This is a genomic window from Marinococcus sp. LNSP9103-4, assembly GCF_056034345.1.
The window spans coordinates 1-56,104 of sequence record NZ_JBQLIA010000016.1 but is presented as its reverse complement, the minus strand read 5'-3'; the positions used below and the strand labels follow the sequence as shown (position 1 = coordinate 56,104).

Sequence of the window (56,104 nt, the reverse complement as noted above, 5' to 3'; positions counted from 1 at the left end):
CGATTTCGGATTATATAAAAAAAATAATGAAGGGCCCGGACCCAGCAACAGCTGTATTTGCTGCTTCAGACCAAATGGCGCTGGCCATTATGGAGAGCTGTAAAACGATGGATCTGGATGTGCCGGGTGATCTGGCAGTTATTGGCTTTGACAATATCAACCTTGCGGCTAATCCTTTAATAGATTTAACGACTATTTCCCAGCAGCATGAACGTATGTCGCTTTTGGCAGTGGAAAAATTAATTAATTTACTGGCATCCGGGGAAAAGCAGGAAGCCTATACGGACGAGGTTATTGAGCCAATTTTAATTGAGCGGAGCACCACGTAAATAATAAAAAAACAAAGAAAGCGTTTACAAATAAAATGCTGCCTGTTATTGTATACGTATTCATAAAATTTTTAACCGTTTTTGAATACGTATACAAAAAAGGAGGAAAAGCCATCAGCTCTAATCTATTCTCTTTAGAAGGGAAAACCATCGTCGTTACTGGTGCTAATAAAGGCATAGGCAAGGAAATAGCGGTTATGCTGGCCGAGGCCGGCGCCGGCGTGGCTCTGGTAGCTCGGGATGAACAGGCTTTACAGGAAACAGCCCGTATCATTCAGGAGAAAGGCTGGACGGCTGAGTCATTTCCGTTTGATTTAACCGACACCGAACACCTGGACGAATTATTCGGAAGTATTTACAAAAGGTTTGGCCGGATCGATGTGCTCCTGAACAATGCCGGCACGAATATCCCGGCGCCAGCAGAAGAGGTCACGGAGGAACAATGGGACCGAATCCACGACATTAATTTAAAAAGCGTCTTTTTTGCCTGTCAGGCGGCCGGAAAGTGGATGCGTGAAGCGGGGCGCGGAAAGATTATTAATATGTCCTCCCAGATGGCTTTTGTAGGGTATTACAACCGCACAGCCTACAGCTCAAGCAAGGGAGGAATTACGCAGCTGACCAAATCACTGGCAATTGAGTGGGCTTCTTATGGAATCAATGTTAATGCTGTAGCCCCGACCTTTATTGAAACACCAATGACAGAAAAAATGTTTGAGGATACGGAATTTAAAGAGGAAGTGCTTGCAAGAATTCCGCTTGGCAGACTGGCCCGGCCTGAAGACTTATTCGGAGCGGTGGCATTTCTCAGCTCGGCTTCCTCCGATATGGTTACCGGCCAGACGATCGTCGTCGATGGCGGCTGGACCGTCTGGTGAGAGCTTCTGATAATACACAACAAAACAATCGTCTTAGGAGGACTAGTACATGAATGAAAACTCGACAAAAAGCATTAATGAACAAATGAAGGAACGGATTGTACGATTTAAGGACATGAAATCGCAGGGCATCCCGCTGATGTTTATCGACAGCATCATCCCGGGGCACAACCGGATTAATTACGCAGTGATCGGGGACACAGCAAGCGAAAATCCTGAATACAACCCGATTATTACTGAGCCGCATGGCTTCCAGATTGGAATGGTCAAGGCTCCGCCCGGAAACGGCCCGGCTTTTCATACGCATGATTATATTGAATCGTTCATGCCGCTGAGTGGAAAATGGCGCTTTTATTGGGGAGAAGGTCCGGACGAGATTGAAGGTGAAGCTATTTTGGAAGCATGGGATTTGATCACACTGCCGAAGGGGCTGTACCGCGGTCTGGAAAATGTGAGCGATGAGGACGCGTGGCTGTTTGCGGTGCTCGAGCAGCATGAAGTGTTTGAAGGAAAGGATCCTTACTGGGCGCCCGACGTGATGAAACAAGCAGCCCAATACGGGTTCAATGCTGACGAAAAAGGCAAAATGGTGCCGCCGGAGGATTTTAAGGAAAGAGAAAAAGAAATGGCAGAAAAATTGAAAATGGGAGAGTGAAAAAATATATAATAGAAGAATTACGTAGACGAGAGTCTATAGGCAAGCGGGACACAACCAATGCTCAGGAGGGTATTTTATGGAAAACAAGAATGCAGCCAAAACAGGTAAGAAACAGGAAGAGGCTCTGACAGCCGGAAACGGAGAACCGGTCCAGGAAGTGACACAAAGCCCGAAGGCAGAAACAAAAGGCGGAAAGGCCACTGTTCATAAGCATCTAGTACATTACGCTGACGGCAGTGAAGTAAACGCGATGGACGCCCGGGATGATGAGGATTATCTGCGTATCCCGGAGCATGAAATCAAAAAGCAGTCGATGAAGGGCTACGGGAATTACCACAATATCGTCGACTATATTGTACGGATTACCCGTCAGATCTGGAAGGAAAAGGACATCGGGCTTATTTATGATACGTACAGTCACGGCGTGCAGATCCACCGCGGGCTCATTAACAGCCACGGCGTTAACGAAGTAATCTCGGGTACACTGCAAACCCTGCAGGCTTTTCCAGACCGTACAGGCCTGGGCTGGAGCATTGTATGGTCCGGCAACGATGAAGAAGGCTTTTTCACTTCTCACCGCGGCAGGTCCGTAGCGACTAATATTGGTGACACCCTTTATGGTCCTGCAACAGGGAAAAGAGTCGTTTTCCGGACAACCGCCGACTGCCTGATTCATGAAAACAAAATATATGAAGAATGGCTCGTGATGGATACGCACCACCTCGTGCAGCAGCTCGGCTATGATCCGTTGGAAATAGCTAAGCGTACCGCGAAGCAGACAAAGCAGCTGGCTCCTAACCTGCAGTTCAGCCTGTCCCAGTCGGCAGAGGAAGGGCTTCCGCCAAAAGAGTATATCCCGCAGCACAAAGAATTTGAAATTGGTGATTTTATACTCGAAATGTTCAACAAAGTGTGGGAGCGCCGGTCGTTTAATTATGTAAAGAATTTTTACGAAAGCAATGCCGTGATTCATTACGTATGCAATAAAGACATGGTCGGACATAGTGAAATCCAGGGCATGTTCATTAACCTGTTTGCCTCTGTACCGAATGCCAAGGTGCTGCTTGACCGTGTGACGTGCAACAAAAAAGGCTCGGATGACGATTGGGATGTAGCTGTGCGCTGGAGAATTCAAGGTGTACATGGCGGTATTGGCTATTTCGGTTCACCAAGCGGAAAAGCGGTGGAAATCAACGGGATGAATCATTTCAAAGTCCGCAACAAAAAGATTCAGGAGGAATGGATGCTGTTTGACGGCATGGAAGTGCTGCGCCAGATCTATGCTCAAATGGACGAAGATAACGAGGGCGGCGACAACCAGTTTTCCTCTGAGGACGGTAACTTTACCGGTGTTTCATAACAATCATTGGAGGGAGGTATCATGAATTCCATCCGAAAGCTGCACGAAGGATATCATCATAAATGGTTTTCTCCTGCGGAAATAGTTACGGACTGCCTGCGAAAAATAAAAGCCCGGGACAGCGAACTTCATTCCTTTATTTCCATAACAGAAGAAGCAGTACTTGAAGCAAAAAACATAACTGAAGAATTTAATAAGGGCCATTTCGAAAGCAAGCTGGCGGGAATTCCTGTGTCCTACAAAGACATTATTAATACAAAAGGAACAAAAACGACCAACGGATCCTGGATTGACAGGGATTACGTTCCCAGTGAAGACGCTGCAGTGGTAACGAATCTAAAAAGCCGCGGGGCCATTACTTTGGGGAAGAACAATTTACATGAGTATGCGTTTGGGATTACATCAAAAAATCCCTTTTACGGAGACGTTCTCAATCCGTGGCATCAGGACTATATGGTAGGCGGGTCCAGCGGCGGCTCGGCGGCGGCTGTAGCTGCCGGCTTTTGCTGCGGTTCCGTTGGCACGGACACCGCAGGGTCCATCAGAATACCGTCCTCATGTACAGGAATCACCGGGTTAAAGCCGACGTATGGGCTCATCAGCAACGAAGGCATTTTTCCGTTATCCACTTCGATGGATCATGCAGGACCAATGGCTAATTATGTATCAGACATCCCACTGCTGCTTCACGGCATGCAAAAAAAAGCTGCGGGTTATTCAAATAATATTGGAAGACCACTGAAGCTGGGCGTCCCCAAGCAGTACTTTAATGAAAACCTTAGTGCGGAGGTACAGAAGGTGTACGACCAGTTTTTAGGAAACTGTCGTTCAATGGGAGCCGAGCTAATAGAAGTGGACACGGCTTTCTTCAACAGCTCCATTGAGCTGGCCCGGAAAATTGCCGCACCGGAGGTTACACTTGTACATCGGGGAAAAGCATCCCTTGAAGATTACGCAGAAGATATCGGCCCCACGTTTGCACGGGGAGAAAAAGCTTTGGCGTTAGAATATTTGGAAGCTCTTAAACAAAAGGAAGAAATGACACTCAAATTTTCCAAACTATTTACACAGGTGGATATTTTAGTAACTCCTACTCTTCCTGTTACCCCGCCGCGTCTGGGAGAAAACCAGGTTTTGGACGGGGAGCATATAAACGAAGCAATGATCAGATACACGTGCCCGTTCGACATTACAGGGCATCCGGCTCTGTCCATGCCCGGCGGCCTTTCGGGCGGTCAGCTGCCAGTGGGGATTCAATTAGTTGGAGGCTGGCATCAGGAGAAAACCGTGCTGCAGCTTGCTGAAGAATATGAACGTTTGTTTTTAACACCGTTTTATGAGCAGAGAAACAAGCAATGTGCAACTGCCGGCAAATAATGCTGCAGAATCAGCAGTGAAATTGGTTTGCAGCTTGCAGGCATAAAAAATAGGGGGCATAAAAATGTATAAAAAGCCATCACTGTTACTACTGTCCGGAACATTGGTTTCGTCACTGGCGCTTAGCGGCTGCGGTAATTCCTCGGGGGATGAAGATTTAGAAGGGGAGACAGTCACTGTAGCAGTTACCGAAGGAGATATCGGCCAGTTTAATGCATGGGAAGCGAGAAGTGAAGAATTCACGGAAGAAACGGGCATCGAAGTAGAATTCATCGGGGTGCCTTACAATAACCTGCTTGACCGCATTACTACTGAAGGTATTTCGGGAGAGGGCACCTTTGACCTGGTCACGTATCTGGACACGATGGGACCGTCTGTGCAGCAGTTTCTGGAGCCGTTAGATGAGTACGCTGCCGAGGACGACTATAATTTTGACCGCTTTCCGGAATCATCGTTAAATTTATCCACATTTGACGATGAGGTACACAGTCTGCCGGTTCGGGCAAACGCGCAATTGATGTTTTACCGTAAGGATGTTTTTGAGGATTTAGGCATCGATCCACCGGAGACATGGACGGAATTAGAGGAAGCAGGCAAAGAAATTACAGAAAATACAGAAATGTCAGCAATTTCCCCTTATTATCAGGGCGGAAACAACGGGCAGAACATGTACATGTGGACCTCTTACTTGTGGAGCAACGGAGCAGATATTTTCGACGAGGATATGAAGCCGGTGTTTAACTCTGAGGAAGGTATCGAAGCGACCCAGAGGTACGTTGACCTGTTAGTGGAAGATGAAATTGCCTCCCCGGGTTCTGTTTCCTTTGGGGAGCAGGATGCACGAACTGACTTTAAACAGGGAAATTCCGCCATGTGGGTCGGCTGGTGGTGGGTATATTCCGACTTTAACCTGAGTGATTCAGCAGACGAGGAAGTTCAGGGTAATGTCGGCTTTACTACTGTACCCGGCTGGGAAGGAAAAGGCAGCACCGCAAATATTTCTACTTTCCCACTGGGCATGATGAAGGATTCAGAGAATAAAGAAGCCGCCTGGGAATTCATGAAATGGGTAAGCGAGCCGGAAAACGAAAAAGAGATCGTCCTGGATGCATTGAATGGAGACTCGCCGTCTGATCAATTCTCCACCGACATTTCCCAGACGGAGAATTTTAATGACGAAGAATTAAATGAAGCGGGCGACGATTTGTTCAAAGTAGGCGGAGAAGCGTTTGGAAACGCCCAGACACTTCCAAAAATTCCGGAGTGGCCTGAAGTCTCAAACATTATCAGCAGTGCCATCTCAGATATGGCAGCCGGAGCTCCGGTAGAACAAACGACGAATGAAGCGGCTGCGGAAGTAGAACAATTGTTGGAAGAAGAAGGATATTACGAATAAAACCATTCAGCCCCCTTACGGTGAAGGGGGCTCCCTAACAATGTTTTATCGGCATCGGCCTCAAAGAGGAGGATAAAGGCATGACCAATAAGTATTTTAAATATATACTGCTCGCCCCTGCACTTTTAATCGTTGGAACGATTACCGTGTTCCCGCTGGTCCGTTCACTCTGGATCAGTCTCCATGAATGGGATTTAACCGAAACGCTTGAAACCGGCCCCTTTGTAGGGTTTGATAATTATCTTCAGGCAATGTCGGACGGAAATTTCTGGAATAGCGTTATAGTGACGCTAATATTCACCATAAGCACTGTCTTCATCACCATTGCAGCAGCAATAGCTGTCGGCATGCTGCTGAGTAAAGAAAAAAAGCATCTGTCGTTTTTACGGGCTGTACTGATCATTCCCTTTGCTTTAAGTCCGGCGCTGGTAGGGTATTCCTGGCGATTTATGCTGAACCCGGATTACGGGCTGTTTGACCGCATTGTCGGATTTTTGGTTCCGCCGCTGTCAGATGTCGTCTGGCTCGGCAACCCTTCTACGGCAATGGCCGCACTAATTTCCGTTGCTGTCTGGATATGGCTGCCGTTCATGAGTCTCATGTTTATCAGCGGATTAATGGGCATGCCAGGAGAAGTATTTGAAGCAGCAAAAATCGACGGAGCTTCCGCTTTTCAGACGCTTTTCCGTATCACCCTGCCCATGCTGCAGCCGATCATTTTGATCGCCTCTATTCTGATGACGATGTTTGCCCTGAAACAGTTTGACCCCATTGTCACACTAACCAGCGGGGGACCGGGGAATTCCACCGAAGTTTTGAACTTCCTCATCTATAATACGTCCTTCAGGTATTATGACATGGGTTACGGAGCGGCTCTTGGCTACATTCTCGCCATTATAACGATCGGCTTCGTTCTTATTTACATGAGGAAACTCGTGAAAGGAGGCGAGTGGAACTAATGAATACTACAGCGGCACCTGCTACGGAAGAGAAGAAAGCCAAAGCACTGCACAAACGAAAAATAACGCTGGGTGTAGTGGAAACCATTGGCGTATTGCTCGTCGTAACGTTTTTGTTTCTGCCTATTTTTTGGATCACCTTAACTGCCTTCAAGCCGGTATCGGAAGTGTATTCGTTAAGCGTGTTTTTCCAGCCGACCCTGGAGAACTTCAGCAGAATATTCAGCGCAGAGTATAATTTTGGGAGGTTTTACTCCAACAGTACCATAGTCGTGTTTTTCACGCTGCTGATCACTATGCCGGTCAGTGTGCTGGCAGCCTACAGCATCTCCCGCTTTGACATGAAGGGGAAACAGGTATTCATGTTTGCGATTCTGGCAACGCAGTTTATCCCTTTAATCGTCAACGTGATTCCATTTTTCATTATGTTCCGGAACTGGGGGATCCTCGATACTACACTGGCGCTGATTATTGTAAATCTTGGCCACACGATTCCTTATGCGATCTGGCTGATTAAAGGCTTCATCGACAGCATTCCGCAGGATATGGAGGAAGCAGGAATGATTGACGGTGCGGGCAGGCTCCGTGTCATATGGCATATTCTGCTGCCGATGGCCCGGCCGGGTATTATTACTGCCGCCGTCTTCTGCTTTGTTATTACGTGGAATGAGTACATGTTTGCGCTTATTTTAACGAACGAAGAAGCCGTAACATTACCGGTGGCTCTGTCCTACTTTGTCGGTCAGAACGGTGTAATCTGGAATGAAATGGCTGCTGCAGGCATTATCTATGTGCTGCCGACGATTATATTTATGCTTATCGTCCGGAAGCAGTTTGTTAAAGGTATGAGTGCAGGAGCAGTGAAATAATTTATAGAACCTGGGAGGCGTTTATGCAGTATTTAAAGAAAGCTGATGCCATTTCGTCCGAAGTGACGGAGGAAACAGAGCAGATTGTAAAACAAATTATTAAAGACGTGAAGCAGGAGGGCGATGAAGCGGTTAAACGCTATGAGGAGAAATTCAGTGACTCCGCACGGCCCATTCGTATTTCTGAAGAAGAGCTGAATGAAAGCATTGCTTCTCTTTCAGACGAAACGAAGAGGTTGATCGAAAGAGTAGTGGAGAGGGTGACGGCGTTTGCTGAAGCTCAGCTCGAATGCCTGCAGCCCCTGGATAAAGATTTTGGGGAAGGCATCCGGATGGGGCACCGGGTAATACCGGTGGAAAAGGTGGGAGCATATGTGCCTGGCGGCCGGTTTCCGCTGCTTTCCTCCGGACCGATGGTAACGGTGCCTGCCAAAGTGGCAGGGGCAAAACAAATTATTGCGTGCAGTCCGGCTAATTATAAAGGCAGCATTCATCCGGCGGTATTGTACGGGCTCCATTGCTCGGGGGTAACGGATATTTTCGCCATAGGCGGAGCGCAGGCTGTGGCAGCAATGGCGACAGGTACAGAAACGGTGCCGGAGGTCGATGTCATTGCCGGGCCGGGTAACCGGTTTGTAGCAGAAGCAAAAAGGCAGGTATTCGGCAAAGTGGGCATCGACCTGATTGCCGGACCGAGTGAAGTGCTCGTGTTTAGCGATGAATTTGCAAAGCCCGAATGGTGTGCTGCGGATTTACTGGCCCAGGCAGAACACGATCCAAATGCCAGAGCCATTCTTGTTTCCACCTCGGAAGAACAGGCCGCACAGACAATCATTGAGGTGGAAAAATATTTGAAGCAGTTTTCTGAAGATTCACCGGCTCACGCGGCGTGGGAAAAAGCGGGAGAGGTTGTTGTTGTAGACAGCACCAGCCAAGGCATCGACGTGTGTGATGACTACGCTATCGAACATCTGCACGTGCACCTGCGATCGTACGAGGAGATTAAGGATAGATTGAGCAATTACGGCTCCATATTTTTAGGGGAAGAAAGCTCCGTAGTCTTTTCAGACAAGGTTTCAGGAACCAATCATACTCTGCCCACACAGCGGGGCGCCCGTTACACCGGAGGACTATGGGTAGGGAATTTTGTGAAAATCGCCACCCATCAGGAAATTACGGGTAGAGGCACCCAGCATCTGGCCGCTCATGCTACAGCACAATCCGAAATTGAAGGATTGGAAGGGCACCGTTTGTCGGCAGAGGTGCGGCTGGAAAAATAAGTACTCCAAAAGGAGGGGGAGCAGCATGGAACCTCTTGTATTAATTCCCGGTACGTTGTGTACGTCAGCGTTATGGGAGCATCAACACCGTGCTTTTTCTGCTGATAGAGAGATCATCATTCCAGACATGACCCGGGACGCCTCCGTGAAGGAGATGACGGAGCGAATACTGGGCAGTGTTTCCGGATCCTTTTCGCTTGCCGGGCTGTCGCTTGGCGGCATTGTGGCTATGGAAATAATGAAAGAGGCTCCGGACCGGGTGAACAAGCTGGCACTGCTCGATACCAATCCCTATCCCCCGACTAAAGAACAGATAGAGCTTTGGGATAATCAGCAGAAGCAGCTGCAGGCAGGCGGTTTCAAACGAATTGTTTCGGAGCAGTTCCTGCCCAGCGCCGTATTTCAGGAACATGCTGGTGAGAGTGTTAAAGAAGTAATTCGGCAAATGAGTCAGGATGTCGGGGAAGAGGGCTACTACAGGCAGCTTGAAGCTAACAAAACGCGCCCGGGGGCGGTAGACGTGCTTTCTGCTGTAAAGTGTCCGGCGCTGGTTTTGGCAGGCAGGCAGGATGCGCTGTGCGGGCCTTCCATGCAGGAAGATCTCGCGAAGAAAATACCGGGTGCAAAATTGGTTTTGATTGACCAGTGCGGCCATTTAAGTCCTCTGGACCAGCCCGAAGCAGTAACAGCAGTTTTATCCTATTGGCTTCAAGAAAACTAACAAAGGAAGATGAAAATGCTGAAAAACGAGGTTAAAGATAAGATTAAAAAAAACGAGCTGACCCAGGGGGCTATCACAAGCCTTTATTCGCCGGCAATCGTAGAGATGCTCGGATACGCAGGCTATGAGTTTATTATTATGGACGACGAGCACGGAGCTTACAGCGGGGCAGAAATGGAAGAAATGATCAGGGCTGCCCGGCTAGTCGGAATGGTGCCTATCATACGCGTGAGCTATGATCCTTCTAGCATTCAAAAGGCATTGGACCGCGGGGCTCTGGGCATCCAGGTGCCGATGGTAAATTCCCGGGAAGAAGCAGTAAAGGTGGTACAGGCAGCAAAATACCCACCGCACGGGAAACGGGGTACCGCATTTTCAATGAGGGCTGCGGGTTACGGTTTTCACGGGGGAGAAGCGTTTATGAATGCGTCCGATGAACAAATTTTAGTGAGCGTTCAAATTGAAACCCCGGAAGCGGCCGAAAATTTTACGGAAATTATGGAGGTTCCCGGCATCGACATGGCGTTTTTAGGACCGACAGATTTGTCCGTTAATATGGGGTATAGAGACGGAGCAGACAATCCGGAAGTGCAGGAGGTGCTTACAGGGCTGTATCAAAAAAGTGCAGAAATGAAAATGCCCCTCGGTACGATTGCAAGCTCCCGGGAAGACGTGCTTCAGGCACAGCAGAAAGGTGCCTGCTTTGTTTCACTCGTTATCACCAATGTCATAAAACAGGCACTGATGGCCAGCCTGGCCCCGAAGCAGTCTGCCAATTAAATATGCACGGTGGGAAAGTCTTCTGTTTGACGCTGCCTGCTGAAGGGAACTGCTGATGTAGACAGACATCATGGAGGGATCACAGATGAGCGATAAAAAAGGTTTTGGCGACAAACTGAAAGGAAACGCGAACAAGGTCAAAGGGGAAGCAAAAGACCGTATGGGAAGCGCCACAAACAATTCAAAGATGCAGCGCGAAGGAAAGAAAGACAAGCTTAAAGGCGTCGCCCAGGATAAAAAAGGCGATTTTAAAAACAAATAATGAAAAGGAATAGAAGTTTTCCCGTGAGGGGCTTCTATTTCTTTTTTTATGATATACATAGTCCGGTGCGCTTCTTAATCAGAAAGCTAATAGTTATCATCCGACTTTATCAGGCACGAAAAGCAGGGCACGTATTTCAGGGGATTGATATTCTCTAAATAAGAGAGGTCATTATTATGGATAGTTTACAGGGAATGAATAACGCCCTGCGTTATATTGAGAATCACTTAACGGAGGCAATCGATTTTCAAGAAGTGGCCCGTATTGCCTGCTGCTCGGAGTACCATTTTAAGCGGATGTTTTCTTCTTTAGCAGGCGTCCCGGTATCGGAATATATCCGGCGCCGCCGTTTAACGATGGCAGCGCTTGATCTTCAGCGTCGCCAGGTACGTGTTATCGATACAGCGTTAAAATATGGCTACGATTCGCCTGATTCGTTTACGAGGGCCTTTCAGAAGCTGCACGGTGTAACTCCTTCAGAAGTAAAACGGCACGGAATTTCTTTAAAAGCATATCCAGGGATGACCTTTCAACTATCTGTCCAGGGAGGAAACGAAATGAACTACCGTATAGAGAAAAAAGAAGCTTTTCGAATCGTCGGTATAAGTAAAAGAGTTCCTATCATCTTTGAGGGAGAGAACCCTGAAATTAATGCCATGTGGAAATCCTTGAACGAGGAGAAAATAAATGAATTACTTGCGCTGTCAAACCGTGAACCGGCGGGGCTCATTCAAGCTTCCGTGAATTTCTCTGAAGCACGCATGGAAGAACAGGGAGGGCTGGATCATTATATTGGCGCAGTCACTGATAAAAAAAGTACCGGAACATGGGACGTGCTGGAAGTGCCTGCTTCCACCTGGGCTGTTTTTACCTCTGAGGGACCTTTTCCAAGTCATCTTCAAACAACGTGGGGTCAAATATATTCGGAATGGTTTCCTTCTTCCGGTTATCAGCAGACATTCGGTCCAGAAATGGTATGGACGGAGGGAGATCAGTTTGATAAGCCTGATTTCAAAAGTGAGATATGGATTCCGGTAGAGGAGAAAGATGAATAATTCTCATCTTTCTATTACAAACAGCCCCGCTTACGATAAAAGCGGGGCTGTTTGTATGAGCTGGTGTTATTAGAAAAGCAGAAAGCTTCTCATTTTAATTTTTCCCCCAGAAATCAAGCAAGACACCGTTATCCTTAAGGAGGGCGGAGGCAGCAAGAACGCCGCTGGTGGTCACCATGGGCGAGCCGCCGCCAGGGTGGGTGGAACCGCCGGCAAAGTAGACATTTTTCAAATCCTGGGAGCGGTTAAACGGCCGTAGAAACGCATCCTGCCGCCGGTTGGATGCGAGACCGTAAATGGAGCCCCTGTAAGCGCCAAACGTTTCTTCCAGATAAGACGGACCGAGCACTCGTTCCTCCACAATATGCGGGCGCAGAAAAAGGCCAAACTCCTCCAGCTTGTCGTAGACAAGATTTCTGTACGATTGTTTTTCATCTTCTGTCATCGCGCCGCCGGGCAGTGCTGGTGCGTTAATAAGAATAAACAGGTTGTCGCCGTCCGGGGACTGGTCGCGGTCGCTGTAGGAGGAGTTGCTGATATAAATGGTTGGATCATCTGGAAATACTCCGTGCTTGAGCTGCTCAAACTCTTTTGGATAATCGGCAGAAAAGTAGACCTGGTGATGCTTTAACTGCGGAAGGCGGGTGTTGAGTCCGGCCATGATCACAAATGCTGAAATAGATGGCTCGGGATGAGCTGGAACGGTCCGGCTCTTTTGACTGAAGCCCTGGAAAAGTAACGGATACTGGCTGAGAAGATCCCCATTTAATAATACACTGTCCACTTCCAGAGATCCTGAGGCTGCATGCACGGTTTGAGCACGTCCATTGCGGGTGGAAACGTGGTATACGGGATCATTTAACGAAAAGGTAACGCCAAGCTCTTTGGCTGTTTCATAAAACACGTCGGCAATCTTTACGTTTCCGCCCGGAGTATAGTACACGCCGTCAGCGAGCTCGAGGTGGGCAATCAGCGCGAATGTTGCCGGAGCATCATACGGCGAAGAGCCGATATAGGTTGCATAACGGTCGAACGCCTGCTGCACATCCGGATGCTCGAAAAACCGCCGGTGGAAAGCATGCATGGTAGTGGCCGGACGCACTTTGCGAAGGGCAAGGGCGAGCCCCGGTGAAAGGTAATCCAGCGGCGACTCGAAGGTGCGCTGCAGAAAATTTTCAGTAGCGAGGATGTAAAGCCGTTTCACTTCCCGAAGGTAGTCATCGTACCGGTTGGCGTCGGATTTTGAAAGACGGGCGATGGCCTGTCTTGTTTCTTCGGCATCTGAGGAGACGTTGAGCATGCTGCCGTCAGGGAAGTAATTACTGGTATGCTCCGGCAGCTGTTTGAACGGAAGGAGCTGCCCGGGATCCTTGCCGGCAAAAGCAAGTACGCGGTGGAATATATCTGGCATCGTAATGGTGTTAGGACCATAATCAAATGTATGATTTCCCAGCTGAAACGGGCGGAGTTTTCCTCCAGCCCGTTCGTTTTTTTCGTATACAGTAACGTTTTCCCCGGTTTTAGCTAGTACAATGGCAGCACTTAAGCCTCCGAGTCCGGCGCCGATAACAGCAGTAGTTGTCATTGATAGGTCCGCCCTTTCCATGAATAGCCTTTTTTCGTTTTGTCCAGATAAATCGAATACAGCAGCACAGCAATCATGACTCCCGAAGATAGAGGCTGTACGAGTACTGTCCACCACGGATGGGAAGCTTTTATCGTAATCCCAGTGCGAAGCAAAGCCGTCAGCACGTATGGGACAGCGAGCTGCCACTCGGACATGGCAATGGCAGCCAGCAGAAGAAAGGCCGGGACGATAAAAAAAAGAGTATGAACAGCGATGACGGCCAAAGCAATGATCGCCGAGCGGCCGATCCCCGGAAAAATATTTTTGCTGAAGCCAAGCCACGCTTCCCGGCTGGACGTATACATATAACAGGTAACCGCAGGGCCCGGAGAAACGAGCAGTGTTTTTAAGTGTTTTGATTTTATGTTTTGGGCAAGTGCCATATCATCCACGAGCGCCTGTTTAACAGCAGCATGACCCCCGGCCTGGTCGTAGGCTGGCCGGCTGAAAAACAAAAAAGCCCCGTGTGCTGCAGTAAAGGCCCTCCAGGTGGTGCGGTTAGCGGCTGCGACGGGCAAGTGGGCATACACGACAAAATGCTGCATATACACAAGCAGCTGGCCCCAGAAGCCTTCTGTTTTGAAATGAGGAAACCCGGTAACCAGACCGGCATCGTGCTTCTGAAGAGCCCCCTCTGCCCAGCGGAGGGCGTCCGCGTGCAGTCTTACATCGGCATCAACAAAACACAAATACTGTCCGGCAGCTTCACTCGACAACTGATGGCACGCATGTACTTTGCCGTTCCAGCCGTCCGGCAGCGTGGTCCCCTCAATGTAGCGGGCATTAGGCCAATAGCGTACAGCATCCTGCAGGAGCATTTTTGTGCGGTCAGTCGAATGGTCATCGAGAAAGATAAATTCTGTTTTTAGATCGTCCGCCTGGCGGAGGCTCCGCACAAGCGCTGGCACGTTCCGTTCTTCATTCCGAAGCGGTACAAGAACGCTGATCAAGCCCGGTCGCTTCGGCACCGAAAACGAGGCGAGAGAAGGAAGGGTCCACACGTTAATGATCGTAAATACCGTCCAGGCGCTGAGGATGCATATGAGAATCCATAGGAACATGGCGGGAGTCCTTTCTATTTTTTCTGCCGGAGGGAGGTCCACCAGCTGCTCATCGTCTGTGAACCTCTCAAAACGGTAGTGTAGTTCTCCATATGCTCGTAAGCGATGTCTTCACGCATCTCGTCCCATTGATGCTGCAGGTGACGCTCCAGCGCGTCCTGGGATGCAGCTCTCGAAGCGAGGTTCTCCGGGGTCCTCGGGAGCGGTGGACCGATGTTTATGAAGATTTCAGGCTTTTGATGGTGCAAAAATGTGTAGTGCATCGTAACCGGTACAAACGGTACATCCACCCGGGGAAGCAGATAGGAAATGCCGGGCTGAAGAGTGATCGGAAACTGATCGGCATGGGTTTCTGCCCCTTGCGGGAATAGCCAGACATGATGACCGTTCACGAGCTTATCCTCTGTGTAGCGGAGGGCATTAATAATATCGCGGCTGCTGCTGCGGTCCACCGAGTAGGCCCCAAGCCTGCGGAAAAATGGGAATTCGCGCAATCCTTCTTCGTCCATCATGACGTAGCCCGGGTGACGGAACCAGTGTTTATTTAAAAAGTAGATTAAAAGGCCGTCCCACCAGTTGCTGTGATTCACATAAAAAAGCGCAGCATCGTCGGTGTAGATACTGTTGTTATGCATATGTACGGCTGAGAAATGCTTTTGGATCAAGCGCCGGTCATACAAATAAAACAACTTCTCAAAAAGTGGCTGTTTATTTTCTGTAATCATCTGCGCACCCCCTGTGTTGGACTGTATGTATAGAATTCAGGTTTAAATTGTTATAAAAAGAAGGTATATACAATTAGAATAGAGTTCTATTCCTTATTCGTGCGTATTTAAAACGTGTTGTATAAACGTACAAAAAAAGAGTATTACATCAAGCATTCTCTGGAATGTTATGGTAAAGACGTTCCGGAAAGTTTGTGCGCAGGCGTGAAGTTCGTTACACTTACTAAAGCATACGCACAGCTTGAACGTAGTTGTGACTATATAAGAAGGAAGTGAATAAAATGTTAAAAAAACTATTTGGAAAAGAACAGAAACCTGTAGAAGTCACCATAAAATCGCCGGTCAGCGGGGCATTCGTTGATATTACAGAAGTGCCGGATCCGACATTTTCAGAAAAAATGATGGGAGAAGGTTTTGCGGTTGATCCATCGGAAGGAATTATTCTTTCACCGGTTAAAGGGAAGGTGGAACAGATCTTTCCAACGAAGCACGCCATCGGCATCCGTTCAGAGGAAGGACTTGATGTATTAATTCACATCGGACTTGAAACGGTGTCCTTGGACGGAGAAGGCTTTACATGCAAAGTATCCGAAGGAGAGAGCGTGGAAGAGGGCGATCTGCTGATGGAATTTGATATGGATGTGATCAGTGAAAAAGCTGCCAGCAAAATCACGCCAGTCGTATTCACGGAAGGCGATCAGGTCGAAAATATCCAGATGAACAGCGAAAACCGCCTGAAAGCGGGAGAAACCGTAGTAGCGACTATCACTGTCAAAAAATAATGAAATGCAAAATCCAGCCGGACTCCGGCTGGATTTTTATGTGATAAACGATTATTCGACTACTGTACTTCCCGGATCGAGAAATAAAATAGTCACAAGCGCGAGCAGGAAGCAGTAGATTGCAAAGTAAGTGAGCTTTCCTTTATTCAGGAAGTTAATCAGCCATACGATGCCGAGCCATGAAGCGATCAGCGAGGCAATGAATGCAGCAATAAGCGATACTGCCCCAATAGAAGCGAGGCTGCCGTCTGTAATATCACCGAGGGCAAGCACGGTTGATCCTAAAATGACAGGGATCGAAAGCAGAAATGAAAACCGGACTGATGTCTCCCGGTCCAGGCCGGAAAACAACGCAGCAATCAGCGTGCTTCCGGATCTTGAAATGCCGGGAATGACAGCCACCGTCTGTGCAAGGCCGACAATGACCGCATCGATCGTCGTCATTTCATTAACGGTCCGGCTGCCAATGGTGTAGGCCCGCTCGATGATAATGAGAAAAATGCCGGTTACGGTAAGCGATATAGCGATCATCACCGGCGTTTTCAGAGCGCTGCCAAGCGAATTTTCAAGGAAAACGCCAAGAATACCGGTAATAACGGTTGCAAGTACTATGTACAAACAAAGGAAAAATTCAGGGCGGTCCTCCCGGTTCCTTTTGGCGATATACCGGAAAAATACCTGAATCAGATGAAGAATGTCTTTGCGGAAATAAAAAATGACGGCTACGATTGATCCCAGGTGCAGGAAAATTTCAAATGAGAGGCCGGGGATCGAATGGCCGAGGAGAAATTCTGCAATGATGATATGGGCGGTGCTTGAAATCGGCAGGAATTCTGCAATTCCCTGGACGATTCCTAGAAAAATAGCTTCAAAAATATTCATGGTTCCAACTCCTCCATCAGATTACTTGGATAGTGTAGCAAATCTGGTGATAATTAGGAAGAGTGAAAATAAGCAAATGACTATTCTCACAGACAGTTAAAGACTGGTAAACTAAAACGAATGAATCACATTCGATGCAGAAAGGACGTTAACGATGGATTTTACAGAAAAAACAACGAATAAGAAAACAATATTTGAAGGAAAAATCGTCGATTTATCAGTGCATGACGTAACACTTCCGGACGGGCGGAGCAGCAAGCGTGAAGTGATTAATCACAGCGGTGCGGTTGCTGTGGTGGCGGTCACCCCGGAGCAGAAAATAGTTATGGTGAAGCAGTACCGGAAGCCGCTCGAAAAGCCACTGGTTGAAATACCGGCCGGGAAACTCGAGGGTACTGACAGTCCTGAAGAAACAGCAGCCCGGGAATTAAAAGAAGAGACCGGGTACACTGCAGGGCGCCTGCAGAAAATTGCTTCATTTTATACCTCTCCTGGATTTGCAGACGAAATTGTTCATTTGTATGAGGCGTTCGAACTGGAGGCCGGAGAACCGGAAACCGAAGAGGATGAATTTATTGAACTGATGGAGGTAAGCGTGAAGGAAGCAGATGAATTGATCCAGAAAGAAGAAATTCATGACGCTAAAACCATGTATGCAGTGCAGTATGTAAAAACGATTCTCGGTCAGCGATAATTGAGATTGAATATCGTCATTTATCTGTCACATAGGGAATTCATTGATAATCAACGTCTGAATAACTGAAATTGCGGGACAAATAAGGCCTGTATGCAAATTTCATGCCAATTTATTTATAATGATTTTAAACTGAGAATGGTTATCGGTTTTATATTGACAGGCTTATTTAAAATTATTATAATAAGCTTATTACCCTTGAAGGAATAAGGGAGGTAGCGATAATTGGAAAATCGGGTAGAACGTATTAAAAAACAGCTGCATGAACAGAGCTACAAGCTGACCCCGCAAAGGGAAGCGACCGTACAGGTGCTTTTGGAAAATGAAGAAGATCATTTAAGTGCAGAGGATGTGTACCTTCTGGTGAAGGAAAAAGCGCCGGAAATTGGTCTTGCCACCGTGTACAGAACACTGGAATTACTTAATGAACTTGAAGTTGTGGACAAAATCAACTTCGGTGACGGAGTTTCACGGTATGACCTTCGAAAAGAAGGAGCCAGCCACTCTCATCACCATCTCGTCTGCATTGAATGCGGAACGGTTGATGAAATTCAGGAGGACCTGCTTGCAGAGGTCGAAAAGATTGTAGAAAAAGACTATCAGTTTAAAGTAAAAGATCATCGTTTAACGTTCCACGGTGTCTGCCACCGCTGTCAGGCGAAGGCAAAAAAGAACAAAGAAAGTGCGGAGGCTGCTTCGCTGCACACGAATTAACATATGTACGGGCATCGTCTTTTGACAAAAAGCGGTGCTTTTTTTATTGTACAGCAGAATGAAAGCGGTATATTTACTGGCGCATTCGCCCTTCCCTACTAATAAGCGACTATGCTATTCTTAGAAGGGAAGATTGGGAAGCAGGAGGCGGTCGTATGACCACGGAGGTACTGGACTTTATACATTATTGCCAAGTTGAAAAAGGCCTCTCCAAAAACACGATTCAGTCGTATCAAAGAGACCTGGAACACTATAGAAAATTTATGCAGCTCCGGGAGAAGAAATCATGGGCAGATACTGAGCGTGCGGACATTGTGGATTTTTTGTATGCCCAAAAAGAAGCTGGGCGCTCTACAGCCACTCTGGCGCGCTTTTTGTCATCGGTCCGGGCGTTCCACCAGTTTCTTCTGCGTGAACAGGTGGTAAAAAAGGACCCTGCAGAGTTGATTGAAATTCCTAAAGGGGAAAAGAAGCTTCCGACCGTGCTGTCCACTCAGGAAGTTGAGCGGCTGCTCACAGCAGCCGAGGGCACGACAGCCTTTGCAAAGCGGAATCATGCGATGCTTGAGTGCATGTACGCTACCGGTCTGCGGGTAACTGAACTGTGTGAATTGAAAATGTCTGATGTGCATCTGCAGATGGGGTTTATCCGCTGTGTCGGTAAAGGAAACAAAGAAAGGATCGTTCCGCTTGGGAAAGTGGCTTCCGGGGCAATTGACACGTACATACATCACGGACGCAGTACCCTGATGAAAAACAAACGTCATGAGCTGTTATTTGTTAATCATCACGGCAATCCGCTTTCGAGGCAGGGCTTTTGGAAAATATTAAAAGCAACAGCAGGCAAAGCAGGGATAGAAAAAGCATTAACACCGCATACCCTGAGGCATTCCTTCGCCACCCATCTGCTTGAAAACGGGGCAGATCTGCGGGCGGTCCAGGAGATGCTTGGACACGCCGATATTTCCACCACCCAGATTTACACCCATGTATCCAACCATAAATTAAAAGATGTATACCTGCAGGCTCATCCGAGAGCCTAGCAGAAAAGGAGAGAGCGTAATGGAAAACTACAAGTATCCACGCATTTTTTTAGTTGTTATGGATTCCGTCGGCATCGGCGAAGCTCCTGACGCTGAAGAATACGGGGACAAAGGGGCCGACACGCTCGGCCATATCGCCCAGCATATGAATGGAATCAAAATTCCGAACCTTGAACGACTCGGTCTTGGAAACATCCGGGAAATCCCGGGCGTGGAAGCGTCAGCGTCCCCAACAGCCTCGTACGGTTATATGGAAGAGATGTCACGAAGCAAAGATACGATGACCGGCCACTGGGAAATCATGGGCCTCTATATTGACGAGCCTTTCCGCACATTTCCGGATGGCTTTCCGGATGAGCTTTTGCAGCAGCTCGAACAGGAAACAGGCCGGGGCGTTCTCGGAAACAAAGTGGCTTCAGGTACCGAGATCATTGAAGAGCTTGGCGAAGAGCACCAAAAAACCGGAAAGCTGATTGTCTACACCTCGGCGGATTCAGTGCTTCAAATCGCCGCCCATGAGGATGAGGTGCCGATTGAAGAACTGTATGATATCTGCGAAAAGGCCCGGGCGATGACGTACGAAGCACCGTATATGATTGGCCGCGTGATCGCACGTCCGTTCACCGGAGCTCCCGGAAACTATGAACGTACATCCAACCGCCACGACTACGCGCTCAAGCCGTTTGGCCGTACGGTCATGAATGACCTCGAAGATGCTGGTCTTGACAGCATTGCTATTGGAAAAATCAGCGATATATATGACGGCGAAGGGGTGACGGAGTCGATCCGTACCTCCTCCAACATGGATGGCATGGACCGTGTCACAGAAACGGCGCAGAAATCCTTTACGGGTCTCAGCTTTTTAAATCTGGTGGACTTCGACGCTAAGTTTGGCCACCGCCGTGATCCGCAGGGATACGGAGAGGCGCTCGAGGAGTTTGACGCCAGGCTTCCGGAGCTTCTGGAAGCGATGGAGGAGAATGACCTTCTGCTTATTACTGCCGATCACGGAAACGATCCCGTGCATCACGGCACTGACCACACCCGTGAAATCGTGCCGCTGCTTGCCTACAGTAAAAGCACCGGCTCTGCTCCACTGGGCACCCGGAAAACATTTGCCGATATCGGTGCCACGGTGGCGGATAACTTCCGTCTATCCATGCCGAAGTACGGTACAAGCTTTTTACAGCAATTAAAAAGGAAGGGTGAATAATTTGAGTATCCAGCAGCAAACCAAAGAAGCAGTTCAATACATTCAGTCCAACATCTCCGCTGTACCGACGACCGGGCTCGTGCTCGGTTCCGGCCTGGGGGTGCTGGCCGATGAGATTAAAAACCCAGTCGTTCTAAAATATGAAGACATCCCGGGCTTTCCCGTTTCCACGGTGGAGGGCCACGCGGGCCAGCTTGTATTCGGTGAGCTTGAGGGTATGCAGGTGGCAGCGATGCAGGGACGTTTTCATTACTATGAAGGCTATTCCCTTCAGGAAGTGACATTTCCCATCCGCGTAATGAACGCACTCGGAGTGAAAAGGCTTCTTGTCACCAATGCTGCGGGCGGCGTGAACCATGACTTTGAACCGGGTGATTTGATGATTATCGATGATCATATCAACTGGCTCGGCGATAACCCGCTTATCGGAGAAAACGATGCAGAGCTCGGGCCGCGCTTTCCGGATATGAGCTCGGCGTATTCGAAGGGACTCGCCAAAATTGCTGACGAAGCGGCGCTGTCGCTGAACATCCGTATTCAGCGCGGCACGTATATGGCAAATACCGGACCGGCCTATGAAACCCCGGCAGAGGTCCGCATGGCCCGGGTACTGGGAGCGGACGCTGTCGGTATGTCCACGGTGCCGGAAGTGATCGTTGCCGTTCACGGAGGCATGGAAGTGCTCGGTATTTCCTGCATTTCAAATCTCGCTGCCGGCATGCTTGACCAGCCGTTAAGCCATGATGAAGTCATGGACACGACTTCAAAGGTCCAGGAAGATTTCTTGAAATTAATGAAAGAAACCCTTCGTCGGATCGCACAGGAGGATGCCTGAATGAATGCTGTAAAAATAGAGGAAGCAAAGGATTATATCCAGTCGAAATACAGTGCAGCGCCTGAGGTCGGCATGATTCTTGGCTCCGGACTCGGCGATCTGGCTGACGATATTGAAGCGGCCACTGTAATCCCGTATGAAGATATTCCACATTTTCCTGTCTCCACAGTGGAAGGCCATGCCGGACGTCTTGTGCTCGGCGAGCTCGAAGGAAAAACAGTCGTAGCGATGCAGGGCCGCTTTCATTACTATGAAGGCTATTCGATGCAGGAGGTAACATTCCCGGTCCGGGTGATGAAAGCGCTCGGCGCCGAGTTTTTATTTGTCACCAATGCGTGCGGAGGAATGCAGTCGTCGTTTCGGCCGGGAGACTTAATGGTGATTGAAGATCACATAAACTTTACCGGCACCAACCCGCTGATCGGCCGGAACGACAGCGGTCTCGGACCGCGTTTTCCGGATATGAGTCAGGCGTACGATCCAGTACTCCGCGGTAAAGCGTTCCAGGCCGCTGAAACGCTTGAAATTGACTTGAAGCGCGGCGTCTACGGCGGCATCGGCGGTCCAAACTTTCTGAGCCGGGCAGAGTTAATCCTGCTTCGGAACGTCGGCGCTGATGTAGTGGGCATGTCCACGGTACCGGAGGTAATTGTGGCCCAGCATGCCGGGCTGCGCGTTCTCGGTGTTTCATGTATTACTGATATGGCTATCGGCGAAGAAATCGTCAGCATATCCCACGAGGAAGTGATGGAAACGGCAGCCAAAACCAAACCGATTTTTATCTCTTTAATGAAAGAAATCGTCAAAAATACGTAATCAACAGCAATGTGTAAAGGGGCCATACTATGAGAATGGTGGATATTATTGCAAAAAAGCGCGATGGAAAAGAACTGAATGAAGAAGAAATCCGCTGGTTTGTGGAATCTTACAGCAGCGGCGAGGTACCGGATTACCAGGCATCGGCATTTGCGATGGCGATTTACTTTCAGGATATGACCCAGAAGGAATCTGCCGCGCTCACTTACGCAATGGCAGAGTCCGGCGATCAGCTCGACCTGTCGGCAATCGAAGGAATCAAAGTGGACAAGCACTCCACCGGAGGCGTCGGCGACAAAACGACGCTGATTATCGGACCGATTGTAGCAGCATGCGGCGTTCCTGTAGCGAAGATGTCCGGGCGCGGACTCGGGCACACCGGCGGTACGATTGATAAGCTGGAAAGCTTCCGTGGATTTGAAACAGAGATTCCAAAGGAAGAGTTCGTCAGTCTTGTCAATGAGCATAAAATTGCTGTCGCAGGCCAAAGCGGTAACCTCACCCCGGCAGACAAAAAGCTTTACGCCCTTCGGGACGTGACGGCGACCGTAAACTCTATTCCATTGATTGCAAGCTCGGTGATGAGTAAAAAAATCGCAGCCGGCGCAGACGCGATCGTGCTTGATGTAAAGGCGGGCTCAGGCGCCTTCATGAAAGAAGTGGAGGAAGCGAAGCGTCTGGCGGAAGCAATGGTGGAAATCGGCCAGTCACTCGATCGTAAAACGATGGCGGTCATTTCCAATATGGATCAGCCGCTCGGCCGGACCGTCGGGAATGCGCTCGAAGTAAAAGAAGCAATTGAAACGCTGCAGGGCAACGGGCCGGAGGATCTGCACGAGCTGAGCGTCACGCTTTCTTCCTATATGCTTGTCGCGGGGGGCAAAGCCGATACGCTCGAGCAGGCGGAAAAAATGGTGCTTCAGGTGATTGAAAACGGGGAAGCGCTTGAAAAAATGAAAGCATTTGTGAAAAATCAGCACGGTGATGCCTCCGCTGTGGATCATCCGGAGAGTCTTGCGGCTGCTGAGCACCGGGTAGAAGTGAAGGCGGAAGCCACCGGCTACGTACATGGTATTGAAGCCGAAGAGATCGGCGTAAGTGCGATGCTTCTCGGAGCCGGACGGGCCACCAAGGACGATGTGCTTGATTACAGTGTGGGCATCGAACTGACGAAAAAAATCGGTGACCCTTTACAAAAAGGAGATACAATTGCAGTCATGCACGTAAACGCCCAGGACAGCGCTGAGAGCGCCAGAAAAATTTCTGAAGCCTTTACGATTGCAGAAGCTGCGGTGGAAAAACCAGTCCTCATTTATGAAACCGTGCAGTAATTGCACGGTTTCTTTACTTGCATAAAGCTTTTGTCTTTTTCGGAAGCGTGCTAAAATAAACGAACGAGGAGGAGCAACGAAGGAGAGAATAATATGCAGCTTCATGGAACGCACCATATAAATGAACACGGCCACCTGGAGATTGGCGGGGTGGATACCGTTAACATAAAGCAGGAGTACGGAAGCCCGGTTTACGTCTATGACGTCGCTTTGATGCGGGAGCGGGCCCGGGGATTTCAGCAGGCTTTTGAAGATAACGGAATGACGTATCAGGTGGCCTACGCGAGCAAAGCCTTCAGCTGCGTTGCAATGTCACAGCTGGCGAAAGAAATGGGGCTCAGTCTGGACGTGGTTTCCGGAGGAGAGCTGATGACGGCATCAAAAGCCGGTTTTCCGATGGAAAAAGTTCATTTTCACGGTAACAATAAAAGCGAAGCAGAAATCGCTCTTGCCATTGAGCTTGGCATCGGCTGTTTTGTGATTGATAATTTTCATGAAATTCAATTGATTGAGCAGCAGGCGGCCAGGCAGCAGACGCATGTGGAAGCGTTGATCCGTACGACTCCGGGCATCGAGGCGCATACACATGAATACATTTCCACTGGGCAGGAGGATTCAAAGTTTGGCTTTGACCTGACGTCCGGCCAGGCAGACCAGGCTATTTACCGCCTGCAGCAGAGTCCGTCCATCAACATCAAAGGCGTGCATTGTCATATCGGCTCGCAGATTTTTGAAACGAGCGGATTTACAATGGCTATCAAAAAACTGTTTGATCAGTTTGTGCACTGGCAGGAGCATCTGCAGTTCACGCCGGATGTGCTGAACTGCGGCGGCGGCTTTGGGATCCGCTATGTGGAAGGGGACGAACCGCTGGCGCCGGAGCAGTACGTGCAGGATATGATTCAGTCAGTCAAACAGGAAGCGCTCCGGACCGGCATGGATGTGCCGGAGATCTGGATTGAGCCCGGAAGGTCCATCAGCGGCGATGCCGGCACGACGTTGTATGACGTAGGGTCAAAAAAAGATATTCCCGGTGTCCGCCGGTACATTTCGGTGGATGGCGGCATGTCCGACAACATCCGTCCGGCATTGTATCAGGCAGAATATGAAGGCATTCTTGCCAACCGCGGCCATGAAAAAGCCGACGACACGTTTTCAGTCGCCGGCAAGCTTTGTGAAAGCGGCGATATGCTGATTTGGAATCTGCCGCTTCCGGAAGTGAAAACCAACGATACGCTGGCGGTTTTCTGTACAGGAGCCTATGGGTACTCCATGGCCAACAATTATAATCGTCTCCCGCGTCCGCCGGTCGTCTTCGCCGAAGACGGGGAATCGCACCTGGTGGTTCGCGGAGAGACGTACGAAGATATTCTTCAGTACGACCTGTCCTATGAGCCAGCAAAGGCAAAAACAAAATAAAAAGGGGTAGAGAGAGATGAAAAAAGGTAAAATCGCATTTGAAAATGGAGAAACAGTAACATTGGAATTTTTCCCGGAGGACGCACCGGGCACAGTGAAAAACTTTGAAAGTCTGGCAAATGACGGCTTTTATGACGGCCTTACGTTCCACCGCGTCATCCCGGGCTTTGTCGCCCAGGGCGGATGCCCGAACAACCGTGGAGACGGCGGCCCGGGGTACACGATCCCTTGTGAAACGGAAGGGAACCCGCGCACCCACGAAAGAGGCTATCTGTCGATGGCGCACGCCGGAAAAGACACCGGCGGCAGCCAGTTCTTTATTCTGTTTGACCAGCAGCCGCACCTGAACGGCGTGCATACGGTATTCGGCCGTGTGACAGATAACATGGACCAGGTGGACCGCATTCAGGCGCAGGACGTTATGAAGGAAGTGCGGGTCTGGGACGAAGCGTAAGCTGAATCTTTTGACGGATATTTAAGAAAGTAATAAAATGTATTTTAACTTCATACGGTACGTTGATTGCGATCAACATCCTTCGGGGTCGGGTGCAAGTCCCAACCGACGGTGATAAAGCGAATGCTTTTCAGTCCGTGACCCGGTAAGCGCTGCTGGCGTGGACGGTGGATTCAGTGCAACTCTGAAGCCGACAGTAATAGTCTGGATGGGAGAAGGAAAACCGTATTCGAAAAAATTCTGTTTTTCTGTCAGCAGGTGTAACGCTGCAGAAGAGAACTGGAATATTATTTTGGATACGTATGTATAAAAGCCCCCGGATGTTTTCATTCGGGAGCTTTTTTTATTTCTGTAATCAATAGCAGCAAGCAAAAATAAAGGAGGTCCGGCCATATGGATCATACCTGGATGCACACAGCACTCGAACTGGCACGCTCGACGGAAGGGCAGACTTACCCGAATCCAATGGTCGGTGCCGTCGTCGTTAAAGATGGGAGAGTTGTGGGGATGGGAGCGCATCTTCGCTCCGGGGAGGCACATGCAGAAGTCCATGCGCTCGCGATGGCAGGAGAAGAAGCTGAAGGAGCGTCGATTTACGTCACTCTTGAGCCCTGCAGCCATTACGGCCGTACTCCGCCGTGTGCCAAACAGATTATTGAAGCGGGCATCGAAAAAGTAGTGGTGGCAGCGTCAGACCCGAATCCGCTTGTAGCCGGAAAAGGCATACAGATGATGGAAGAAGCGGGCCTTGAAGTGGTGACCGGAGTCAGGCAGGAAGAAGCGGCTTACTTAAACCGGAAATTTTTTCATTTTATGAAGACCGGCCGACCTTACGTGACGGCTAAAACAGCTTCTTCTCTAGACGGAAAGACTGCTACGGCCACGGGCGAAAGCCAGTGGATTACCGGAAAAGAAGCCCGGGAGGATGTTCACCAGGAACGGCGCCGGTGTGACGGCATATTAGTCGGCATCGGAACGGTGCTGAGCGATGATCCCTCTCTTACGGCCCGGGTCCCGGAAACGGGAGTGACGCCGGCACGGGTCGTGCTGGACAGTGAACTCCGGATGCCGGAAAACAGCCGGATGCTAAAAGACGCCGCAGCTCCGGTCTACGTTTTGACGAACGATCCGGCTGATGCTGAGAGGCAGCGCCGCCTGGAAGAAGCAGGAGCTGAAGTGATTCCGGTCGCTTCCGGCGTGAAAAATATCTCCGCGGTGCTGGATGTGCTCGGGGAAAAGAAAATCGTTTCATTGTTTGTGGAAGGAGGGGCCGGCATTCTCGGCTCTTTCCTGGAAGCAGAAGTGATTCAGGAATATTTAATGTATGTAGCGCCGATTGTGATTGGTGGGGAAAATGCACCCGGAGTGTATCAGGGAAATGGTATTTCGACGCTTCAGGAAGCCCGGGCATTTTCATTGAAAAAAGAAGAGACATTCGGGCAGGACCGAAAATATACACTGCAGTCCGGGGAGTGAAAGCATGTTTACAGGAATTGTAGAAGCGACAGGAACAGTGTCAAAAATGACGCATCAGGAAAATTTAATTCAGCTCGAGCTTGAGAGTAATCTGGATATGGACAGTATTCACATTGGCGACAGCATCGCGGTAAATGGCATCTGCCTGACAGCGACGGCTAAAAACGGGCGGTGCGTCTACGTGGACGTGATGGCTGAAACGCTCAAGCATACGAGTCTGAAATACATGAAAGAAGGCACACGCGTAAACCTGGAGCTTGCGATGCAGGCCGGAGGACGGTTTGGCGGACACTTTGTCCAGGGACATGTGGATGCCACTGGAACCATTGCTTCCATTGAAGAGGAAGAAAACATGATTTACGTGCACGTACAGACACCGAAGGAGCAGCTCCGCTACATGACTAATAAAGGCTCCGTCACGGTCGATGGCATCAGCCTGACAATTTTCGGAGTGGACGACGAAAAAGAAACCTTTACTCTGTCGATTATTCCGCATACGTGGGAGGTAACCAACCTGGCAGATAAACAGGCTGGTGATCTGGTCAATATTGAATGTGACATGCTTGCCAAATATACAGAACGTCTGTTAACTGTAGATAAATAAAACCTTTGCAAAGAAAGTAGGAACGATACCATGGAGGAACGACGCTGGTTTGACCCTATTGAAGAAGCGTTAGATGAACTGAGAAACGGGCAGGTTGTGATCGTCTGTGATGACGAAGACCGGGAAAACGAAGGAGATTTTGTCGCCCTGTCGGAAAACATTGATGCCCAGACAATTAACTTTATGATTACGTATGGCCGCGGTCTCGTATGCACTCCGATTACTGAAGAGCAGGCCGGGCGTCTGCAGCTTCAGCCGATGGCTGATCAAAACACTGATCCGCACGGTACTGCTTTCACGGTGAGCGTCGACCATGTGTCGTCCAAAACCGGTATCAGTGCCTCCGAGCGGGCGCTGACGATCCAGCATCTTGCCAATCAGACCGCAGAACCGGGGGACTTTCAGCGTCCGGGCCATGTGTTTCCACTTGTTGCAAAAGAAGGCGGGGTCCTGCAGCGGGCCGGTCATACGGAGGCTGCGATTGATCTTGCGCGCCTGTCTGGAAAAACGGCCTCAGGGACGATTTGTGAAATTACACGGGAAGACGGGGAAATGGCCCGGGTTCCGGAGCTCCGCGAAATTGCTGACCGGTTCGGGTTAAAAATGGTAACGATCAAAGACTTAATCAGCTACCGCCGTCACCGCGAAAAATTGGTGAAGCGGGAGGCGGATACGAGCCTTCCGACCGAATTTGGTGATTTCCGGGCGCTTGGTTTTACTTCCTCCATTGATGGGAAAGAAATGATGGCGCTTGTAAAAGGGGAGATCGATCCGGAGGAAGAAACACTGGTCCGGGTTCATTCGGAATGTCTGACTGGGGACGTCTTCGGCTCCAAGCGTTGTGACTGCGGACCACAGCTGCAGGCAGCGCTGATGCAGATCGAAAAAGAAGGCAAAGGGGTACTGCTTTATATGCGCCAGGAAGGACGCGGCATCGGCCTGATCAATAAATTAAAAGCCTATGAGCTGCAGGAGGCGGGCTATGATACGGTGGAAGCAAACAAAAAGCTTGGTTTCCCGGATGATCTGCGTGAATACGGGATCGGTGCCCAGGTGCTCCGCGACATTGGCGTAGGGAAAATGAAGCTGCTCACTAACAATCCGAGGAAAATAACGGGGATCTCCGGCTACGGCCTTGAAGTGACACAGCGGATTGCGATACAGCTGCCGCTGCAGGAGGAAAATGAGAAATATATGCGTACGAAGTTTCAAAAATTGGGACACATGCTTCATTTTTAGGAGGAAAATATAATGACAACTACTATTGAAGGCAACGTAAACGGCAGTGGACAAAAAATTGCGATCGTCGTAGCACGTTTTAATGAATTTATTAACAAACAGCTGCTCGAAGGAGCGGAAAGCACGCTAATCCGCAGTGGGGTAAAGGAAGAGGATATAGATGTTATCTGGGTGCCCGGGGCGTTTGAAATTCCTTTTGCCGCCCAGCAGGCAGCCAAAACGAAAAAATACGATGCGATTGTGGCCATTGGTACTGTCATCCGCGGCGCAACTCCACATTTTGACTATGTATGCAGCGAATCCGCCAAAGGAGTCGCAAATGTCTCCCTGCAGGAAGAGCTTCCGGTTATTAACGGCATCATCACGGTGGAAGCCATTGAACAGGCGATTGAACGTGCCGGCACAAAAGCTGGGAATAAAGGTTCCGAGGCAGCTATGGGAGCCGTGGAAATGGCCAGTCTTGCAAAAAAAATCCGCATGGAGTAAAATAAATCACACGGTTTAAAGCCGTGTGATTTTGGTTTGAGTGATTACACGTGCATGAGCGGTGATAAGCGGCTTTCAGTTATAATTACCTATATTCCTCTTGCATTTCTGTCCAAAAGCGTGTATGGTCAATGGTGAATTTGGATACTGGTTTGCGTAAATTATGGAGATGAAGACAAATTTGTCTGAAATTCTGATCACAATGAGGGATAATTGGTTATGTTGATTAAGTATAAACAATCCTATAAAAAAATAGCGATGGGGCTTCTTTCGTACATGCCGGAAGAAAAGGATGTAAAAAAGCTCCAGGAAACGGTCCAGCAGTACGAAGAAACAGATGACTGGCAGCTGTTTATGTGGAAGGAAGACGATGATATTGTCGGAGTCGTCGGTCTGCGTTACACCGAAAACGGAGAAGCAGAGCTTCGCCATGTATGCGTGAATCCATCCTACCGGGATGAAGGGATCGGCAAAAAAATGGTGCAGGCGGTCAGAGGGCGTCTCGACCAGGACCTGGTTGCGAGCAAGGAAACGGTCCAGTTCCTGCAGGTGTGCGATGAACACCAAAAGGATATTCTGGAAAATGAAGTGAACTAATATCCACCCGCCGGTACACGGCGGGTTTTTTAATGGAAATACGCAGAAGATGTGATTACAGACCGCCGCTCCGGCGCTGCTTATCCCGGATGCGGAGCTGCTTATCGCGTTCATGTACAATATCGGTGCGGTCACGGAGCACGTGCTTGTGGACGAGATCCGTATCTTCAAGCGGAGAGGCCTGCAGCCAGGGAATGTTTTTTTGTTCACACATACGGATGCACTCGGCTTCGAGTTCGGGATCCATCATCGGCAGGTTCATGTCCCGGAACGGCTCTCCGAGATGTTCGAGCTGCTCCTCGATAGCCTGCAGAAGCCTCTCGGCGTCGAGCCCGAGTGCCTGCAGACGGTGCGCAAGCGGCCCGAGAATCACGCCGGCGTTTTTCAGGCACTTGGAAGCACCGGTAAGATTTCCCCTCCGCTCGTGGTACAGACCAACAGCGATCTGAATCAGTCCGGGCCATACAGGGTCACGCTCTCCGGAAGGGGCTTCTTTCCAGTGGTCCTCAAGTATTTCGTGGCATTCAAAGTAATCGCGGGTGCTGTGAAATTCGACAAGAAACAGAATGTAGGCGTCTGGATACATACGGCGGTTTCTCCTTTCAAAAATCATTGATAGAACTGATTGTATCAAAAACGTACGGGGAAAACGCATGCCCTGCTTACAGCGGATATGATATACTTGCAACAGCACTCAACAAGTGATGAAGGATGGGAACTATGTCCGAGCAGTATAAAGTGAAAATTGATCAATTTGAAGGGCCGCTTGATGTGCTGCTTCATTTTGTCCAGCAGGCGGAGATGGATATTCAGGATATTCCGCTCGCTGCAATCACGGATCAGTATTTGCAATATGTCCGGACCATGCAGGAGCTTGAGCTCGATGTGGCGGGGGAGTACCTCGTGATGGCCGCTACGCTTTTGCAGATCAAAAGCCAGACCCTGCTGCCTGTGACGGCTGATGAGGAGGCCTGGATTGAGGAAGAAGACCCGAAGGAACAGCTGATTGAGCAGCTTGAAGAATACAGGCGCTATAAAGAAGCAGCCGGGAAGCTTCAACAGAAAGAACAGCAGCAGCAACAGGTGTACAAAAAACCGCTTAGCGAATGGAGCACCGGTGAAGAAAAGGAAGAAAGTCTTCCGGAGGGGCTGACGGTGTATGATATGGTGGCAGCGTTTCAGAAGATGAAGGAACGGGCGAAAAACGCCCATCCTCCGCAGGCCACTGTCCGGGCGGATGAATATTCGGTGGAAGACCGTATGACAGAGGTAATGGGAGAAGTCGAACGACTCGATGCCTGTTCGTTTTACCAGCTGTTTGAAGAAACAAGAACCAAGCCGCAGATGGTGGTAACATTTCTTGCTCTGCTCGAGCTAATGAAACAAAAGCAAATTCGCTGCGAGCAGGCGCACAATTTTGATGATATAACGATTCAACTGGCAGAAAAGGTGAAGGTATGAAACAGGAAAAAACGATTGAGGGGAAGCTGGAATCGCTGCTGTATATTAGCGGGGATGAAGGCCTGGAGGCAGAACAGGCCGCCCAAGCCCTCGGTTTAGAAACCGAGACTGCCCGCGAACACTTAATCTCCTTAAAGAATGCCTGGGCGGAGCGGGAAGGCGGGCTGCAGATTACCCAGGCGGAAAATACATTTTTCTTCGCCACGGTGCCCGGGGCGGCGGAAGCGATTGAGCAGTTCAGTGAGCAGCAGAACCGGCAGACGCTCAGCCAGGCAGCCCTGGAGACACTTGCTATTATTGCGTACAATCAGCCGGTACTGCGGGCAGACATTGATCAGGTGCGCGGAGTAAAATCGGACCGGGCGCTGCAGACCCTGCTCACCAAAGGACTCGTCAAAGAATTTGAGCGTACCCAGAAGCCGGGGAGGCCGATGTCTTTTGTAACGTCCACCCGCTTTTTAGAGTATTTTGGACTTGAAACCCTGGAAGAGCTGCCGCCGCTCGAGGATGAAGAACAGCCGGAACAGGCGGATCTGTTTTTCCGGGAACTGTATCAAGATGAAGAATAAGTGAAAAGCGCTGATAAGCGCTCTGCTTCCTGGTACAGTGACTTAGTGGCGGCGTAGACAGTTTCCCAACTGTCAGCGCCGTTTTGTGCGTTTGACACAAATACCGTTTTCCAGCTGCTCGTACCGGTTTTCCAGTACGAATCAAGGTATATACGGTAGCGCTGGAAAAATTGCCGCAATTCCTCTGCTTCGCGGGACGAAAAGGCAGTGTGAAGCTGTTCTTCCGAAAAATGCAGAGCGTGCTCGGACTCCCGGACAGCCCGGGGGTGCGGTGCATTGAACTGCCGGAACAGAGCATCTTTCACCGTTATGAACCGGATGTAGATGTCCTGCTCGACGGAGGCCGTATAGGCCTGGGTCCGGGTGGTTTCTGCTGCGGTCTCGAGCCGGTTTATACGCAGGTCCACTTCCCGCAGCTGTCTGTATGTACGGTAGGTGCGGACAGCGGACCAGGCGGTTATACCGGTAAGAAGCAGCAGAGCGGCATAAAGAATCAGAAAATGAAATGTCATGTGGAACGCTCCTTTCTCCGTATTGTAGCGGAAGCAGGACGAAAATAAAATAAGCAGAAAAAACTGTATGAGGAGGCCTATTTATGGAAAGATTACAAAAAGTGATTGCCCAGGCCGGCATCACTTCAAGAAGAAAAGCAGAAGACTATATTACGGACGGCCGGGTAAAGGTGAACGGCAAAACTGTCAAAGAGCTTGGCAGTAAAGTCGGTATCAATGACCAGGTGGAAGTGGACGGCATTCCGCTCACGAAGGAAGAACCGGTCTATTATTTACTATACAAGCCGAAGCAGGTTATTTCCGCGGTAGCGGATGATAAAAACCGCAAAGTGGTCACCGATTTCTTTCCCGAAGTAAAGGCGCGTATTTTCCCCGTCGGCCGGCTGGATTATGACACTTCCGGGCTGCTGCTTTTAACTAATGACGGCGAATTCGCCAATAAAATGATGCACCCAAAAAGCAATGTAAAAAAGACGTATATCGCGAAGGTGACGGGCAAACCGTCCGCAGAAAAGCTGCAGCTTCTCCGCCACGGCATCGAGCTTGACGGGGTAAAAACGGCCCCTGCGAAAGTGAACGTTAAATCTGCCAACAAAAAAGGCAATAGCTCGATTATTGAAATTGTGATCCATGAAGGAAGAAATCATCAGATCCGCCGCATGTTCGAAAAGATCGGACACCCGGTGGAAAAGCTGAAGCGCGAGCAGTACGCCATGCTCGATCTGCTCGGAATGAATCCAGGGGAAACCCGTCCGCTGAAGCCAAAAGAAGTTAAACAGCTCAAGGATCTGGCCTAAAAGTTCATCAATGTTTCAGACCTGCCGCTTGGAATCTCAGTCTGGCGGCGGGTAAAATGAATGCATAAGCTTTTTAAACAGGGAGAGGATTTCATGGACCAGCAGACAACAATATTAGTCGTAGACGATGAAGCCCGGATCCGCCGGCTTATCCGGATGTATTTGGAGCGCGAAGATTTTTTAATTGAAGAGGCGGAAAACGGGGAGGACGCTCTTGCGATGGCCCTGGAAAAGGATTACGACGTTATCCTGCTTGATTTAATGCTTCCCGGCATGGACGGCGAAGAAGTATGTGAACAGCTGCGTGAAACAAAAGCGACGCCGGTTATTATGCTGACAGCTAAAGGGGAGGAATCCAACAGAGTACAGGGATTTGAAGTAGGGGCTGATGACTACATCGTCAAGCCGTTCAGTCCACGCGAGGTAACGCTGCGCGTAAAAGCACTGCTCCGGCGTTCATCGTCCACTAAATACATGAAGCCGGAAACATCTGCCAATGAAGTGCTCGTTTTCCCGCATTTAACGATTGATAACGATGCCCACCGGGTAACGGTGGACAATAAAATCATCGGGCTGACGCCGAAGGAGTACGAGCTGCTGCTGTATCTGGCCCAGTCGCCGGACAAGGTATTCTCCCGGGAGCAGCTGTTGAAAGACGTATGGAAATATGATTTCTTTGGGGACCTCCGGACAGTGGATACGCACGTAAAGCGACTGCGTGAAAAGCTTAATAAGGTTTCTGAAGACGCTGCAGACATGATATCAACAGTTTGGGGCGTTGGTTATAAATTCGAGGTGGAGCAAAAGCAATGATCTGGCGCAGCGTCGTCGGAAAGCTCTGGCTGACTATACTGGGACTGTTAACGGTAGTCCTGTTAATTCTTACCATCCTGCTGCTCCAGTTTTTCGAACAGTTTAATATTTCGGAAGCAGAAAACCAGTTAACGAACAATGCTGAGATCATTGCCACATCGCTGCAGGAAGAAAATACCCTGGAGAGCTCGCAGCCGGTCATTGATCAAATTGCCGGCACGTACAATTCGGAAGTGATGGTGTTTATCGATGGAGACCTCTGGTACGGCTCTGGGGGCGGGGACGGTCTGGCAGCCGCTGATATTCAGAACAGCAATGAACTCGGCCGGGTGGCCGGAGAACGCGAGCAGGTTACGGTTCACGACACCTTTTCCATGGATGGCGGCGACGACGAGATTTTTGCTGTCGGCGAGCCTTTTATGACAAATGCCGGCCGTGAAGGGGAAGTGTATGTATATCAGTCGCTCTCGGTCATTGAAGAGACCACCGGGGAAACAAAGCAGATCATTCTGCTCTCAGCCGGTATTGCGATTATTTTAACCACCGTTTTTGCTTTTTTTCTGAGTACCCGTATTACAGCACCGCTCCGGAGAATGCGTGAGCTTGCTCTCAATGTGCTCAAGGGAGATTTCGACTCCAAAGTGCCTGTAGTAAGCAACGATGAGATTGGTCAGCTTGGCAACGCATTTAACCGGATGCGCCGGGAACTGTCGCATAACCTCACAGCGTTAAATCAGGAAAAAGAACAGCTAAGCCGCATTCTACACAGCATGGCTGATGGGGTGATCACCTTTGACCGGGGAGGGACGATGGTGTTGACTAACCCCCCGGCGGAATACTTCATCCGCTTGAACCAGCTCGAGGATAAAAAGGAAGCGAGTTCACTTCCGGCGGAAGTTACCAGCCTGTTTGAAAAAGCAGTGGAAACAGAAATGGAACAGCTTGATGAGTTTGAGGTACAGGGGCGCAGCTTTGCGGTGCTGGTCACCCCGCTTTATGGCAACGAAGACGTACGCGGGGCGGTAGCCGTAGTCAGGGATATGACAGAAGAACGTCGGCACGATAAGCTGCGTAAGGACTTTATCGCCAACGTATCCCACGAGCTGCGGACACCAATCAGCATGCTCCAGGGATACAGTGAGGCCATCGTGGATGATATTGCAGCGACAGAGGAAGAAAAGAAAGAGATCGGACGCATCATTTACGATGAATCGCTGCGCATGGGGCGTCTGGTGAATGAACTGCTTGATCTTGCCCGGATGGAAGCCGGCTACCTGAAGCTCGAAAAAGAGGAGGAGGAAGTAACCTCCTTCTTTCAACGGGTGGAACGGAAATTCCAGGGACTTGCTGATGAATCTGAGGTACAGCTTGATCTGGATCTGCATGCTCCGGAGAAATACGCCTATATTGATGTTGACCGGGTAGAGCAGATCCTGACAAACCTGGTTCATAATGCGATTCGTCACACCGAAGCAGGGGGAGCTATCACTATCAGGGCTGTGAACGGGGAATCGCTGCATATGGAAGTCAGCGACACAGGCAGCGGAATCTCAAAAGAGGATCTCCCATATGTATTTGAACGTTTTTATAAAGCAGACAAAGCAAGGACGCGGGGCAAGGGAGGCACCGGGCTCGGACTTGCCATAGTTAAAAATATTGTCGACGCCCATCACGGGGCTATTGCAGCGGAAAGCGAGCCGGGGGAAGGGACGACGTTTTATATTGATCTGCCGAATAAGTAAAGCTAGAGGAGCGGTTCAGCATGAAAGCTTGGTACGAAGAGCACTTTCAGGAAGACTATTTGCGGGTGTACGACCACCGCGATGAAACGAAGGCGGCCAGTGAATTAAACACGATTATGGAAAAGATTCCGTTGACGCCGGGCGCAAAGGCTATTGATCTTTGCTGTGGGAACGGGCGCCATGCCCGCTGGCTGGCGAGAAAAGGGGTGGATGTTACCGGCATCGATCTCTCGCCGGCACTGCTGAAAAAAGCAATTGAATTGACAAACGGACTGGCGGTGCAATACCAGCGGGGTGATATTCGCAACGTGCATATCCGGAAAGAATACGACCTGGCTTTTAATTTGTTTACAAGCTTTGGCTATTTTCCGGACGATGAGGAAAATGAGTTAATATTCCAGCAGGCCGCCTCTGCGTTAAAGCCGGGAGGATGGTTTGTTTTTGATTATTTGAACCCCGAGTATATTAAGCAGCATATTGTTCCCCGGGATGAAACGGTGAAGGATGGACTGAAAATTTATCAGGAGCGAAGCATCCAGGATGAATTTGTCGTAAAACGCATCAGCATCGTAGAAGGAGATTCTACCAGAAGATACATGGAAAAAGTGAAAATGTATCAGGAAAGCCAGCTTCGCAGCATGATGGAAGCGCACGGCCTGAAGATACATGCTTTTTACGGCGATTATGATGCTTCTCCTTTTCAACTCGAAACTTCCCCAAGGCAGATATTTATCGCCCAGCTTGCAGAATAATAAGCAGGAAGGAAGAGCATGGATGAAATTTAAAGCACTGATAATGATAATACCGGCAGCAGGGGCGCTTGCTGCCTGCAGCACTGATGAAGAAAGCGGCAGCCAGGGCGGCGACGGGGGCAGCAGTAATGAAAATACGGAAGCGATTGAAGTTACGGACGCTTCTGGAGAGACAGTCACGCTCGACGAGGCGCCCGAAGAAATTGTCAGTCTGATACCGAGCAATACAGAAATAGTGTATGAGCTGGGAGCGCTCGACCGGGTCGAAGCAAGAACCGATGCGGATACATATCCGGAGGAGGTTACAAACATCGAAAGCGTCGGTTCAGGCCTCGAACCAAATATTGAAGAGATTATTTCCATGGAGCCGGACGTGGTGCTTGCCCACGCCTCATCCGGCATTGAAGACTCTCTTTCCCAGGTGGAGGAAGCGGGCATTCCGGTAGTTACCGTCCCGGACGCGCAGTCGTTTGAAGCTGTATATGAGAGCATCGAATTGATTGGGAGCACCATCGGAGAAGAAGAGGAAGCCGCTGAAGTTATCGATGGAATGAAAGAAGACGTCTCAGAAGTAAAGAAGGCGACCGAAGAAGCAGAGGCTGACCGGCAGGTGTATGTGGAAGTAGGGGCCTCCCCTGATCTGTATACCGCAGGAAGCGGCACGTTTATTGATGAAATGCTTGATGCTGTGCATGCAGGGAACGCTGCCGGCGAATTGGAGGGATGGTCGATGGTGAGCGAAGAAGAAATCATTGACGCTTCCCCGGACATCATTTTAACGACGTATCCGACAGAAGAGGAGCCGCTTGAAACGATTGCTTCAAGAGAAGGCTGGGAGACTCTTCCTGCAGTGGAAAATGAAGAAGTATACGCATTGAGCAGCGATAAAGTGAGCCGTCCGGGTCCGCGTCTTACTGAAGGGCTTAAGGAAATGGCAGAAAGAATTCATCCGGATGCGATGGCTGAAAGCTAATTACACCAGTGCTTATCTTCTGATGCTCGCAGCGTTTACCGGGGTGCTGCTGCTCGCTGTTTCCGCCGGAAGTGTAACGGTGCCTTTGTCTGTAAGCATCAAAGCGGTAGTGAGCCAGTTTTTTCCGTTTCTTCCTGTCTCTCTTGAAACAGAGAGCGGTACTGCAGCGATTATTCAGGAGGTTCGGCTGCCGCGGGTACTTCTGGCGTCCGCAGTAGGAGGGGCGCTGGGGCTGGCCGGGGCTGTTTTTCAGGGACTGCTGCGGAACCCGCTTGCCGATCCTTATACGCTCGGCGTTTCCTCTGGATCTTCGCTCGGGGCGGTGGCCGTATTGTATTTCGGATGGCAGATACCCCTGCTCGGCGGATTTACCCTGCCGGTAGTCAGCATCGTCTGCGGTTTTTTAACGCTTGCTGTCCTGCTTCTTTTTGTTTACTCTGTGGAACGGGCTGTGCGCACTGAAACGATGATTCTTGCGGGCATTATCATCACCGCATTTCTCAGCGCGTTTATGTCGCTTTTGATTGCGTTCAGCGGAGAAGAACTCCGGCAGATTATTCAGTGGCTGCTTGGCAGCGTGAGCCGCAGAGGATGGGATTATTTTCAGCTGATTGTTCCGTTTCTGCTGGCAGGAGTGCTGCTTCTGCTTCCGCATGCCCGCGCCCTCAACGCGTTTGCGTTTGGGGAGGACAGTGCTTCCTCGGTAGGGGTGAACGTACCGAGGATAAGGCTGCTGCTTTTAATCGGCGCATCCGTACTAACAGGAGGAGCGGTCGCTGTTTCAGGCACTATTGGGTTTGTAGGGCTCGTGATTCCGCATATGATCCGGCTCCTGTGGGGCCCGGATCATAAGCATCTGCTGCCGCTGTCTTTTGGCGGCGGAGCAGTGTTTTTAATGCTGGCGGATTTGATTGCACGCACGGCGGCTGCTCCGGCAGAGGTGCCGGTCGGGGTGATTACGGCACTGGCCGGAGCTCCTGTATTTGCTCTGCTTTTATTTTATCAGCGAAGAAGGCGGTGGCAGTAATGGCAGAAGTCCAGGTCGAAAACGTAACTGCCGGCTACGGGAAAAGCAGTACGGTCGTTGAGCGTATCTCCTTTAACGTTGAGGCTGGGGAGATGATCGGCATCGTTGGCCCGAACGGCAGCGGAAAGTCTACACTGCTCCGCGTGATGGCCGGTCTGCATGAGGTGTCGTCCGGAAGCATCCGGTATAAAAACAAACCTCTGAGCTCGTTCACTTCTTCGGAACGGGCTAAGACTGTCGGCTACCTGCCGCAGTTTGACGAACTTACAGCAGCCTATTCGGCGCGCCAGGTCGTAGAAATGGGAAGGTATGCGTATCAAAAAGGCCTGTGGCCGGCAGCAAGCAATAAAGAGGATGAACGAGTCATTCAAAACGCGATGCAGCAGATGCACGTATGGTCCAAAAGATTTCATTCGTTTCACGCTTTAAGCGGTGGTGAAAAACAGCGGGTACTGCTTGCAAGACTGCTTGCGCAGGAACCGGAATGTCTGCTGCTTGATGAGCCGACTAACCACCTGGATATACACTATCGCATTGAATTGTTAAACTACATTCGCAGCTGGGCTTCGGAACAAAACCGGACTGTGGTAGTCGTAATGCACGATATTCAGGCGGCTGCTCTATACTGCGACCGGGTGCTGATGCTCTCAGAGGGCCAATCGGAAGCGTTTGATGAACCGGCGGCTGTTTTTACTGAAAAACGGCTGTCGGAAGTGTACCAGGCTGATATTCATGTCAGCCTGCAGCATGAAATAAAAGCACCAGCCGTGCACTGGCGACCGCCACAGCCGGAAGGTAATGACCCGGACGCACCGCTTTCATGGTCGGAAACAGCGTATCAAACCGAAGCAGTTTCACGTTCAGCTTTAAACGTGTACGCTCCTTCGTTAAAAAAGCTGGTTTATGGAGCGGTGCTTTCAGTGGACAAAATAAAAGGTGCTGTGCATATTTTCACTGACGAAAGCCGCGACAAGCGGCCGGCCCATACCATCCAATGCTCTCCAGGGATGCAGGTATGGAGAAAAAGCGCAGGCAGCCGGGAGGCTGTTTTTGGCTCCGGACAATCATGCTTTTTGTGGATCCACATGGCCGAAGGCTGGCCAGCCGAGGAGGTTTCATCTTTACAGCTTTACATACAAAGAAAGGCCTTTGAATGGATGTATGAGCGCGGGTGTACCGGGCTTTCCCACGGGAAGCTCAAAGAGATTATGGTGACAGCACCGATAAAGAAGAATGAAGCATTCCCGGAAGAACAGTTACATTGGCACTACCTTCACACCGGAAAATTGATAGAATCATTGTTAGATGAATATAATTCGGCTTCCGGATAGAAAGGGTGAAAAACATGAAGCTGTATACCAAGCAGGGAGACCGCGGAGACACCGCCGTGGTAGGCGGAAAAAGAAACAAAGGCGATGCGAGAATTGAAGCGTTTGGAAGCTTTGAAGAAGTAAACGCATTGATTGGCAAGGCACGGCTGATGGCGGCGGAGGAAAAAAGCGGATCAGATCTGCAGAAGGATCTTGAGCGTATTCAGCATGAATTATTTGACTGTGGCAGTGATACAGCTGACATTCGCCCGGAAGCTATAAAGAAGGTCACAGCTTCAACGGTGGAATGGCTCGAGCACCGGATTGACCAATACACGGAGGAGGCCCCGGCGCTGAAAAAATTTATTCTTCCCGGAGGCACGCCGTTATCGGCAGAGCTTCATCTTGCCCGTACCGTCTGCCGGCGGGCAGAACGGGAGCTTGTTCGCGCAGGCGAAGCTGAAGACGTGCCCGCCCCGGTGCTTATGTATATGAACCGTCTGTCGGATTATCTGTTCAGCGCCGCGAGAATTGCGAACAGCCGGATGGGGGCAGTGGACGTTGAATACGAACGAAGCGCAGAAGTATTTACGACTGAGCAGGATAGGGAAAATAAGAAATGAAGCAGCTTCCGGCACAGACTATTCAAACACAGCTCAGTGGTGAAGATGTTTTCATTGACGTCGGGCTGCTCCGCTGGCTGAATGATCAGAGCGGGCCAGTAGAACGGGACAGCTGGCTGCTCTCTGCATGTTTGTTTTTTCTGACCCGTCTGAGGGTGCATGGACGTATCCGGCTTGATGAGGAAGGGCATATTCACCGGCGTTTCTGGAAGGTTATGGAGAAATCGCTGAAATTGGAGAAGCACGGTAAGCATATCAAAACAAAGCATATTTTTATCTACTGCTTTTTGGAGCAGATGGCTATGCAGAAGCAGTGGATTCAAAAAGACGGGAATTATGCATTTATTACCCGGAACGGCGATATTTTTTTGAACGAAAACCGGGAAAAGCAGCTTAACGAGCTGCTTGGCTATTTGTGGCCGAAAGCATAAAAAAGTGACAGCGGCGGGCCCGGAGCTCGTCTTTTTTTTATCATTAAACGAATTTAAATTGAAGATTTCAATAAAACTGAATATATTTAAGACAGCTAGAAGCGATTCACCGTTAATGCAGCGGAGCATTACAGATCCGGAAAGGAGGAGTTTTCCTATGATGGTTACCTATCAGCGGCTGGAGAACGATGGGGCGGGCGTAAAGCAGATGAGGAAATTGAACGAGCTTTATGGTGAAGCGTTTGAAGAAAAGGAGATGTACACGGGGCACAAGCCTTCGGATGCCTATCTTTTGAAGCAGCTTTCAAACGACAGGGTAATTGTCTGTACAGCGGCCTATAGCGAGCGGATTGTAGCCGGCCTTACGGCTTACGTAATGAATAAAATGGAAAAAGAAACATGTGAAATCTACATTTATGATCTCGCTGTGGATGCCCGGTTTCGCCGGCAGAAAATCGCCACAAATCTATTAATCTTTTTCATAAAGGAAGCGGAAAACCTTAATGCTTCCGCTGTTTTCATTCAGGCAGACAAGGAAGATGCGCCTGCTGTGGCTCTATACGAGTCAATGGGAGAAAGGGAAGAAGTGTACCATTTCGATATTTATTTAAAAAAAGAGATCAGGTAGAAGAGCAGCTGTACAAAAAAAGACGCGCCCGCGGGCACGTCTTTTTTGTGTTACTGCTACAGTTCAATCGTATCGGCCAGGGAAATTTCTTCAATGGACGTTAAATCTTTTACGACATCCTGGTTGGCTTCACGGTCAACGGCGAGCATCATGATGGCTTCGCCGCCTTCTTCGCGGCGTCCAACCTGCATGGTGGCAATGTTGATCTGATGCCGTCCGAGAATTTGGCCCATCTTACCGATAACCCCCGGCTTATCCGTATGCTGGATATAAATGAGGTGGCCGGTCGGATAGAAGTCGACATTAAAGTCGTTAATGCGTACGATGCGCGGACCGTATTCCTTCACATAGGTGCCGTACAGCGCAAACGAACGGCCTTCGCCTTCGACGGTCGCCTGAATCAGGTTGGAGTAGCCAAGCGACTGGGAGCCGAACTGCTCTCCATAGTCAATGCCCCGTTCCTTGGCGATCGTGGAGGCATTCACATCATTGACCGGTGCGTCAATACGGCTCTGGAGAAAGCCGGCGAGAAGGGAGCGGGTCAGAATAGATGTTTCAAGGTCGGTGACATTGCCACTGTAGCGCACGTTCAGCTCCTGAACGGGCGTTTTTACGCTCTGGGACATGATATTACCCATGCGGCGGGCAAATTCATAGTACGGGCGTATCGCTTCAAACTTTTCTTTCGACATGGTCGGGAGGTTAATGGAGTTTAAGGCCGGCAGCCCCTGCAGAAACTGAAGCACCTCGTCGGAGACCTGGGAAGCAACGTTTAACTGGGCTTCTTTTGTTGAAGCCGCAATATGCGGCGTGCTGACGACCTGTTCAAATGCGATGAGTGGATTTTCATTCGCCGGCTCCTCTTCGTAAACGTCAAGAGCCGCGCCTGCCACATGGCCGCTTTCAAGATAATGAACGAGGGCGTCTTCATCAATAATCCCGCCGCGGGCGCAGTTTAACAGCATTACTCCGGGCTTTGTTTTGCCAAGGTTCTCCTGGCCAAGCATGCCTTTTGTATCTTTGGTGAGCGGCGTATGAACAGTGATTACGTCCGCCTCTCCAAGCAGCTCTTCGAAGTCCCGGAGGTCAACGCCCATTTCGTTTGCGCGTTCTTTTGTCAGGAACGGATCGTATACGATAACGCTCATTTCAAAGCTCTTGGCCCGCTTGAACAGCTCCGAACCGATACGGCCGAAGCCTACAATGCCAAGCGTCTTTCCACGAAGCTCCGTACCCTGGAAGCCTTTACGGTTCCATTCACCGGACTTTAATGAGGCATTCGCCTGCGGAATTTTACGGGCGAGCGAAGCCATCATGGCAAATGTGTGCTCGGCCGTGGAGATGGTATTGCCGTCCGGGGCGTTGATCACTACAATCCCCCGTTTGGTAGCGGCATCAATGTCAATATTATCTACTCCAACACCGGCGCGGGCTACGATGCGGAGGTTCGGCATGGAATCCATTACTTCCGCAGTGACGGTCGTACCGCTCCGGACGAGCAGGGCATCAAAAGAATCGAGTCCTTCTGCCTCATCAACGTGCTGCTGAACGCACTGTACCTGGTTGCTTTCAAGCAGCGGCGACAGGCCCTCGCTGCTCATCGAATCGGATACAAGCACACGAAACGTCTGATTGCTGGTCGCTGTTTCTTCTTCGTTCATAGTTTTCTGCATGTTACTCCACTCCCTTGTTCGTTCATTCACAAAAAGTCCGTTGACATTTTGTGCTTTAAATGCCCATTTGTATTTCTCTGGAGGACAAATGTCTACGCGTAGTTGGAAAGAACTTTATCATACTCCAGTACAGGTGTCAATTTACCTGACGCCGCTGAACATACGAAAAGAAACTGGTATTCAGCCTCTTCGGTTTCATGCATGTATAAAAAACCGGCGGCAGCAGAAAAATATCCCGCTGCCGGCCCGTTTGATAATTACTGGTTGTTATAACGGTCGATGGATTCCTGTACAAGCTTAGCTGCTTCTGCTTCGTTTTCCCAGCCGCCGATTTTAGTCGTTTTCTTTTCAAGCTCTTTGTACGTCTGGAAAAAGTGGGAGATTTCATCTAGCTTGTGCTGCGGTACATCATCAAGCGTAGTTACTCCTTCAAAACGTGGATCCTCCGTTGGTACAGCGAGCAGCTTCTGATCCTCGTCCCCGTCATCGATCATGTTTAAATAGCCAATGACCCGGGCGTCAATGACGCAGCCTGGAAATGTTGGATTGGTAACGAGTACAAGTACGTCAAGCGGGTCTCCGTCGAGCGCCAGCGTGTCGTCGATGTAACCGTATTCTGCTGGATAAAACATCGGAGAGAAAAGCACGCGGTCGAGTTTAAAGACACCTTTATCTTTATCAAATTCGTATTTGTTCTGGCTGCCTGTCGGAATTTCAATGAGCACTTCCACTTCTTTGTTTTCTGCCAAGGCAATCTCCTCCTTCAATATGTATAGTAAACATCTCCTGCATTATAGCAGGAATGAAAGACGGAAGAAAGGCAGGGAACAGAATCTGTAAAAAAACCCCCAGCAGCCTGGGGGCACGGTGCTTATTCGAATTTAAACGGGTCACCGCCAAACGGTTCCTCCGCTACTTTGATGGAATCGGTCGGGCAGCCTTCAAAAGCGTCGATCATATCTTCTTCAAGGTCGTCCGGAATGCTCTCTGTACCCTGGTTATCATCGATGATGTTTTCGGCCAGACCTTCCTCATCGTAATCGAAAATATCGGGAGCTGCCGCCCCGCAGGCACCGCAGGCGATACATGTATCTTTATCAACAATGGTGTATTTCGCCATCTGTGTCCCTCCATGTGATCGGATATCTATAAACTTATGCGCTTGATTGAAGAGCGTCGTAAGGTCTATTCCATATTGTATTTCTTCGTGATAAACTTTTCAACAGATATGAAACGCCCCACACAGCCTAACTTGTGGCATTTTGATGAACGAATAGAAAGGAAGAGGCGTATTGCTGTTTCAAGAGGCGATGATCCTGATAGCATTAAAAAGGCTCCGCGGAGAACGTACAGACGCTTCTGCCTATCACCTTTTGTCTGGAAAGCGGTCCTCCCAGACGATCACAGACGCCAAGTGGTTTCAATCGAAGGACCTGTTCGGGGCCCTGGCCAGGCTCGACAAACCGCAGTTTGAACACATTACCGCCTCTTTTTATCAACGCGGCTGGCTGGAGGCCGGAGGAATCCCGGGTGCAGAGGCTGCCGCTGCTATTGAACCGTGGGAGAAAATACTGGAAGAAGCAGGCTTTGACGGTTGGGCGTACCGCGACACGGGACGGCAGTTTTGGAGAAGGATTGCTCTGTTGATTCAGACGCTCTCCCACCTGTATCAGCAGAAAAAACAGTTTGTGCCTATTATCCAGGATGTGTCAGCACAGGAGTGGGTAAAACAAAAGCTGTCGGCATGGGGAGCGGAAAGATACACTGCCATGAACAGGTTATATGAAGAAATAAAGAGCTGCTTGCATGAACTGAAGGAGATACAGGCATTTATATTTGTATACAAGCTGACGGGAGCGGAAACTCTCGGTAAAACGACAGATCAAATAGCGCGCATCCAGGGCATGGAAAAGGCCGAAATTGAGTATTTATTTCAGGGCACGGTGCACACCTTAATAAAAAAAGCGGAGAGCCGGCCGGGCACTGTTCTTTATGAATGCCTGGACGCCGGAGGAAATCCTCAGCTTACCGTCACAGCTGAAAAGACGCTTGATTTTATAAACAGGGGACTGTCACTCGAAGAGGTCGCCCGTGCCCGCCGTTTAAAGGAGAGTACCATTGAAGACCATTTTGTGGAAATTGCCGGCGAGGTCGAAGGATTTTCCATTGACCATCTGGTTCCGCCAAAGCAGCAGGAAGCCATACGCCGGGTGGCTGCTTCTCTTGACACGTTTAAGCTGAAGGCGCTGAAAGAACAGCTGGGCGGGGACGTGACATATTTTGCGATCCGGCTTGCACTGGCAAAAGGAGGGGAAAAAGGTGAACGGAAAAACAGAAGCGCTGAATAAATACTTTGGCTTTCCTTCTCTGCATGAGTACCAGGAGCCGATCGTGGATGCGCTGCTGGCAGATACGGACACCCTGGCTGTCCTGCCGACTGGAAGCGGCAAGTCCATCTGCTTTCAGCTGCCCGCTTTAATGAAGAGCGGTCTGACAATTGTCGTTTCCCCGCTTTTGTCTTTGATGGATAATCAGCTCCAGGAGCTGCGGGCGAAGCATATTAAAGCAGCCGCCGCCTACAACAGCTTTATGAGCCCGGAGGAGAAATCCCGGGTGCTCAGCCGGCTTTCGTCGTTAAAGCTTTTGTATATATCTCCGGAAGCTCTCTCCCTGCCGTTTATTGTAGAGCGGCTGAAGAGTGTAAAAGTGTCAATGATGGTAGTGGACGAGGCCCACTGTATTTCCCAGTGGGGGCACGAGTTCCGGACGGATTATTTAAAAATCGGGCCGGTTCGGCAAGCACTGGGACGTCCATGTATGGCAGCTTTCACGGCAACGGCAACCCCGGAAGTGCAGCTTGACATTAAAAAACAGCTGCAGATGAAAGCGCCGGAAGAATTCATTCATTCGGTGGATCGTGCAAATATTGCTCTGTTTGTCCAACGGTGCACGAGTGAGCGGGAAAAGAAAAGAGAGATGGTCGAGCTCGTTCAGAAGGCTCCCGGTCCCGGACTGGTTTACGTATCGAGCCGGAAAAAATGCGAAGAGCTTAAAGCGCTGCTCCAGGAAAAAACCTCCCACCGGGTGGAGGCTTATCACGGCGGGCTTGAAAATGAGGCCAGGCTGATGATCCAGCAGCAGTTTTTACACGGCGACCTGGACGTCGTAGTGTGCACAAATTCCTTTGGTATGGGGCTGAATAAAGCTAACGTCGAATTTGTTCTTCATTATCATTTTCCAAAAGATGCAGAATCGTATATTCAGGAAATCGGAAGAGCTGGAAGGGACGGAAGACAGGCATGGGCGGCGGTGCTCTACCTGGAGGAAGACATCATTATTCCGCAGATGCTGATGGAAGCAGAGCTCCCCCCTGTGAATGAGCTCGGCTCCGCATTGGCTGCGGCAGCCCAAAGCAGCCGGGGAGAAATAACAGATGACCTGATAAACAGAATGGGATGGACAGAAACTGCTGCCCGTTTTCTTACTTACTATTTTGAAAAATACCCAGGGAAGCCTGAGGCAGAGCTTCTGGAAGAGCTGGAAAAGCAGGTGCAGCAGCGATCGTTTGAAAAGCAGAAAAAGCTGAAGGTTATGATACAATGGTTAGAAAATAACGAAGAATGCCGGAGACGTTTATTACTGCAGGTTTTTAGGGAAGCGTTAATGAAACGTCCCGAACCCTGCTGCGATATGTGCGGGCACAGGCTTCCTTTTCGTGAGCATCAGGGAGCAGAGAAAGAAAAAGAAACAGCCCCGTGGGAAATACGACTGGAGGAGCTGTTTTTCGGAAGGGAGAGAGCGAAGCATGAATAAAACACGTATGGAAAAGCGAAACGCCGGTACGGAGGAAAATGCAAAGCATCCGGATGCAGATCGAAGCCGCCTCAGCCGCCGTCGTGGCAGTGCAGGCGGGGAGACTTCGGGTGAAGAGGAGCACCAGGAGGCTTTAAGGCGTTCACGCTACTCCGGAAAAGAGGAAGAGCCGGAGGAAGAAGAGAGTCCAATGCTGACTCTTCCCCATACGCTGTTGGCCGCATTTATATTGATTGTCATTACCGCCCTGGTATCCCCGTTCATCATGAGTATGTTTCAGTAGAAATGAACGCGGCAGATGTTTCTGTCAGTGGTGAAGATAAAAGAAGGCCGACAAAACAGGCAATCACGCCAAAAATCATTAATACAAACGGCCAGGTGAGCGGTTTTTTTCTGAACAGAAAATATAAAAGCAAAAAAAAGCCTCCTCCAAATAAAGCGGCTCCTGCTAAAAAGACAATAAGATCCATCGTTTAAATACCTTCTTTCCGGTCAGTTTTTCCCTTACATAAGTATAGCGGAGATAAACGGTATACGTATACTCGTTTTTAAATTGTCCGGAAACGTTCAAATTTTATAAAGGAAAAGAGGGGTTCCATCATGAAAAAATGGCTGCTGGCTCCTCTTCTTTTTTCTGTGCTGTATGCCGGCAGAGTCCTGCAGGAAACATGGCAGAATAAAGTAAGAACTCATGAGCTGGAATATAAAAATCTGCCGCCGGAGGTGGAGGGCTCCTCCATTTTTTTCATCACCGATATTCACCGCCGGCGGATATCGCCTGCATTATTCCGGCAGCTCGAACGGAAGCCTGATCTGGTTATTATTGGCGGTGACCTGACCGAGCTGGGCGTGCCAGCTGAACGTATCAGACAGAATCTCCGCCTGCTCCGCAGTCATGCCCCGGTCGTGTTTGTCTGGGGAAACCACGATCTGCAGGTGGGTCGCAGATGGCTTAGGCCGCTTCTGCATCAGGAGGGGATCGAAATTCTTGAAAAAAATGCATACACGTTAAAGGAAAGTGATTTTACGATCGCTTCCTTCGGAGAGGAACGCTTTTACGAATCCTACCGTAATCCGGCACTTGTGCCAGAGGCAGACCTGCTTATTGCCCACAATCCGGAAGCGTATTACCGGTACGGCCCTTTTTCCGAACGGGCGGTGTATATGCTTACCGGACATACCCATGGCGGTCAAATCCGGCTTTTCGGCTGGGGGCCGAAATTAAAGGGGGGCTGGTACGATGAAAAATACCAGGCTTTGTTTATCAGCAACGGCTACGGCACGACCAGCATACCGATGCGCCACGGTGCCCCGGCGGAAACGCACCTGTTTGTGTTGAGAAACAGTCATTCCGACAGTGAATAAAGGAGTATGAATATGAATGAGCAAGTAATTATTATTGGGGGCGGGCCTTGCGGTCTGGCAGCAGCGATCGCATTAAAGCGCCGGGGAATTGATGCAGCTATTATCGAAAAGAAAAATATCGTCCACAGCATTTATGAGTACCCCGTACACCAGACGTTTTTCAGCTCTGCGGATAAACTTGAAATCGGCGGCCATCCTTTTCCGGTTGTAGACCGAAAGCCCCGGCGCCAGGAGGCTTTAGTTTATTACCGCAAAGTAGCGGAAGCGGAAAAACTGCGTATTTACAATTACGAAGAAGTGCAGACGATCCTGGAAACGGAGGAAGGTTATTTGGTGCAAACTGAAACGCTGCAGGGAGGGGTCCGGGAGTGGAAAGCTCCTCACGTTATCATAGCCACCGGCTACTATGATAATCCAAATCACATGGGCGTGCCTGGAGAAAGCTTGCCGCATGTAAAGCATTACTTTGAAGAAGCCCATCCTCATTTTAACCAGAAAATCGTTATTATCGGCGGGAGAAATTCAGCTGTAGACGCTGCTCTTGCTCTTGAGCAGGTGAACGCTCAGGTGGCGGTTCTCTACCGGGGAGAGGAGTATTCTAAAAGCATTAAGCCGTGGATCCTCCCCGATTTTCAGGCAATGGTCCGGCGCGGCGCAGCCCGGATGGAATTTGAAGCAGACGTGGTGCGTATTGAGCCCGATCAGGTTGTTTATGAACAAGGGGGCGTCTCCCATTCCGTGCCGGCTGATTTTGTTTTCGCCATGACCGGCTATCATCCATCGAGAGCTTTTTTCCGCCAGCTCGGTATTGCTGTTGATGAACAGTCAGGCCGTCCGTCCTTTGATGAGGAAACGATGGAAACAAACCGGGAAAACGTTTATATTGCCGGAGTTATAGCCGCAGGAGATGAAGCGAACGAGATATTTATCGAAAACGGACGCTTTCATGGAGAGAAAATAGCGGAAAATATAGCACGAAAAAAAGCCACTTCGTTTTAATAAACTGGTGGCTTTTTTAATGTGGAGGGGATGCTACTCAATGTGTTCAAAGCAGGCGCGGATAGCTTCGAGCGGCCGTTTTTCATCGAGGGCAGCGAGCAGCTTCAGGCGCGCCTTCTGGCCGTTCAGCCCGTTCGTAAAAATAACGCCCTTTTGCTTCAGCTGGTAGCCGCCTCCTTCATAGCTGTAGGTAGCCTGGACGACACCGCTGTGGCAGCGGGAAACAAGGACCACAGGCACCTGTTTGGCAATCGAATCCTCAAGCAGCGGCACGATGGTTGGAGGAATGTTGCCCTGGCCGAATGCTTCGATAATAATACCGTCAAGCGGCTGGTCAAGCAGCGGGGAAAGCAAAGCAGCATCCATGCCGGCTGCCATTTTTAAAAGGAGGACCTTCTTATTCATATGGACCGGCGAAAAATGCTCGCGGCTTGCCGGGTAGTGATGGATAAATATTTCGTTGTTCGTCACAAAGCCGAGCGGACCGTATTGCGGACTCTGAAATGTGGCAATATTGGACGAATGGGTTTTTGTCACGTTTTTTGCAGAATGGATTTCTTCGTTTAAAACGACGAGAACTCCGATGCTCCGGGCTTTCTCGCTTGCGGCAGTACGGACCGCTGCCAGGAAATTCTGGGGGCCGTCAGCGCTGATTTCGTTGCTAGAACGCATTGCGCCTGTCACTACCACCGGCAGGTCTTTGTCATGAAAAAGATCGAGCGCATAGGCAGTTTCTTCCAGGGTGTCGGTGCCATGCGTAATGACGACACCGTCATATGTATCCTCGGAAAGCTTTTCAAGCATATGCTCGTGTAAAGAGAGCATGTGCTCCGGAGTAATATGAGGAGACGGGAGATGCAGGAAATCGCTCGTAACAATCTCAGCAATTTGATTGGCAATGCGGCTCCAGTGGCTTAAAGGGTTGTGAAGCCCCGGCTCCACGCCGCTTTCTTCTGTCTGGGTCATGGCGATCGTGCCGCCTGTGTGGATAACTAGTATTTTTTTCATTTCAATTCCTCCTCGTCGGCCCGGCTATGGCTGGCATTATTCTTTTACGAATTTGAACATAGCATGATACGATACGTTTAACAAGAGAGGGTGAGAACGAAAGTTGATCGCACTGATTATGGCGGCCCTGGCGCCGGCTGTTGCTTTACTGATATATTTCACATTAAAACGCCGGGCGGACGTGGAGCGGAGGCTGCCGGTCATCCGTGCGTTTGTCATAGGGGTACTGATTGTATTCCCGGTGCTTGTGATCGAACATGCGCTTGAAACAGAAGGGGTAAGCATGCCGCTTTTTGCGGCGCAGTATACCCAGGCGGCCTTGCTAGAGGAAGGCATCAAGTTTTTCCTCCTGTATACGTTTGTGCTTCGATTTGCTCCGATTAAAAATACTTACGACGGTGTTATTTACGGGCTTTCCCTGTCGCTTGGCTTTGCTTCGCTTGAAAACATCCTGTACTTAATTGCAAACGGCATAGAAACGGCTGTTACCAGAGCGCTGCTGCCAGTGACGGTGCATGCGCTCCTGGGTGTGATTATGGGTTATTATGCGGTATCAGCGAAACGCGCCTCCCGTCATGGCAGGCGCCTCTTCTCTTTTTTTCTTGCTCTTGCGATTCCGCTTATCTTCCACGGGCTGTACGACTATATATTAAGCGCTTCTTTAGGCAATATTCTGTATTATCTTATCCCGTTCATGCTATTTTTGTGGTGGTTTGCGTTGTCGAAAGCAAATAAAGCCAATGCGAAATAACAACTCGAAAGGACGAAGCTACTATGTCAGAAGACCGCCGTTACCGCGTTGTTATCCGCTGTCCAAAATGCGGGGAAAAGTACATTCTACGCGGCAGAAAGAACAAGGCCGGGGAAATGGAAACAGGTTTTCGCCGCTGCGTCTGCGGCAATGAAAACCAGCTGCATGTTGATATTGCACCGGAATAAAAAGGTTACTTGCAATATCGATTCGTTTCATGTACTTTGGAAAGTAATCATATAACGTTTCTTATCAAGAGAGATGGAGGGATCGGCCCTTGGAAGTCTCAGCAACCAGCCGCAGGTGAAGCGGTCAGGTGCTAACTCCTGCAAGCTGTGCTTGCGAGATGAGAAGAAGTATTGCATGCCAAGGTCTTCTTCTGTCTAAGGAAGAAGACCTTTTCGTACATTTAATGCATTAATTTTACAGAAATGAGGGCTGTGACATGTCAAAGCAACTGCAGATAGAAACCATCCTGGCACAATTGGGTAATAATTCCGACCCGCGGACCGGAGCGATCAATCCTCCTGTTTATTTTTCCACAGCGTATAAACATACAGGTATAGGAGAATCGACGGGATACGACTATTCCCGGACGGCCAACCCGACGAGGGACCTGCTTGAAAACGGTATCGCCGCGCTTGAAGGAGGTAAACACGGGTTTGCCCTCAGCTCGGGGATGGCTGCGATCCAGACGCTGTTTGCGATATTTGAAACCGGTGATGAAGTGATTGCAACAAGCGATATTTACGGTGGCACGTACCGTCTGTTCGAAGAAGGATGGCGGCACTGGGGCGTCACGGTTACATACGGTGACCCGAGGGATCTCGAAGCATTTGAACAGCTGATAACAGATAAAACAAAAGCGCTGTTTATTGAGACGCCGACGAACCCGCTGATGCAGGAAGCGGATCTGAAGGAGCTTTCGCTGCTCGCGAAAAAGCACGGTGCCTGGCTTATTGTGGACAATACGTTTTATACGCCAGTGCTTCAGCGCCCGATAGAAGAAGGGGCGGACATTGTGGTGCACTCGGCCTCGAAATATTTAGGCGGACACAATGACTTGATTGCCGGACTGATTGTATCCAATGTGGACGAGCTTTCTGAAAAAATTGGGGCACTTCAAAACGGCATGGGTACAATTTTAAGCCCGTTTGATTCCTGGCTGCTGATGCGGGGGATGAAAACCTTAAAACTCCGCATGAAGCAGCATACAGAAAACGGCAAAGCCATCGCAGAGTATCTCAGCGGTCATGAAAAGGTAACAGACGTGCTTTACTCGGGCCGGGGCGGAATGCTCTCCTTCCGTCTTGAAAACGAAGAGTGGGTAGATTCATTTTTACGAAACATTAAAATCATCACGTTTGCAGAAAGTCTGGGCGGGGTTGAAAGCTTTATTACGTATCCGGCAACACAGACACACGCAGATATGCCGGAAGCGGTACGGGTTCAAAACGGCGTTGATAACCGTCTTCTCCGCTTCAGCATCGGCATAGAGGATAAGGACGATTTAATTGAAGATCTCGAACAGGCGCTCAGAGCGCTGTAACTCATAAGCACAAGCAGGAGAGGGGCAAGGCTATGAACGTACTCGAAAAACTCGATTCCTCGATTTTGATCGGCGACGGGGCAATGGGCACGTATCTTTACCAGAAAGGCTATAAGGGCTCGTTTGAAGCTATGAATTTAACGGACCCTGAGGCTGTGGAGTATGCTCACCGGGAATACGCAGAAGCCGGGGCGGATATTCTCCAGACAAATACCTACGCGGCGAACCGGGTGAAGCTTGAAGGCTACGGGCTTGAAGATAAAGTGCAGGATATTAACCGGGCCGGCGTGCGGCTGGCGAGGAAGGCTTCCGGCGGCTCGGCTTATGTATTTGCTACAGTCGGAGGGATTAAAGGCGTTCAGGTGAGCGAACATTCAGATGAGTTTCTAAATCAGGCGCTGCAGGAACAGGTGAATGTCTTTTTGGCGGAACCGGTGGATGGTCTGCTACTCGAAACGTTTTACGACCTCCCCGAGCTTCTGCAGATCGTCCGTTACATCCGCAGTAAAGATGAAGAGATTCCTGTTATTGCCCAGGTGGCACTTGGTGATGTCGGCGTCATGCATGGGGGAGTGCAGATCACTGAAGCCTTCAGCCGGATCGAGAATGCCGGCGCTTCAGTGGTCGGACTCAACTGCAGGATGGGCCCGTATCATATATTGAAATCGCTTGAGCAGGCGGAATTAACCGGACGGGCATATTATTCGGCTTATCCTAACGCCAGTCTTCCAAACTGGTATGACGGTCGTTACGTGTACCAGTCCAACCCGGAGTACTTTTATAAGCAGGCTTTCCGCTTTAAAGAACAGGGCATCCGTCTGATTGGCGGCTGCTGCGGAACGACGCCTGAGCATGTCCGCATGATAGCGGAAGCTGTTAAACACGACGTTCCGGAAAAGACGAAGCGCCCGGTAAAGGTAAAAGCTCCGGCGGCTAAGGCGACAGCCGATAAGGAACCGGTTGTGCCCCTCCATGAAAAAGTGAAAACTGAGAAAACGGTCATCGTAGAGCTTGACCCACCGAAAAAACTGAAAACAGGAAAATTTATACGCGGATCCCAGGCGCTTCATGACGCAGGAGCGGATGCAGTTACGCTTGCCGATAATTCCCTTGCTTCCCCGCGGATTGACAATCTCGCTATGGGAGCGATGCTCAAGCAGCAGACCTCTGCCAGGCCACTTTTGCATATCGCCTGCCGGGACCGGAATCTGATCGGTCTGCAGTCCCATCTGCTGGGGCTTCACACAATTGGCGTGCGGGACCTGCTGGCGATTACCGGCGATCCTTCGAAGGTCGGGGATTTTCCAGGGGCGAAGTCTGTATATGATGCGAACTCCGTATCCCTTATCTCTCTGATACGGGAAATGAACGAAGGGCGGCTGTTTTCCGGGAAGTCCCTTGGAGAAAAGACGAATTTCTCCATCGGGGGAGCGTTTAACCCGAATGTGCTTCATATTGATAAAGCTGTAAAAAGGCTGGAAAAGAAAGTGAATGCAGGGGCGCACTATTTTATGAGCCAGCCGGTGTATGACATTGAACGGATTGAAACGATCCATGAAGCGGTCAGGGGACTCGGAGCGCCCGTGTTTATCGGCATCATGCCTCTTGTGAGCGCGGGAAATGCAGAGTTTCTTCACAATGAGGTTCCGGGGATTCAGTTAACCGGGGATACGCGGAAGCGGATGGCGGCCTGCGGGAACGATTCCGAAGCAGCCCAACGGGAAGGCATCGCTATCGCAAAAGAACTGATTGATGAAACGCTCCGCTATTTTAACGGTATTTATTTAATCACACCGTTTCTGCGCTATGAAATCACGGCCGAGCTGACAAAATATGTACGGGAGCAGGCTGGTGCCGGTGCCAAAGAAATTTAACACTGTTTCTTTTTATCCGATATATATAGTAAAAGGGGTTTTAGCTATTGTACGAGATTGGAAGCGTTTGGCATCTGCATGAAAACATAAAAACGAAAGAACCACATGACAACGATACCCAATATAAATCCCAGCTGCTTGATGCAGATGAACATACGTTCACGATTGCTATGCCTACAGAAAAAGAGACTGGTAAAATTATTTCCTTTCAGGCAGGCAGAGCAGTCCATGTATGGTTTGTCGGGGAGGACAGTGCTGTTTATTCGTTTCGTTCTAAAGTGCTTTCCCGTCAAAAAGGGCACATACCAGCCCTGATCATTGAACGGCCTGCTAAAAAGGAATGGCAGCGGGTGCAGCGCAGAAATTATGTGCGCGTGGAAACAAGCGTCAATACAGCTGTACACGGCCATTACCGTCCGTTCACTACGGTGACGGTAAATGTGAGCGGCGGTGGATGCATGATCGTCGTGCCGCCAAAAGCAAAGCTGCTTGAAGATGAACAGGTGCAGATCACGCTCGCTTTCCCAATGGAGGACGGGGCGATGCATTACCTGCATTGTACTGCTGCGGTTAGAAGAGTGCTGGAAAAAGAAGAGCGCCGGCCGAAGAGGGCAAGCATGGAGTTTTTGGATCTGGCCGAAAAAGAGCGTCAGGCAGTAATACGATACTGCTTTGAACGGCAGCGCTCCGCAGCGAAACATGAAAAACGAATCGGAAGCTAGTATGTTAGACCGCCGAAGCGGTCTCAGACTGTCGACAATGACTCTAATTTTAGAGCGTGTCGGCAGTTTTTTTGTGCTATGATAAAAAGAAATAGCCTGGAAAGGGGTTATGGTGCATGATGAGGCGGAGTTCGGAAGAAGCTCGTTACCGGGAAGCGACCATTCAGCTGGATCAGTTAGTGCCCGCGGACCACCTGGTCCGCCAGATCGAGGCCGCGCTGGATTTTTCCTTTATTTACGACGAAGTCGCATCCCTCTATGCCCCCATCGGCCGGCCGAGTATTGATCCGGTCCGTCTGGTAAAAATGGTGTTGCTCCAGTATTTGTTCGGCATTCGTTCCATGCGTCAGACGGTGCGGGAGATCGAAACGAATGTGGCCTACCGATGGTTCCTTGGGTTGGAACTTTTGGAGCCTGTGCCGCACTTTTCCACCTTCGGCAAAAACTACACGCGCCGGTTTCGGGACAGCGGGTTGTTCGAAGTGATATTTGAACGCGTGCTCGAGGAAGCAGCGGCCGCCGGCTTTGTGGATCCGTCCGTCTTTTATATCGATGCCACCCACGTGAAAGCGAACGCCAACAAGAAAAAATTTGATCGCGTTCATGTAGCAGCTGAAGCCCGGGCGTACCAGGCGCAACTGGATGCTGAAATTCACCGGGACCGTGAGGTCCATGGAAAAAAGCCCCTGCCTCCCGCCCGCCGCGAACCGGGCGGACGGGAGGTCAAACAAAGCACGACCGATCCTGACAGCGGCTATTACGTCAAAGATGAACGGGAGAAGATGTTTGC

61 protein-coding genes and 2 riboswitches (1 of these 63 cut by a window edge) are annotated in these 56,104 nt (G+C 49.8%); of the genes, 51 read left to right on the top strand and 10 right to left on the bottom strand.

Annotated elements, in window-relative coordinates:
* The 13 genes from ACTRXG_RS11485 to ACTRXG_RS11425 form a co-directional block, all read left to right on the top strand.
* Positions 1-329, top strand: partial view of a LacI family DNA-binding transcriptional regulator gene (locus ACTRXG_RS11485; protein ID WP_474285050.1) — the 3' portion only. 676 nt of this gene lie to the left of the window's left edge; 329 of the gene's 1,005 nt are visible here — the last part of the coding sequence; its start codon lies off the left edge, out of view; its stop codon occupies positions 327-329.
* Between the two features lie 62 nt (positions 330-391).
* Positions 392-1,207 carry an SDR family NAD(P)-dependent oxidoreductase gene (locus ACTRXG_RS11480; RefSeq protein ID WP_474285049.1) on the top strand — a complete coding sequence of 272 codons (816 nt, stop codon included), beginning with the start codon at positions 392-394 and terminating at the stop codon, positions 1,205-1,207.
* Positions 1,208-1,256: 49 nt separating this feature from the next.
* Complete coding sequence (locus tag ACTRXG_RS11475; RefSeq protein WP_474262203.1) at positions 1,257-1,862, top strand: cupin domain-containing protein; 606 nt, start codon at positions 1,257-1,259, stop codon at positions 1,860-1,862.
* Positions 1,863-1,941: 79 nt separating this feature from the next.
* The gene (locus tag ACTRXG_RS11470) at positions 1,942-3,225 is read left to right on the top strand and encodes an ester cyclase (protein WP_474285034.1); all 1,284 of its coding nucleotides are present in this window, start codon (positions 1,942-1,944) and stop codon (positions 3,223-3,225) included.
* A gap of 21 nt (positions 3,226-3,246) precedes the next feature.
* The gene (locus ACTRXG_RS11465; RefSeq protein WP_474285033.1) at positions 3,247-4,602 is read left to right on the top strand and encodes an amidase; all 1,356 of its coding nucleotides are present in this window, start codon (positions 3,247-3,249) and stop codon (positions 4,600-4,602) included.
* A 64-nt stretch (positions 4,603-4,666) separates the two neighbouring features.
* A complete protein-coding gene (locus ACTRXG_RS11460) occupies positions 4,667-5,998 on the top strand; it encodes an ABC transporter substrate-binding protein (protein WP_474285032.1) in 1,332 nt (443 codons plus the stop codon).
* An 80-nt stretch (positions 5,999-6,078) separates the two neighbouring features.
* Positions 6,079-6,957, top strand: a complete 879-nt coding sequence (locus ACTRXG_RS11455) for a carbohydrate ABC transporter permease (RefSeq protein ID WP_474279033.1) — start codon at positions 6,079-6,081, stop codon at positions 6,955-6,957.
* A complete protein-coding gene (locus tag ACTRXG_RS11450) occupies positions 6,957-7,826 on the top strand; it encodes a carbohydrate ABC transporter permease (RefSeq protein ID WP_474281344.1) in 870 nt (289 codons plus the stop codon). Before ACTRXG_RS11455 ends, ACTRXG_RS11450 begins: the two co-directional genes overlap by 1 nt.
* 23 nt (positions 7,827-7,849) lie before the next feature.
* Positions 7,850-9,106: a histidinol dehydrogenase gene (gene hisD, locus ACTRXG_RS11445; protein ID WP_474285031.1), complete on the top strand. Its 1,257-nt coding sequence runs from the start codon at positions 7,850-7,852 to the stop codon at positions 9,104-9,106.
* A gap of 25 nt (positions 9,107-9,131) precedes the next feature.
* The gene (locus ACTRXG_RS11440; protein ID WP_474285030.1) at positions 9,132-9,827 is read left to right on the top strand and encodes an alpha/beta fold hydrolase; all 696 of its coding nucleotides are present in this window, start codon (positions 9,132-9,134) and stop codon (positions 9,825-9,827) included.
* A gap of 15 nt (positions 9,828-9,842) precedes the next feature.
* Entirely contained in the window at positions 9,843-10,607 is a 765-nt protein-coding gene (locus ACTRXG_RS11435; protein ID WP_474285029.1) for an HpcH/HpaI aldolase family protein, read from the top strand.
* Between the two features lie 85 nt (positions 10,608-10,692).
* Entirely contained in the window at positions 10,693-10,869 is a 177-nt protein-coding gene (locus ACTRXG_RS11430; protein ID WP_474281352.1) for a CsbD family protein, read from the top strand.
* A gap of 176 nt (positions 10,870-11,045) precedes the next feature.
* Positions 11,046-11,924, top strand: coding sequence for an AraC family transcriptional regulator (locus tag ACTRXG_RS11425; RefSeq protein ID WP_474285028.1), 879 nt, complete (start codon positions 11,046-11,048; stop codon positions 11,922-11,924).
* A gap of 94 nt (positions 11,925-12,018) precedes the next feature.
* Here ACTRXG_RS11425 and ACTRXG_RS11420 read toward each other — a convergent pair whose 3' ends face one another.
* From ACTRXG_RS11420 to ACTRXG_RS11410, 3 genes are read right to left on the bottom strand one after another with little or no spacing between them, the layout of a single operon-like run.
* Complete coding sequence (locus ACTRXG_RS11420) at positions 12,019-13,509, bottom strand: phytoene desaturase family protein (protein ID WP_474285027.1); 1,491 nt, start codon at positions 13,507-13,509, stop codon at positions 12,019-12,021.
* The gene (locus tag ACTRXG_RS11415) at positions 13,506-14,612 is read right to left on the bottom strand and encodes a glycosyltransferase family 2 protein (protein ID WP_474285026.1); all 1,107 of its coding nucleotides are present in this window, start codon (positions 14,610-14,612) and stop codon (positions 13,506-13,508) included. Before ACTRXG_RS11415 ends, ACTRXG_RS11420 begins: the two co-directional genes overlap by 4 nt.
* Positions 14,613-14,626: 14 nt before the next feature.
* Entirely contained in the window at positions 14,627-15,337 is a 711-nt protein-coding gene (locus tag ACTRXG_RS11410) for a lysophospholipid acyltransferase family protein (protein WP_474285025.1), read from the bottom strand.
* A gap of 281 nt (positions 15,338-15,618) precedes the next feature.
* On the opposite strand from ACTRXG_RS11410, the gene ACTRXG_RS11405 reads away from it, so the two are divergent.
* A complete protein-coding gene (locus tag ACTRXG_RS11405; protein WP_474285024.1) occupies positions 15,619-16,119 on the top strand; it encodes a PTS sugar transporter subunit IIA in 501 nt (166 codons plus the stop codon).
* Between the two features lie 51 nt (positions 16,120-16,170).
* On the opposite strand, the gene uppP is transcribed toward ACTRXG_RS11405, so the two are convergent.
* Complete coding sequence (gene uppP / locus ACTRXG_RS11400; protein ID WP_474285023.1) at positions 16,171-17,001, bottom strand: undecaprenyl-diphosphatase UppP; 831 nt, start codon at positions 16,999-17,001, stop codon at positions 16,171-16,173.
* Between the two features lie 154 nt (positions 17,002-17,155).
* Here uppP and ACTRXG_RS11395 point away from each other — a divergent pair, with 154 nt between their 5' ends.
* The 14 genes from ACTRXG_RS11395 (at position 17,156) to ACTRXG_RS11330 (ending at position 29,922) form a co-directional block, all read left to right on the top strand.
* Positions 17,156-17,695, top strand: a complete 540-nt coding sequence (locus ACTRXG_RS11395; protein WP_474285022.1) for an NUDIX hydrolase — start codon at positions 17,156-17,158, stop codon at positions 17,693-17,695.
* Positions 17,696-17,920: 225 nt separating this feature from the next.
* On the top strand, positions 17,921-18,409 hold the full coding sequence (gene fur, locus ACTRXG_RS11390) for a ferric iron uptake transcriptional regulator (protein WP_462866599.1): 489 nt from the start codon (positions 17,921-17,923) through the stop codon (positions 18,407-18,409).
* A gap of 155 nt (positions 18,410-18,564) precedes the next feature.
* Positions 18,565-19,452 (top strand): site-specific tyrosine recombinase XerD, encoded by an 888-nt coding sequence (xerD, locus tag ACTRXG_RS11385; RefSeq protein WP_474285021.1) that lies wholly within the window; start codon positions 18,565-18,567, stop codon positions 19,450-19,452.
* A gap of 19 nt (positions 19,453-19,471) precedes the next feature.
* A complete protein-coding gene (gene deoB, locus ACTRXG_RS11380) occupies positions 19,472-20,665 on the top strand; it encodes a phosphopentomutase (protein WP_474285020.1) in 1,194 nt (397 codons plus the stop codon).
* Complete coding sequence (locus ACTRXG_RS11375) at positions 20,658-21,500, top strand: purine-nucleoside phosphorylase (RefSeq protein WP_474285019.1); 843 nt, start codon at positions 20,658-20,660, stop codon at positions 21,498-21,500. Before deoB ends, ACTRXG_RS11375 begins: the two co-directional genes overlap by 8 nt.
* Complete coding sequence (locus ACTRXG_RS11370; protein WP_474285018.1) at positions 21,501-22,316, top strand: purine-nucleoside phosphorylase; 816 nt, start codon at positions 21,501-21,503, stop codon at positions 22,314-22,316.
* 29 nt (positions 22,317-22,345) lie between these two features.
* On the top strand, positions 22,346-23,647 hold the full coding sequence (locus ACTRXG_RS11365) for a pyrimidine-nucleoside phosphorylase (protein WP_474285017.1): 1,302 nt from the start codon (positions 22,346-22,348) through the stop codon (positions 23,645-23,647).
* Between the two features lie 93 nt (positions 23,648-23,740).
* Positions 23,741-25,066 carry a diaminopimelate decarboxylase gene (gene lysA / locus ACTRXG_RS11360; protein WP_474285016.1) on the top strand — a complete coding sequence of 442 codons (1,326 nt, stop codon included), beginning with the start codon at positions 23,741-23,743 and terminating at the stop codon, positions 25,064-25,066.
* A gap of 16 nt (positions 25,067-25,082) precedes the next feature.
* Entirely contained in the window at positions 25,083-25,520 is a 438-nt protein-coding gene (locus ACTRXG_RS11355) for a peptidylprolyl isomerase (protein WP_022792317.1), read from the top strand.
* 74 nt (positions 25,521-25,594) lie between these two features.
* Positions 25,595-25,744: riboswitch (FMN riboswitch) on the top strand.
* 169 nt (positions 25,745-25,913) lie between these two features.
* A complete protein-coding gene (gene ribD / locus ACTRXG_RS11350; RefSeq protein ID WP_474285015.1) occupies positions 25,914-26,996 on the top strand; it encodes a bifunctional diaminohydroxyphosphoribosylaminopyrimidine deaminase/5-amino-6-(5-phosphoribosylamino)uracil reductase RibD in 1,083 nt (360 codons plus the stop codon).
* Positions 26,997-27,000: 4 nt separating this feature from the next.
* On the top strand, positions 27,001-27,600 hold the full coding sequence (locus ACTRXG_RS11345; RefSeq protein ID WP_474285014.1) for a riboflavin synthase: 600 nt from the start codon (positions 27,001-27,003) through the stop codon (positions 27,598-27,600).
* A gap of 30 nt (positions 27,601-27,630) precedes the next feature.
* Positions 27,631-28,839, top strand: a complete 1,209-nt coding sequence (locus ACTRXG_RS11340; protein ID WP_474285013.1) for a bifunctional 3,4-dihydroxy-2-butanone-4-phosphate synthase/GTP cyclohydrolase II — start codon at positions 27,631-27,633, stop codon at positions 28,837-28,839.
* Positions 28,840-28,851: 12 nt separating this feature from the next.
* Positions 28,852-29,325, top strand: a complete 474-nt coding sequence (gene ribH / locus ACTRXG_RS11335; RefSeq protein ID WP_474285012.1) for a 6,7-dimethyl-8-ribityllumazine synthase — start codon at positions 28,852-28,854, stop codon at positions 29,323-29,325.
* Between the two features lie 219 nt (positions 29,326-29,544).
* Positions 29,545-29,922, top strand: a complete 378-nt coding sequence (locus tag ACTRXG_RS11330) for a GNAT family N-acetyltransferase (RefSeq protein WP_474262178.1) — start codon at positions 29,545-29,547, stop codon at positions 29,920-29,922.
* Positions 29,923-29,977: 55 nt separating this feature from the next.
* Here ACTRXG_RS11330 and ACTRXG_RS11325 read toward each other — a convergent pair whose 3' ends face one another.
* Positions 29,978-30,508 carry a DUF309 domain-containing protein gene (locus tag ACTRXG_RS11325; RefSeq protein WP_474285011.1) on the bottom strand — a complete coding sequence of 177 codons (531 nt, stop codon included), beginning with the start codon at positions 30,506-30,508 and terminating at the stop codon, positions 29,978-29,980.
* Positions 30,509-30,642: 134 nt separating this feature from the next.
* Between ACTRXG_RS11325 and ACTRXG_RS11320 the strand changes: the two genes are divergently transcribed.
* Together ACTRXG_RS11320 and scpB are read left to right on the top strand one after the other, a co-directional pair.
* Positions 30,643-31,383: a segregation/condensation protein A gene (locus ACTRXG_RS11320; RefSeq protein WP_474279026.1), complete on the top strand. Its 741-nt coding sequence runs from the start codon at positions 30,643-30,645 to the stop codon at positions 31,381-31,383.
* Complete coding sequence (gene scpB / locus ACTRXG_RS11315; protein WP_474262174.1) at positions 31,380-31,952, top strand: SMC-Scp complex subunit ScpB; 573 nt, start codon at positions 31,380-31,382, stop codon at positions 31,950-31,952. The genes ACTRXG_RS11320 and scpB overlap by 4 nt, the downstream gene beginning before the upstream one ends.
* Here the strand turns inward: scpB and ACTRXG_RS11310 are convergent.
* Positions 31,937-32,464: a hypothetical protein gene (locus ACTRXG_RS11310; RefSeq protein WP_474285010.1), complete on the bottom strand. Its 528-nt coding sequence runs from the start codon at positions 32,462-32,464 to the stop codon at positions 31,937-31,939. The two genes, scpB and ACTRXG_RS11310, sit on opposite strands and share 16 nt — an antisense overlap.
* Positions 32,465-32,547: 83 nt before the next feature.
* On the opposite strand from ACTRXG_RS11310, the gene ACTRXG_RS11305 reads away from it, so the two are divergent.
* From ACTRXG_RS11305 to ACTRXG_RS11260, 10 genes are all read left to right on the top strand, one after another.
* Positions 32,548-33,261 carry a pseudouridine synthase gene (locus tag ACTRXG_RS11305; RefSeq protein ID WP_322525178.1) on the top strand — a complete coding sequence of 238 codons (714 nt, stop codon included), beginning with the start codon at positions 32,548-32,550 and terminating at the stop codon, positions 33,259-33,261.
* A gap of 93 nt (positions 33,262-33,354) precedes the next feature.
* Positions 33,355-34,074 (top strand): response regulator transcription factor, encoded by a 720-nt coding sequence (locus ACTRXG_RS11300; RefSeq protein WP_474279020.1) that lies wholly within the window; start codon positions 33,355-33,357, stop codon positions 34,072-34,074.
* Positions 34,071-35,816, top strand: coding sequence for an ATP-binding protein (locus ACTRXG_RS11295; protein WP_474285008.1), 1,746 nt, complete (start codon positions 34,071-34,073; stop codon positions 35,814-35,816). Before ACTRXG_RS11300 ends, ACTRXG_RS11295 begins: the two co-directional genes overlap by 4 nt.
* A gap of 20 nt (positions 35,817-35,836) precedes the next feature.
* Positions 35,837-36,568 carry a class I SAM-dependent methyltransferase gene (locus ACTRXG_RS11290; RefSeq protein WP_474285006.1) on the top strand — a complete coding sequence of 244 codons (732 nt, stop codon included), beginning with the start codon at positions 35,837-35,839 and terminating at the stop codon, positions 36,566-36,568.
* A 22-nt stretch (positions 36,569-36,590) separates the two neighbouring features.
* Positions 36,591-37,541 (top strand): ABC transporter substrate-binding protein, encoded by a 951-nt coding sequence (locus tag ACTRXG_RS11285; RefSeq protein ID WP_474285005.1) that lies wholly within the window; start codon positions 36,591-36,593, stop codon positions 37,539-37,541.
* Positions 37,522-38,568 carry a FecCD family ABC transporter permease gene (locus ACTRXG_RS11280; RefSeq protein ID WP_474285004.1) on the top strand — a complete coding sequence of 349 codons (1,047 nt, stop codon included), beginning with the start codon at positions 37,522-37,524 and terminating at the stop codon, positions 38,566-38,568. Before ACTRXG_RS11285 ends, ACTRXG_RS11280 begins: the two co-directional genes overlap by 20 nt.
* Positions 38,568-39,899, top strand: coding sequence for an ABC transporter ATP-binding protein (locus ACTRXG_RS11275; RefSeq protein ID WP_474285003.1), 1,332 nt, complete (start codon positions 38,568-38,570; stop codon positions 39,897-39,899). The genes ACTRXG_RS11280 and ACTRXG_RS11275 overlap by 1 nt, the downstream gene beginning before the upstream one ends.
* A gap of 14 nt (positions 39,900-39,913) precedes the next feature.
* Complete coding sequence (locus ACTRXG_RS11270; RefSeq protein WP_474285002.1) at positions 39,914-40,501, top strand: cob(I)yrinic acid a,c-diamide adenosyltransferase; 588 nt, start codon at positions 39,914-39,916, stop codon at positions 40,499-40,501.
* Positions 40,498-40,932, top strand: a complete 435-nt coding sequence (locus ACTRXG_RS11265) for a hypothetical protein (RefSeq protein WP_474281388.1) — start codon at positions 40,498-40,500, stop codon at positions 40,930-40,932. The genes ACTRXG_RS11270 and ACTRXG_RS11265 overlap by 4 nt, the downstream gene beginning before the upstream one ends.
* 157 nt (positions 40,933-41,089) lie before the next feature.
* Positions 41,090-41,560, top strand: a complete 471-nt coding sequence (locus tag ACTRXG_RS11260) for a GNAT family N-acetyltransferase (RefSeq protein WP_474285001.1) — start codon at positions 41,090-41,092, stop codon at positions 41,558-41,560.
* Positions 41,561-41,616: 56 nt separating this feature from the next.
* On the opposite strand, the gene serA is transcribed toward ACTRXG_RS11260, so the two are convergent.
* The 3 genes from serA to ACTRXG_RS11245 form a co-directional block, all read right to left on the bottom strand.
* Positions 41,617-43,233: a phosphoglycerate dehydrogenase gene (gene serA / locus ACTRXG_RS11255; protein ID WP_474285000.1), complete on the bottom strand. Its 1,617-nt coding sequence runs from the start codon at positions 43,231-43,233 to the stop codon at positions 41,617-41,619.
* Between the two features lie 257 nt (positions 43,234-43,490).
* The gene (locus ACTRXG_RS11250) at positions 43,491-43,982 is read right to left on the bottom strand and encodes an inorganic diphosphatase (RefSeq protein WP_022792297.1); all 492 of its coding nucleotides are present in this window, start codon (positions 43,980-43,982) and stop codon (positions 43,491-43,493) included.
* Positions 43,983-44,104: 122 nt separating this feature from the next.
* Positions 44,105-44,353, bottom strand: a complete 249-nt coding sequence (locus ACTRXG_RS11245; RefSeq protein ID WP_474284999.1) for a ferredoxin — start codon at positions 44,351-44,353, stop codon at positions 44,105-44,107.
* Positions 44,354-44,525: 172 nt separating this feature from the next.
* On the opposite strand from ACTRXG_RS11245, the gene ACTRXG_RS11240 reads away from it, so the two are divergent.
* The 5 genes from ACTRXG_RS11240 (at position 44,526) to ACTRXG_RS11220 (ending at position 49,410) form a co-directional block, all read left to right on the top strand.
* Positions 44,526-45,581, top strand: a complete 1,056-nt coding sequence (locus tag ACTRXG_RS11240; protein ID WP_474262162.1) for a YpbB family protein — start codon at positions 44,526-44,528, stop codon at positions 45,579-45,581.
* Positions 45,553-47,046, top strand: coding sequence for a RecQ family ATP-dependent DNA helicase (locus ACTRXG_RS11235; RefSeq protein WP_474284998.1), 1,494 nt, complete (start codon positions 45,553-45,555; stop codon positions 47,044-47,046). Before ACTRXG_RS11240 ends, ACTRXG_RS11235 begins: the two co-directional genes overlap by 29 nt.
* The gene (locus ACTRXG_RS11230) at positions 47,039-47,329 is read left to right on the top strand and encodes a hypothetical protein (RefSeq protein ID WP_474284997.1); all 291 of its coding nucleotides are present in this window, start codon (positions 47,039-47,041) and stop codon (positions 47,327-47,329) included. The genes ACTRXG_RS11235 and ACTRXG_RS11230 overlap by 8 nt, the downstream gene beginning before the upstream one ends.
* Before the next feature lie 317 nt (positions 47,330-47,646).
* Entirely contained in the window at positions 47,647-48,411 is a 765-nt protein-coding gene (locus ACTRXG_RS11225; protein ID WP_474284996.1) for a metallophosphoesterase, read from the top strand.
* Between the two features lie 12 nt (positions 48,412-48,423).
* Positions 48,424-49,410, top strand: coding sequence for a YpdA family putative bacillithiol disulfide reductase (locus ACTRXG_RS11220; RefSeq protein ID WP_474284995.1), 987 nt, complete (start codon positions 48,424-48,426; stop codon positions 49,408-49,410).
* A gap of 33 nt (positions 49,411-49,443) precedes the next feature.
* Here the strand turns inward: ACTRXG_RS11220 and ACTRXG_RS11215 are convergent, their stop codons facing one another.
* Positions 49,444-50,418 carry an asparaginase gene (locus ACTRXG_RS11215; protein WP_474284994.1) on the bottom strand — a complete coding sequence of 325 codons (975 nt, stop codon included), beginning with the start codon at positions 50,416-50,418 and terminating at the stop codon, positions 49,444-49,446.
* Between the two features lie 103 nt (positions 50,419-50,521).
* On the opposite strand from ACTRXG_RS11215, the gene prsW reads away from it, so the two are divergent.
* The 6 genes from prsW to ACTRXG_RS11185 form a co-directional block, all read left to right on the top strand.
* The gene (prsW, locus tag ACTRXG_RS11210; RefSeq protein ID WP_474262156.1) at positions 50,522-51,169 is read left to right on the top strand and encodes a glutamic-type intramembrane protease PrsW; all 648 of its coding nucleotides are present in this window, start codon (positions 50,522-50,524) and stop codon (positions 51,167-51,169) included.
* A gap of 23 nt (positions 51,170-51,192) precedes the next feature.
* Complete coding sequence (locus tag ACTRXG_RS11205) at positions 51,193-51,357, top strand: hypothetical protein (RefSeq protein WP_176967630.1); 165 nt, start codon at positions 51,193-51,195, stop codon at positions 51,355-51,357.
* 58 nt (positions 51,358-51,415) lie between these two features.
* A riboswitch (SAM riboswitch) is annotated at positions 51,416-51,522 on the top strand.
* A 92-nt stretch (positions 51,523-51,614) separates the two neighbouring features.
* Positions 51,615-52,718 (top strand): methionine biosynthesis PLP-dependent protein, encoded by a 1,104-nt coding sequence (locus ACTRXG_RS11200; protein WP_474262155.1) that lies wholly within the window; start codon positions 51,615-51,617, stop codon positions 52,716-52,718.
* 32 nt (positions 52,719-52,750) lie between these two features.
* The gene (locus ACTRXG_RS11195; protein ID WP_474284993.1) at positions 52,751-54,592 is read left to right on the top strand and encodes a bifunctional homocysteine S-methyltransferase/methylenetetrahydrofolate reductase; all 1,842 of its coding nucleotides are present in this window, start codon (positions 52,751-52,753) and stop codon (positions 54,590-54,592) included.
* Between the two features lie 47 nt (positions 54,593-54,639).
* On the top strand, positions 54,640-55,314 hold the full coding sequence (locus tag ACTRXG_RS11190; protein WP_474284992.1) for a flagellar brake protein: 675 nt from the start codon (positions 54,640-54,642) through the stop codon (positions 55,312-55,314).
* Between the two features lie 116 nt (positions 55,315-55,430).
* On the top strand, positions 55,431-56,104 hold a 674-nt coding region (locus ACTRXG_RS11185), incomplete at its 3' end, for a transposase (RefSeq protein WP_474284991.1).

Bases quoted from the DNA above. Each gene is read 5' to 3' on its own strand.
- ribH (WP_474285012.1), top strand. From the start codon at position 28,852: ATGACAACTACTATTGAAGGCAACGTAAACGGCAGTGGACAAAAAATT.
- ACTRXG_RS11355 (WP_022792317.1), top strand. From the start codon at position 25,083: ATGAAAAAAGGTAAAATCGCATTTGAAAATGGAGAAACAGTAACATTG.
- ACTRXG_RS11345 (WP_474285014.1), top strand. From the start codon at position 27,001: ATGTTTACAGGAATTGTAGAAGCGACAGGAACAGTGTCAAAAATGACG.
- ACTRXG_RS11330 (WP_474262178.1), top strand. From the start codon at position 29,545: ATGTTGATTAAGTATAAACAATCCTATAAAAAAATAGCGATGGGGCTT.
- ACTRXG_RS11420 (WP_474285027.1), bottom strand. From the start codon at position 13,509: ATGACAACTACTGCTGTTATCGGCGCCGGACTCGGAGGCTTAAGTGCT.
- ACTRXG_RS11470 (WP_474285034.1), top strand. From the start codon at position 1,942: ATGGAAAACAAGAATGCAGCCAAAACAGGTAAGAAACAGGAAGAGGCT.
- ACTRXG_RS11205 (WP_176967630.1), top strand. From the start codon at position 51,193: ATGTCAGAAGACCGCCGTTACCGCGTTGTTATCCGCTGTCCAAAATGC.
- ACTRXG_RS11310 (WP_474285010.1), bottom strand. From the start codon at position 32,464: ATGACATTTCATTTTCTGATTCTTTATGCCGCTCTGCTGCTTCTTACC.
- ACTRXG_RS11195 (WP_474284993.1), top strand. From the start codon at position 52,751: ATGAACGTACTCGAAAAACTCGATTCCTCGATTTTGATCGGCGACGGG.
- ACTRXG_RS11340 (WP_474285013.1), top strand. From the start codon at position 27,631: ATGGAGGAACGACGCTGGTTTGACCCTATTGAAGAAGCGTTAGATGAA.
- ACTRXG_RS11410 (WP_474285025.1), bottom strand. From the start codon at position 15,337: ATGATTACAGAAAATAAACAGCCACTTTTTGAGAAGTTGTTTTATTTG.
- ACTRXG_RS11225 (WP_474284996.1), top strand. From the start codon at position 47,647: ATGAAAAAATGGCTGCTGGCTCCTCTTCTTTTTTCTGTGCTGTATGCC.
- ACTRXG_RS11325 (WP_474285011.1), bottom strand. From the start codon at position 30,508: ATGTATCCAGACGCCTACATTCTGTTTCTTGTCGAATTTCACAGCACC.
- ACTRXG_RS11270 (WP_474285002.1), top strand. From the start codon at position 39,914: ATGAAGCTGTATACCAAGCAGGGAGACCGCGGAGACACCGCCGTGGTA.
- ACTRXG_RS11285 (WP_474285005.1), top strand. From the start codon at position 36,591: ATGAAATTTAAAGCACTGATAATGATAATACCGGCAGCAGGGGCGCTT.
- uppP (WP_474285023.1), bottom strand. From the start codon at position 17,001: ATGAATATTTTTGAAGCTATTTTTCTAGGAATCGTCCAGGGAATTGCA.
- ACTRXG_RS11395 (WP_474285022.1), top strand. From the start codon at position 17,156: ATGGATTTTACAGAAAAAACAACGAATAAGAAAACAATATTTGAAGGA.
- ACTRXG_RS11295 (WP_474285008.1), top strand. From the start codon at position 34,071: ATGATCTGGCGCAGCGTCGTCGGAAAGCTCTGGCTGACTATACTGGGA.
- ACTRXG_RS11430 (WP_474281352.1), top strand. From the start codon at position 10,693: ATGAGCGATAAAAAAGGTTTTGGCGACAAACTGAAAGGAAACGCGAAC.
- ACTRXG_RS11460 (WP_474285032.1), top strand. From the start codon at position 4,667: ATGTATAAAAAGCCATCACTGTTACTACTGTCCGGAACATTGGTTTCG.
- ACTRXG_RS11455 (WP_474279033.1), top strand. From the start codon at position 6,079: ATGACCAATAAGTATTTTAAATATATACTGCTCGCCCCTGCACTTTTA.
- ACTRXG_RS11260 (WP_474285001.1), top strand. From the start codon at position 41,090: ATGATGGTTACCTATCAGCGGCTGGAGAACGATGGGGCGGGCGTAAAG.
- ribD (WP_474285015.1), top strand. From the start codon at position 25,914: ATGGATCATACCTGGATGCACACAGCACTCGAACTGGCACGCTCGACG.
- ACTRXG_RS11220 (WP_474284995.1), top strand. From the start codon at position 48,424: ATGAATGAGCAAGTAATTATTATTGGGGGCGGGCCTTGCGGTCTGGCA.
- ACTRXG_RS11300 (WP_474279020.1), top strand. From the start codon at position 33,355: ATGGACCAGCAGACAACAATATTAGTCGTAGACGATGAAGCCCGGATC.
- ACTRXG_RS11365 (WP_474285017.1), top strand. From the start codon at position 22,346: ATGAGAATGGTGGATATTATTGCAAAAAAGCGCGATGGAAAAGAACTG.
- ACTRXG_RS11425 (WP_474285028.1), top strand. From the start codon at position 11,046: ATGGATAGTTTACAGGGAATGAATAACGCCCTGCGTTATATTGAGAAT.
- ACTRXG_RS11475 (WP_474262203.1), top strand. From the start codon at position 1,257: ATGAATGAAAACTCGACAAAAAGCATTAATGAACAAATGAAGGAACGG.
- lysA (WP_474285016.1), top strand. From the start codon at position 23,741: ATGCAGCTTCATGGAACGCACCATATAAATGAACACGGCCACCTGGAG.
- ACTRXG_RS11465 (WP_474285033.1), top strand. From the start codon at position 3,247: ATGAATTCCATCCGAAAGCTGCACGAAGGATATCATCATAAATGGTTT.
- ACTRXG_RS11290 (WP_474285006.1), top strand. From the start codon at position 35,837: ATGAAAGCTTGGTACGAAGAGCACTTTCAGGAAGACTATTTGCGGGTG.
- deoB (WP_474285020.1), top strand. From the start codon at position 19,472: ATGGAAAACTACAAGTATCCACGCATTTTTTTAGTTGTTATGGATTCC.
- serA (WP_474285000.1), bottom strand. From the start codon at position 43,233: ATGCAGAAAACTATGAACGAAGAAGAAACAGCGACCAGCAATCAGACG.
- ACTRXG_RS11370 (WP_474285018.1), top strand. From the start codon at position 21,501: ATGAATGCTGTAAAAATAGAGGAAGCAAAGGATTATATCCAGTCGAAA.
- ACTRXG_RS11305 (WP_322525178.1), top strand. From the start codon at position 32,548: ATGGAAAGATTACAAAAAGTGATTGCCCAGGCCGGCATCACTTCAAGA.
- ACTRXG_RS11265 (WP_474281388.1), top strand. From the start codon at position 40,498: ATGAAGCAGCTTCCGGCACAGACTATTCAAACACAGCTCAGTGGTGAA.
- scpB (WP_474262174.1), top strand. From the start codon at position 31,380: ATGAAACAGGAAAAAACGATTGAGGGGAAGCTGGAATCGCTGCTGTAT.
- ACTRXG_RS11405 (WP_474285024.1), top strand. From the start codon at position 15,619: ATGTTAAAAAAACTATTTGGAAAAGAACAGAAACCTGTAGAAGTCACC.
- ACTRXG_RS11215 (WP_474284994.1), bottom strand. From the start codon at position 50,418: ATGAAAAAAATACTAGTTATCCACACAGGCGGCACGATCGCCATGACC.
- ACTRXG_RS11245 (WP_474284999.1), bottom strand. From the start codon at position 44,353: ATGGCGAAATACACCATTGTTGATAAAGATACATGTATCGCCTGCGGT.
- hisD (WP_474285031.1), top strand. From the start codon at position 7,850: ATGCAGTATTTAAAGAAAGCTGATGCCATTTCGTCCGAAGTGACGGAG.
- xerD (WP_474285021.1), top strand. From the start codon at position 18,565: ATGACCACGGAGGTACTGGACTTTATACATTATTGCCAAGTTGAAAAA.
- ACTRXG_RS11415 (WP_474285026.1), bottom strand. From the start codon at position 14,612: ATGTTCCTATGGATTCTCATATGCATCCTCAGCGCCTGGACGGTATTT.
- ACTRXG_RS11275 (WP_474285003.1), top strand. From the start codon at position 38,568: ATGGCAGAAGTCCAGGTCGAAAACGTAACTGCCGGCTACGGGAAAAGC.
- ACTRXG_RS11230 (WP_474284997.1), top strand. From the start codon at position 47,039: ATGAATAAAACACGTATGGAAAAGCGAAACGCCGGTACGGAGGAAAAT.
- ACTRXG_RS11435 (WP_474285029.1), top strand. From the start codon at position 9,843: ATGCTGAAAAACGAGGTTAAAGATAAGATTAAAAAAAACGAGCTGACC.
- ACTRXG_RS11200 (WP_474262155.1), top strand. From the start codon at position 51,615: ATGTCAAAGCAACTGCAGATAGAAACCATCCTGGCACAATTGGGTAAT.
- ACTRXG_RS11320 (WP_474279026.1), top strand. From the start codon at position 30,643: ATGTCCGAGCAGTATAAAGTGAAAATTGATCAATTTGAAGGGCCGCTT.
- ACTRXG_RS11440 (WP_474285030.1), top strand. From the start codon at position 9,132: ATGGAACCTCTTGTATTAATTCCCGGTACGTTGTGTACGTCAGCGTTA.
- ACTRXG_RS11450 (WP_474281344.1), top strand. From the start codon at position 6,957: ATGAATACTACAGCGGCACCTGCTACGGAAGAGAAGAAAGCCAAAGCA.
- ACTRXG_RS11280 (WP_474285004.1), top strand. From the start codon at position 37,522: ATGCGATGGCTGAAAGCTAATTACACCAGTGCTTATCTTCTGATGCTC.